At 60.2% G+C, this 48,517-nt stretch carries 47 protein-coding genes and 3 pseudogenes; 28 read left to right on the top strand and 22 right to left on the bottom strand.

Annotation, left to right across the window (positions count from 1 at the left end):
* Positions 1 to 12 precede the first annotated feature (12 nt).
* The gene (locus tag AC1Q6D_RS21235; RefSeq protein ID WP_103405248.1) at positions 13 to 987 is read right to left on the bottom strand and encodes a 2-hydroxyacid dehydrogenase; all 975 of its coding nucleotides are present in this window, start codon (positions 985 to 987) and stop codon (positions 13 to 15) included.
* 200 nt (positions 988 to 1,187) lie between these two features.
* On the opposite strand from AC1Q6D_RS21235, the gene AC1Q6D_RS21240 reads away from it, so the two are divergent.
* Entirely contained in the window at positions 1,188 to 1,445 is a 258-nt protein-coding gene (locus tag AC1Q6D_RS21240; RefSeq protein WP_103405249.1) for a hypothetical protein, read from the top strand.
* A gap of 113 nt (positions 1,446 to 1,558) precedes the next feature.
* Here the strand turns inward: AC1Q6D_RS21240 and AC1Q6D_RS21245 are convergent, their stop codons facing one another.
* From AC1Q6D_RS21245 to norR, 5 genes are all read right to left on the bottom strand, one after another.
* Positions 1,559 to 2,308 carry a YkgJ family cysteine cluster protein gene (locus AC1Q6D_RS21245; protein ID WP_103405250.1) on the bottom strand — a complete coding sequence of 250 codons (750 nt, stop codon included), beginning with the start codon at positions 2,306 to 2,308 and terminating at the stop codon, positions 1,559 to 1,561.
* A 78-nt stretch (positions 2,309 to 2,386) separates the two neighbouring features.
* A complete protein-coding gene (locus AC1Q6D_RS21250) occupies positions 2,387 to 2,713 on the bottom strand; it encodes a hypothetical protein (protein ID WP_103405251.1) in 327 nt (108 codons plus the stop codon).
* A gap of 58 nt (positions 2,714 to 2,771) precedes the next feature.
* Positions 2,772 to 3,230, bottom strand: a complete 459-nt coding sequence (locus AC1Q6D_RS21255) for a GNAT family N-acetyltransferase (RefSeq protein ID WP_103405252.1) — start codon at positions 3,228 to 3,230, stop codon at positions 2,772 to 2,774.
* Between the two features lie 27 nt (positions 3,231 to 3,257).
* Positions 3,258 to 4,160, bottom strand: a complete 903-nt coding sequence (locus tag AC1Q6D_RS21260; RefSeq protein ID WP_047537916.1) for a chemotaxis protein CheV — start codon at positions 4,158 to 4,160, stop codon at positions 3,258 to 3,260.
* 184 nt (positions 4,161 to 4,344) lie between these two features.
* Positions 4,345 to 5,895: a nitric oxide reductase transcriptional regulator NorR gene (gene norR / locus AC1Q6D_RS21265; RefSeq protein ID WP_103405253.1), complete on the bottom strand. Its 1,551-nt coding sequence runs from the start codon at positions 5,893 to 5,895 to the stop codon at positions 4,345 to 4,347.
* A 156-nt stretch (positions 5,896 to 6,051) separates the two neighbouring features.
* Here norR and hmpA point away from each other — a divergent pair, with 156 nt between their 5' ends.
* The 10 genes from hmpA (at position 6,052) to AC1Q6D_RS21315 (ending at position 14,974) form a co-directional block, all read left to right on the top strand.
* On the top strand, positions 6,052 to 7,233 hold the full coding sequence (hmpA, locus tag AC1Q6D_RS21270) for an NO-inducible flavohemoprotein (RefSeq protein ID WP_047537922.1): 1,182 nt from the start codon (positions 6,052 to 6,054) through the stop codon (positions 7,231 to 7,233).
* A gap of 268 nt (positions 7,234 to 7,501) precedes the next feature.
* Positions 7,502 to 8,011, top strand: a complete 510-nt coding sequence (locus AC1Q6D_RS21275; protein ID WP_103405254.1) for a disulfide bond formation protein B — start codon at positions 7,502 to 7,504, stop codon at positions 8,009 to 8,011.
* Between the two features lie 819 nt (positions 8,012 to 8,830).
* On the top strand, positions 8,831 to 9,766 hold the full coding sequence (gene cyoA / locus AC1Q6D_RS21280; protein WP_047537929.1) for a ubiquinol oxidase subunit II: 936 nt from the start codon (positions 8,831 to 8,833) through the stop codon (positions 9,764 to 9,766).
* Between the two features lie 3 nt (positions 9,767 to 9,769).
* Positions 9,770 to 11,800, top strand: coding sequence for a cytochrome o ubiquinol oxidase subunit I (gene cyoB, locus AC1Q6D_RS21285; protein ID WP_103405255.1), 2,031 nt, complete (start codon positions 9,770 to 9,772; stop codon positions 11,798 to 11,800).
* A 3-nt stretch (positions 11,801 to 11,803) separates the two neighbouring features.
* Positions 11,804 to 12,427: a cytochrome o ubiquinol oxidase subunit III gene (locus AC1Q6D_RS21290; RefSeq protein ID WP_047537935.1), complete on the top strand. Its 624-nt coding sequence runs from the start codon at positions 11,804 to 11,806 to the stop codon at positions 12,425 to 12,427.
* Complete coding sequence (gene cyoD / locus AC1Q6D_RS21295) at positions 12,428 to 12,769, top strand: cytochrome o ubiquinol oxidase subunit IV (protein ID WP_103405256.1); 342 nt, start codon at positions 12,428 to 12,430, stop codon at positions 12,767 to 12,769. It abuts the gene before it with no gap.
* 11 nt (positions 12,770 to 12,780) lie between these two features.
* Complete coding sequence (gene cyoE / locus AC1Q6D_RS21300) at positions 12,781 to 13,668, top strand: heme o synthase (protein WP_047537940.1); 888 nt, start codon at positions 12,781 to 12,783, stop codon at positions 13,666 to 13,668.
* A gap of 231 nt (positions 13,669 to 13,899) precedes the next feature.
* Positions 13,900 to 14,208 carry a hypothetical protein gene (locus tag AC1Q6D_RS21305; protein ID WP_256590308.1) on the top strand — a complete coding sequence of 103 codons (309 nt, stop codon included), beginning with the start codon at positions 13,900 to 13,902 and terminating at the stop codon, positions 14,206 to 14,208.
* Between the two features lie 30 nt (positions 14,209 to 14,238).
* Positions 14,239 to 14,538 carry a hypothetical protein gene (locus AC1Q6D_RS21310; protein WP_371919926.1) on the top strand — a complete coding sequence of 100 codons (300 nt, stop codon included), beginning with the start codon at positions 14,239 to 14,241 and terminating at the stop codon, positions 14,536 to 14,538.
* Entirely contained in the window at positions 14,522 to 14,974 is a 453-nt protein-coding gene (locus AC1Q6D_RS21315) for a hypothetical protein (protein ID WP_103405257.1), read from the top strand. Before AC1Q6D_RS21310 ends, AC1Q6D_RS21315 begins: the two co-directional genes overlap by 17 nt.
* Before the next feature lie 99 nt (positions 14,975 to 15,073).
* On the opposite strand, the pseudogene AC1Q6D_RS21320 reads toward AC1Q6D_RS21315, so the two are convergent.
* Both AC1Q6D_RS21320 and AC1Q6D_RS21325 read right to left on the bottom strand, forming a co-directional pair.
* Positions 15,074 to 15,184, bottom strand: a pseudogene (locus AC1Q6D_RS21320) (DUF3077 domain-containing protein); the annotation flags it as partial.
* A 133-nt stretch (positions 15,185 to 15,317) separates the two neighbouring features.
* On the bottom strand, positions 15,318 to 16,736 hold the full coding sequence (locus tag AC1Q6D_RS21325; RefSeq protein ID WP_103405258.1) for an aminotransferase-like domain-containing protein: 1,419 nt from the start codon (positions 16,734 to 16,736) through the stop codon (positions 15,318 to 15,320).
* 150 nt (positions 16,737 to 16,886) lie between these two features.
* Here AC1Q6D_RS21325 and AC1Q6D_RS21330 point away from each other — a divergent pair, with 150 nt between their 5' ends.
* The 10 genes from AC1Q6D_RS21330 to AC1Q6D_RS21375 all read left to right on the top strand — a co-directional run bounded on the left by AC1Q6D_RS21330 (position 16,887) and on the right by AC1Q6D_RS21375 (position 26,193).
* A complete protein-coding gene (locus AC1Q6D_RS21330; RefSeq protein WP_103405259.1) occupies positions 16,887 to 17,987 on the top strand; it encodes an MFS transporter in 1,101 nt (366 codons plus the stop codon).
* A gap of 42 nt (positions 17,988 to 18,029) precedes the next feature.
* On the top strand, positions 18,030 to 19,310 hold the full coding sequence (locus AC1Q6D_RS21335) for an ATP-grasp domain-containing protein (RefSeq protein WP_103405260.1): 1,281 nt from the start codon (positions 18,030 to 18,032) through the stop codon (positions 19,308 to 19,310).
* 61 nt (positions 19,311 to 19,371) lie between these two features.
* Positions 19,372 to 19,866 (top strand): RidA family protein, encoded by a 495-nt coding sequence (locus AC1Q6D_RS21340; protein WP_103405261.1) that lies wholly within the window; start codon positions 19,372 to 19,374, stop codon positions 19,864 to 19,866.
* Positions 19,867 to 19,949: 83 nt separating this feature from the next.
* A complete protein-coding gene (locus AC1Q6D_RS21345) occupies positions 19,950 to 20,435 on the top strand; it encodes a cupin domain-containing protein (RefSeq protein WP_103405262.1) in 486 nt (161 codons plus the stop codon).
* A gap of 210 nt (positions 20,436 to 20,645) precedes the next feature.
* Positions 20,646 to 21,290 carry a glutathione transferase gene (gene yfcF, locus AC1Q6D_RS21350; protein WP_103405263.1) on the top strand — a complete coding sequence of 215 codons (645 nt, stop codon included), beginning with the start codon at positions 20,646 to 20,648 and terminating at the stop codon, positions 21,288 to 21,290.
* A 25-nt stretch (positions 21,291 to 21,315) separates the two neighbouring features.
* Positions 21,316 to 22,668, top strand: a complete 1,353-nt coding sequence (locus AC1Q6D_RS21355; protein WP_103405264.1) for a KamA family radical SAM protein — start codon at positions 21,316 to 21,318, stop codon at positions 22,666 to 22,668.
* A 31-nt stretch (positions 22,669 to 22,699) separates the two neighbouring features.
* Positions 22,700 to 23,572 (top strand): branched-chain amino acid aminotransferase, encoded by an 873-nt coding sequence (locus AC1Q6D_RS21360; RefSeq protein WP_103405265.1) that lies wholly within the window; start codon positions 22,700 to 22,702, stop codon positions 23,570 to 23,572.
* 21 nt (positions 23,573 to 23,593) lie between these two features.
* Positions 23,594 to 24,352: a TauD/TfdA family dioxygenase gene (locus AC1Q6D_RS21365; RefSeq protein WP_103405266.1), complete on the top strand. Its 759-nt coding sequence runs from the start codon at positions 23,594 to 23,596 to the stop codon at positions 24,350 to 24,352.
* 66 nt (positions 24,353 to 24,418) lie between these two features.
* Positions 24,419 to 25,378 (top strand): diiron oxygenase, encoded by a 960-nt coding sequence (locus AC1Q6D_RS21370; protein WP_103405267.1) that lies wholly within the window; start codon positions 24,419 to 24,421, stop codon positions 25,376 to 25,378.
* A 14-nt stretch (positions 25,379 to 25,392) separates the two neighbouring features.
* Complete coding sequence (locus AC1Q6D_RS21375; protein WP_103405268.1) at positions 25,393 to 26,193, top strand: N-acyl homoserine lactonase family protein; 801 nt, start codon at positions 25,393 to 25,395, stop codon at positions 26,191 to 26,193.
* A gap of 145 nt (positions 26,194 to 26,338) precedes the next feature.
* Here AC1Q6D_RS21375 and AC1Q6D_RS21380 read toward each other — a convergent pair whose 3' ends face one another.
* The 4 genes from AC1Q6D_RS21380 to AC1Q6D_RS21395 all read right to left on the bottom strand — a co-directional run bounded on the left by AC1Q6D_RS21380 (position 26,339) and on the right by AC1Q6D_RS21395 (position 31,157).
* Positions 26,339 to 27,769, bottom strand: coding sequence for an aminotransferase-like domain-containing protein (locus AC1Q6D_RS21380; protein WP_103405269.1), 1,431 nt, complete (start codon positions 27,767 to 27,769; stop codon positions 26,339 to 26,341).
* Between the two features lie 271 nt (positions 27,770 to 28,040).
* On the bottom strand, positions 28,041 to 28,745 hold the full coding sequence (locus AC1Q6D_RS21385; RefSeq protein ID WP_103405270.1) for a hypothetical protein: 705 nt from the start codon (positions 28,743 to 28,745) through the stop codon (positions 28,041 to 28,043).
* A gap of 178 nt (positions 28,746 to 28,923) precedes the next feature.
* Complete coding sequence (locus tag AC1Q6D_RS21390; RefSeq protein WP_103405271.1) at positions 28,924 to 30,444, bottom strand: sensor histidine kinase; 1,521 nt, start codon at positions 30,442 to 30,444, stop codon at positions 28,924 to 28,926.
* A complete protein-coding gene (locus AC1Q6D_RS21395; protein ID WP_103405272.1) occupies positions 30,441 to 31,157 on the bottom strand; it encodes a response regulator transcription factor in 717 nt (238 codons plus the stop codon). Before AC1Q6D_RS21395 ends, AC1Q6D_RS21390 begins: the two co-directional genes overlap by 4 nt.
* A 216-nt stretch (positions 31,158 to 31,373) precedes the next feature.
* Here AC1Q6D_RS21395 and msrB point away from each other — a divergent pair, with 216 nt between their 5' ends.
* The 3 genes from msrB to msrA are packed head-to-tail and all read left to right on the top strand — an operon-like array spanning position 31,374 to position 34,453.
* Complete coding sequence (gene msrB, locus AC1Q6D_RS21400) at positions 31,374 to 31,904, top strand: peptide-methionine (R)-S-oxide reductase MsrB (protein WP_103405273.1); 531 nt, start codon at positions 31,374 to 31,376, stop codon at positions 31,902 to 31,904.
* Positions 31,905 to 31,937: 33 nt separating this feature from the next.
* Positions 31,938 to 33,716, top strand: a complete 1,779-nt coding sequence (locus tag AC1Q6D_RS21405; protein ID WP_103405274.1) for a cytochrome c biogenesis protein DipZ — start codon at positions 31,938 to 31,940, stop codon at positions 33,714 to 33,716.
* A gap of 29 nt (positions 33,717 to 33,745) precedes the next feature.
* The gene (msrA, locus tag AC1Q6D_RS21410; RefSeq protein WP_103405275.1) at positions 33,746 to 34,453 is read left to right on the top strand and encodes a peptide-methionine (S)-S-oxide reductase MsrA; all 708 of its coding nucleotides are present in this window, start codon (positions 33,746 to 33,748) and stop codon (positions 34,451 to 34,453) included.
* A 10-nt stretch (positions 34,454 to 34,463) separates the two neighbouring features.
* On the opposite strand, the pseudogene AC1Q6D_RS21415 reads toward msrA, so the two are convergent.
* Positions 34,464 to 35,366, bottom strand: a pseudogene (locus AC1Q6D_RS21415) (LysR family transcriptional regulator); the annotation flags it as partial.
* Positions 35,367 to 35,467: 101 nt separating this feature from the next.
* Between AC1Q6D_RS21415 and AC1Q6D_RS21420 the strand changes: the two are divergent.
* Complete coding sequence (locus AC1Q6D_RS21420) at positions 35,468 to 36,643, top strand: aspartate aminotransferase family protein (RefSeq protein ID WP_103405277.1); 1,176 nt, start codon at positions 35,468 to 35,470, stop codon at positions 36,641 to 36,643.
* A 36-nt stretch (positions 36,644 to 36,679) separates the two neighbouring features.
* On the opposite strand, the gene AC1Q6D_RS21425 is transcribed toward AC1Q6D_RS21420, so the two are convergent.
* Positions 36,680 to 37,180, bottom strand: coding sequence for a P-loop NTPase family protein (locus AC1Q6D_RS21425; protein ID WP_103405278.1), 501 nt, complete (start codon positions 37,178 to 37,180; stop codon positions 36,680 to 36,682).
* 183 nt (positions 37,181 to 37,363) lie between these two features.
* Positions 37,364 to 39,286 carry an alkaline phosphatase D family protein gene (locus tag AC1Q6D_RS21430; RefSeq protein ID WP_103405279.1) on the bottom strand — a complete coding sequence of 641 codons (1,923 nt, stop codon included), beginning with the start codon at positions 39,284 to 39,286 and terminating at the stop codon, positions 37,364 to 37,366.
* Between the two features lie 163 nt (positions 39,287 to 39,449).
* On the opposite strand from AC1Q6D_RS21430, the gene AC1Q6D_RS21435 reads away from it, so the two are divergent.
* Entirely contained in the window at positions 39,450 to 39,914 is a 465-nt protein-coding gene (locus AC1Q6D_RS21435) for a hypothetical protein (RefSeq protein ID WP_090467273.1), read from the top strand.
* 133 nt (positions 39,915 to 40,047) lie between these two features.
* Here the strand turns inward: AC1Q6D_RS21435 and AC1Q6D_RS21440 are convergent, their stop codons facing one another.
* Genes AC1Q6D_RS21440 through AC1Q6D_RS21455 form a run of 4 tightly spaced genes read right to left on the bottom strand, consistent with a single transcriptional unit; the run spans position 40,048 to position 45,177 of the window.
* Positions 40,048 to 40,269 carry a formate dehydrogenase subunit delta gene (locus AC1Q6D_RS21440; RefSeq protein ID WP_103405281.1) on the bottom strand — a complete coding sequence of 74 codons (222 nt, stop codon included), beginning with the start codon at positions 40,267 to 40,269 and terminating at the stop codon, positions 40,048 to 40,050.
* Complete coding sequence (gene fdhF / locus AC1Q6D_RS21445) at positions 40,266 to 43,148, bottom strand: formate dehydrogenase subunit alpha (RefSeq protein ID WP_103405282.1); 2,883 nt, start codon at positions 43,146 to 43,148, stop codon at positions 40,266 to 40,268. Before fdhF ends, AC1Q6D_RS21440 begins: the two co-directional genes overlap by 4 nt.
* A complete protein-coding gene (locus AC1Q6D_RS21450; protein WP_103405283.1) occupies positions 43,145 to 44,701 on the bottom strand; it encodes a formate dehydrogenase beta subunit in 1,557 nt (518 codons plus the stop codon). The genes fdhF and AC1Q6D_RS21450 overlap by 4 nt, the downstream gene beginning before the upstream one ends.
* A complete protein-coding gene (locus AC1Q6D_RS21455; protein WP_103405284.1) occupies positions 44,701 to 45,177 on the bottom strand; it encodes a formate dehydrogenase subunit gamma in 477 nt (158 codons plus the stop codon). The genes AC1Q6D_RS21450 and AC1Q6D_RS21455 overlap by 1 nt, the downstream gene beginning before the upstream one ends.
* 497 nt (positions 45,178 to 45,674) lie before the next feature.
* Here AC1Q6D_RS21455 and AC1Q6D_RS21460 point away from each other — a divergent pair, with 497 nt between their 5' ends.
* On the top strand, positions 45,675 to 46,043 hold the full coding sequence (locus AC1Q6D_RS21460; RefSeq protein WP_047538021.1) for a PH domain-containing protein: 369 nt from the start codon (positions 45,675 to 45,677) through the stop codon (positions 46,041 to 46,043).
* Between the two features lie 207 nt (positions 46,044 to 46,250).
* On the opposite strand, the gene AC1Q6D_RS21465 is transcribed toward AC1Q6D_RS21460, so the two are convergent.
* Positions 46,251 to 46,562, bottom strand: a complete 312-nt coding sequence (locus AC1Q6D_RS21465) for a DUF3077 domain-containing protein (RefSeq protein WP_103405285.1) — start codon at positions 46,560 to 46,562, stop codon at positions 46,251 to 46,253.
* A 560-nt stretch (positions 46,563 to 47,122) separates the two neighbouring features.
* Between AC1Q6D_RS21465 and AC1Q6D_RS21470 the strand changes: the two genes are divergently transcribed.
* Positions 47,123 to 47,587, top strand: a complete 465-nt coding sequence (locus tag AC1Q6D_RS21470; RefSeq protein WP_103406924.1) for a hypothetical protein — start codon at positions 47,123 to 47,125, stop codon at positions 47,585 to 47,587.
* A 166-nt stretch (positions 47,588 to 47,753) separates the two neighbouring features.
* Here AC1Q6D_RS21470 and AC1Q6D_RS21475 read toward each other — a convergent pair.
* Both AC1Q6D_RS21475 and AC1Q6D_RS21480 read right to left on the bottom strand, forming a co-directional pair.
* Positions 47,754 to 47,852 (bottom strand): annotated as a pseudogene (locus AC1Q6D_RS21475) (LysE family translocator); the annotation flags it as partial.
* A 196-nt stretch (positions 47,853 to 48,048) separates the two neighbouring features.
* A complete protein-coding gene (locus AC1Q6D_RS21480) occupies positions 48,049 to 48,378 on the bottom strand; it encodes a hypothetical protein (protein ID WP_492618484.1) in 330 nt (109 codons plus the stop codon).
* Between the last annotated feature and the right edge of the window lie 139 nt (positions 48,379 to 48,517).

Below are 48,517 nucleotides of genomic sequence, written 5' to 3' on the forward strand. Positions count from 1 at the left end.
GCCCTGGGTGATTCAGCCTTTCCAGACTTGCGGGTTGACCAGGTCCTGTGGGCGTTCACCCAACAAGGCGCTGCGCAGGTTTGCCAGGGCACGATTGGCCATGGCTTCGCGGGTTTCGTGGGTCGCCGAGCCAATGTGCGGAAGCGTCACGGCGTTTTTCAGCTGAAACAGTGGCGACTCGGCCAGCGGCTCCTTTTCGTACACGTCCAGCCCGGCGCCGCGAATCCGGTTGTTCTGCAAGGCTTCGATCAGTGCCGGTTCGTCGACCACCGGGCCGCGAGCGATGTTCACCAGAATCGCGCTCGGCTTCATCAGCGCCAGTTCGCGATGGCTGATCAGGTGTTTGGTTTTCTCGCTGAGCGGTACCACCAGGCAGACGAAATCGGCTTCGGCCAACAGTTCATCCAGGCTGCGCATCTGTGCGCCGAGCTCTTGTTCCAGCGCGGTCTTGCGGCTGTTACCGCTGTAGAGGATCGGCATGTTGAAACCGAAGCGCCCACGGCGAGCGATGGCCGCGCCGATGTTGCCCATGCCGACGATACCCAGGGTCTTGCCATGCACATCGCAACCGAACAACGCCGTACCGACGCTCGCCTGCCATTGGCCGGCCTTGGTCCAGGCGTCGAGTTCAGCCACGCGCCGGGCACTGCTCATCAGCAGGGCGAACGCCAGATCAGCGGTGCTTTCTGTGAGCACGTCCGGGGTGTTGGTGAGCATGATTCCGCGCTCACTGAGGTACGCGACATCATAGTTGTCGTAGCCCACCGAAACGCTGGACACCACTTCCAGTTTCGCGGCGTTCTCCAGTTGGGCGCGACCGAGTTTACGGCCGACGCCGATCAGGCCATGGGCATGGGGCAGGGCTTCATTGAACTGGGCGTTGATGTCGCCATTTTTCGGATTCGGCACGATGACGTCGAAGTCTTGTTGCAGGCGTTCGACCATTTCAGGCGTGACGCGGCTGAAGGCGAGGACGGTCTTTTTCATGGGGCAGGGCTCGTCAGGGCGGAGGAGAATGCTTAGCAAGCTACAAGTATCAACTGGCAAGCTGCAAGCCTAAAAGCCGTACCCGTCGCTTTTTAACTTGCAGCTCACCGCTTGAAGCTTGTAGCTGCCGTTCCGCTATACTGCCGCCTTTCGTGGCTCGCTGACCGGGCCCGACACTTTACGCATCACCCGGAGCTTTCATGACTTCCCCGAAACAACCGCCGGTCGCCGACACCTTGAGCGACGAGCAGGCAGAGCTGCCAGACAGCGTCGACTCCAGCGCCGACAGCGAAACCAAAGCCGCCATCCCGGCGTTCAAGTTCCCGTTCAAGCCAGGAGAATTGGCTGGCGCCAAGAACGCAAATCAGCCGTGGTACAAGAACGGCGCCAAGAACGGCCACACCAAGACGCCGGGCATGGCGCCGCCAGGGACTCGGCGTTCGATGGGCAAGCGCTAGGTTCCAGGCTTTGCGGTGTCAGGCCTGCCTTTGCTCCCACAATTGGAATGCATTCCCCTGTGGGAGCGAGCTTGCTTGCAATGACGCCCTCACAGGCGACACCTTTTTTAGACTCAAGCCACCCGCAACGAAATAAACGAGTAGTTCGCCGGCGCCTGCGTTGCCACTTGCCCACCGGCATCCGTGACCTGCCTGGCGATATCTTCACCGGACACATGGAACAGCCATTCGCTGTCCCACTGCGGCAATGTCTGCCCGGCCAAGTCGTCGAGGATCGAGGCAAACTCGTTCATGTCCGGCAGATAAGCGCTGAATCCATCCCCCTTCAGCGCCGTCGTGCGAATCCCCAATAGCGCGCAAATCGCGTCCTTCATTTGAATATCATCGCGATCCGCCTGGCGGGAGCGCTCAATCAGCACCCGGAGCTCGCGGTCCACCAACTCACCGCCAACGATCAGGTCCGACCCTTTTTCCCAGGACTCGGACGGGCATTCCTTGATGGCCGGGTTGAGAGCGATGTGCGGATTGATTTCCATCGGGTAAATGCGGCACACCAATGGCCGGCGTTCGTAGATGCGGCAGAGGTTGTCCTCGTCAAGATTCCGGCAGGGACCGACATTGTAGGCGGCAAAGGTGATGGCGACGTACGCCTCGGATTCGCCGCTGTGAACCAGTGCCGAGCGGCGCTCAGCGTGGTCGCGTTGCCGGGCTGGCAGGCCCAGGCCATTGCCCAGGAACGCCTCCACCAGCACGATCACCTGCCCGCCATCGGCCGCCCACATCCGGGCTTCGGACAGGGTCAGGGGCACATGGTGATCGTTGCAGCATTTGCCACAGCCTACGCAGGAAAACGTCGTATTCATTGAGCGCTCAGTCGCGTCGAGGGAAGAGGCGACAGAATGTCACCGTGAAGTCTGCTGCCGAAGCAAGTTATGCGCCACTCACTGGGCCTTGATGGCGGGGCGAATCGAGTCCCATTCGGTGACATACGCGGTTTTGCTTTTTTTGTTGTAGAGACACAGCTCTGTGCCTTGCGCGCCTTTCATGTGTTTTTGCGGGTACTGACCTTGCAGCAGGAGCGCGGTGTAGCCGACGCGGTCGTCGAACTGGGCGGCATTGCCCACGGGGTTGGCATTCTTCAGGCCACTGGCCTTGGTGCAACTGGCCAGGACGGTTTTGTCATAAGCGGCCCACGCGTCGGGACTGGAAGCCTGGGCCTGGGTGGCGAGGGCGGTGAGGCAGAGCAAGGTCAGGGTGGCGGCTTTCATGGTCCGGAAATCCTTTTGGGGGGCGAATGACCGGATTATGCCTGAAGGAGGGTGTTCGTCAGGCTGGAACCGGTTCCCGGCGAACCACAAACATCCCGACGCTTTCATACAACCGCTGCGCGCGCAGGTTGTCTTCGAGCACCTTCAAATCCACAAAACCTTCGCGGCGTTGCTGGAACACCTTGAACACGTGCAGCAGCAAAGCGCGGCCCAGACCTCGCCGTTGAGCCCGAGGATGCACCACCAGGTCTTTGATGTAGGCGCTGGTCCAGCACTGGCACACGGCAACCACACCTTCGGCATCCAGGGCAATGAAGCACAGGTCGGGATCGTATTCGGGGTCGGTTTCAAATTGCCGTTGCCAGCACTCCAGCGCCGGTACGCCCCCACCGCCCTCGCGGTAACCCAGTGTCATTAACTGATGGACGGTGTCGGCAAGTTCAGGGCGGTAGCGGGTCAATTGAAGATCGCCTGGCCAAGGGATGGCCGGCACAGCCTCGGCGAGGTTGCGCCGCATCAACAAGCAAAAGTCCTCGGCCAAGACTCAATGACCCTGTTCAGCCACAGCCTTGGCTGCCGTGATCAGGCACTGGGTCAGTTCGGGCGAGGAGAACTTGGTCAGCACCGCGTTGGCACCGGCCTGACGAGCCTTTTCACTGTTCATCGCGCTGTCCAGCGAGGTATGCAGCAGCACATAGAGGTGCGCAAAATCCGGCGTTTCGCGCAGGGTTCGGGTGAAGGCGTAGCCGTCCATTTCAGACATTTCGATGTCCGAGACAATCAGATTGATCTGCTGGGCGGTGCCTTGCAAATCCAGCAGGCAGTCGATGGCTTCCTTGGCGCTGCGCGCCGTATGGCATTGCAGGCCGAGATTGCGCAACGTGTGCACCGATTGCTGCAGGGCCACCTGACTGTCATCGACCACCAGAATCCGTGCGTTCCCCAACAGCTCGGCGTCTTCCATGCTCAGTTCGGTCGGTGCCGTTTCGATCTGCGCCGGGGCGATGCCGTGGATGACTTTTTCGATGTCCAGTACCTGCACCAGGGTGCCGTCGACCGAGGTCACGCCGGTGATGTACGAGCGCACCCCGCCAGACCCGAAGGGCGGCGGACGGATATCGGTGGTCAGGCAGTGAACGATCTTGCTCACCGCCTGGACGTGCAGGCCCTGCTTGGAGCGGCTGACGTCGGTGACGATCAGGCAGCCGCCATTGGGGTCTTCCAGAGGACGTTCGCCGATGGCGCGGCTCAGGTCGATCACTGACAGCGACGCACCACGCAGCGTGGCAATGCCTTTGACGTGGGGGTGCGACTCCGGCAGCTTGGTCAGCGGCGGGCAGGGGATGATTTCGCTGACTTTGAGCAGGTTGATAGCCATCAACTTGCCGCTGCGCAAGGTAAACAGCAGAAGCGACAGTGAATCTGCACGGGCTTTGATGGATGACATATGGACCTTCTTGGGAAAAAGGTGATGGGCTATCGCGAGGATTGCCAATAACTTCGATGCCGGGTTATCGACTTGTTGGGGGCAGGCTTTAGGGCCAATACCCATCCATTGGTTTAGCACGACACCGGTGGCGAGGGGGCAAGCCCCTTCGCCACCGGTGTGCGGTTCGGACACAAGTTGGGCGTCACTTCATGCCGAGCCTCTTGGCCATCCGCCCAAGATTCGCCCGATCCAGGCCCAGCTCACGCGCCGCACTCGCCCAGTTGTTGTGATGCCGCTCCAGGCACGCGCCGATCAACTGGCGCTGATAGTTTTCGGTGGCTTCGCGCAAATCCCCTGTGACCAGCGCCATGGCGGCGGGCGCCGTTTGCTCGACGGGTGCTTGCGCATTGGCATTGGGCAGGTCCAGGTCCGCCGCGCTCAAGCTGAGAATCTTTGGCCGTTCCTTGCAGTTACCCAAGGCTTTCAGGGCGCTGCGGCCGATCAGGTGTTCCAGCTCCCGCACATTGCCCGGCCAGTCGTAAGCCAGCAGGGCAGCCTGGGCATCAGTGCTCAGGCGCAAGCTGTTGAGGCCCATGCGCGAGCGGTTCTGTTCCAGAAAGTAGCCGCTGAGCAACAGCACATCCCGCCCGCGATCGCGCAGGGCCGGTACTAATAGTGGGTAAACGCTGAGGCGGTGATAGAAGTCGGCGCGGTAACGGCCGCTGCGCACTTCTTCGGCCAGGTCGCGGTTGGTCGCCGCGATCAGCCGCACGTCGACCTGATGCTCGGTATCCGAACCCAGTCGCTGCAATTGACCGCTTTGCAGGACCCGCAGCAGTTTTGCCTGCACGGTCAGCGACAGCTCGCCGACTTCATCGAGAAACAATGTGCCGCCATTGGCCAGTTCAAATTTGCCGCGCCGATCATTCATCGCCCCGGTAAAGGCGCCGCGCACGTGGCCAAACAGTTCGCTCTCCACCAGTGTGTCCGGCAGAGCGGCGCAATTGAGGCTGATGATCGGTTTGTCGGCCCGGGTCGAAGCGGCGTGAATGGCCTGGGCCACCAGTTCCTTGCCGACCCCGGTTTCTCCAGTGATCAGCACGGTCAGGTCGCTGCCGCCCACCAGGTTGATTTCTTCCACCAGGCGCTTGTGCGCCTTGCTCTGGCCGATCATTTCACGGCTCTGCTGACCGCTGGCCTGACGGTACACCTCGGCGCGCTGGTGTTCGTCCTCGACGCGATTGTTCAGGCGTTCGATGCGTTCGGCGGCATTGACCGTGGCGGCGGCGAGGCTGGCGAAGGCTTCCAGCGAATCGAGTTCGATCGGTTGAAACTGTTCCGGATCGAGGGCGTCGAGGGTTAGCAGCCCCCACGGACGTTCATCGATAAACAGTGGGCAGCCCATGCAGTCATGGACTTCCAGATGCTCATCCAGGCCCTCGACCAGGCCGTCATATGGGTCGGGCAGGTCGCTGTCGGCGGCGAAGCGGGTCGGCCCGGAACTGCTGAGCAAGGCTTCGAAGCGTGGGTGTTCACTGACCTTGAAGCGGCGGCCGAGGGTGTCGGTACTCAAGCCGTCGACGGCCAGCGGCACCAGCCATTCACCGTCGAGGCGCAGCAGGGCCGCCGCATCGCAAGGGAGCAGGGCGCGCATGGCTTCCAGCAAGCGCCGATAGCGCTCGCCTTCGGGCAGTTCGCGGGACAGGTCCGAGACCAGTGGCAGCAGGGCGGTTAGCAGGGATTTTGCAGTCATAGTGACTCCATGTAGTCAGTGTGACTATAAAGCATGCTGTGTCGATATGACTATCTTGTCTATAAGTTACTGATTTTTAACAATATAAATATTGGCATGGAAACTGATAAGTACAGGGCAAACGTTGAGAAAACCTCGTTGCCCTGGAGTCACTTTATGCTTAGCGCCCAAGACCGTGCCATCGTCAAATCCACTGTACCGTTGCTGGAAAGCGGCGGCGAAGCCTTGATCACCCACTTCTACCGCATGATGCTCTCCGAGTATCCGCAAGTGCGCCCACTGTTCAACCAGGCTCACCAGGCCAGCGGTGACCAGCCGCGCGCCCTGGCTAATGGCGTACTGATGTATGCGCGCCATATCGACCAACTCGACCAGTTGGGCGACCTGGTGGCCAAGATCATCAACAAGCACGTGGCCCTGCAAATTCTGCCGGAGCACTACCCGATTGTCGGCACCTGCCTGTTGCGCGCAATCGCCGAAGTCCTGGGCGAAGAAATCGCGACGCCGGAAGTGATCGCGGCTTGGGGCGCGGCTTACGGTCAACTCGCGGACATCCTGATCGGTGCCGAAACCAGCATCTACGATCAGAAGGAGCAGGCACCGGGCGGCTGGCGCGGGGCGCGGGAATTCATCGTGGCGGCCAAAGTCGAAGAAAGCGCTGAAATCACCTCGTTCTACTTCGAACCTGCAGATAAAGGCCCGATTTTGGCTGCAGAGCCAGGCCAGTACATCGGCATGAAACTGATCCTCGATGGCGAAGAGATTCGTCGTAACTATTCACTGTCGGCCCTGGCGAACAAAGGCCAGTACCGCATCAGCGTCAAGCGGGAAACCGGCGGTCGTGCCTCCAACCATCTGCACGATCAATTGCACGTCGGTTCGAGCATCCAGTTGTTCCCGCCATCGGGCGAATTCACCTTGACCGCCAGCGAAAAGCCGCTGGTGCTGATCAGTGGCGGCGTCGGCATCACCCCGACCCTGGCGATGCTCGAAGCGGCGCTGGAAACCGAACGGCCAGTGCACTTCATCCACTGTGCCCGCAATGGCAGCGTTCACGCCTTCCGCGACTGGATCGACGGTCTGGCCGAGCGTCACCCGCAACTCAAGCGCTTCTATTGCTACGACGAAGATGACGGCGTCAGCGCGGCGGCACACAAGGTCGGGTTGTTGAGCCAGGAGCAACTGGGCGAATGGCTGCCGGCAGAGCGCGATGTAGACGCTTACTTCCTGGGCCCTAAAGGCTTCATGGTGGCCATCAAACGGCACCTCAAGGCCTTGGGCGTGCCAGAGAAACAAAGCCGTTATGAGTTCTTCGGGCCGGCTGCGGCGCTGGAGTAAGTCACCGAACGCGACTCGGGAAATCGAGTCGCTTTCTTCGCGAGCAGGCTCGCTCCCACAGTGATCCAGGTGAGCACAAGATTTGTGTTCAACCGAAATCCATTGTGGGAGCGAGCCTGCTCGCGAATGCCGCTGCGCAGTCTTGAATTGAAATAACGCATAAAAGTTAATCCCTTCTTAACCCGCTTATCGTCTATTCCCCCGACATCCCCCGACACGCACCAGGCGTGTAGACTGGCGGGCAATCGATACCTTGAAGGGAAACGCGATGAGCGAGGAAACAATGCGGTTGGGCCGTGAGCGGCGCTTTCTGGTGTTGCTGGGCATTATCTGCCTGGCGTTGATCGGCGGCGCGCTGTACATGCAAATCGTACTGGGCGAGGCCCCTTGCCCGCTGTGCATCCTGCAACGTTATGCCTTGCTGTTGATCGCGCTGTTTGCCTTCATCGGCGCCGCGATGCGTACCCGTCGCAGCATCACGTTATTTGAAACCCTGGTGGTGATCTGCGCGCTGGCAGGCGTCGGGGTGGCCGGGCATCACGTCTACACGCAGTTTTATCCGGCGGTGAGTTGCGGCATCGATGTGCTGCAACCGATCGTGGACGGTTTGCCGCTGGCGAAGATCTTCCCGCTGGGTTTCCAGGTGGATGGCTTCTGCTCTACGCCATACCCGCCGATCCTCGGGTTGTCCCTGGCGCAATGGGCGCTGGTGGCCTTCGTGCTGGTCGTCGTACTGGTGCCGCTGCTCACGGTGCGAAACCGCAAAGCCCTGCGCTGAGGAACCTGAAAAAGCCCCGGTCCTCGATGAGAGGACCGGGGCTTTTTTTGTCTTGAGGAATGCGTTTCAGCGGCTCGGTGAAAAGAGCGTGATGTGTGGCAATGAAGGGTGTGACACGTGTGCGACATGTTGTCACATCAGGGGTGTCGCAGCGGCGCCCGGGACGGCGGATTGGTACGCCGTTACGCAAGGAAATTGGCCTGCTTTTCGGGGTGGCCATTTTGCCCGAATCCGGCTGGAGCAGGCAGTTTTAACAGGCTCTGGCAATTTGCCAGAGCCCTTGTCATATCGGGGTTTGGGGCAGGTCGGTGGCGCCTGGAGTTGCCCGGATACTGTCTGAATCGCGGGTGGTAGACCTACAATTTTTGGTGTTTTTGTTGAGAATTAATTTCGATAAAATGCGCCACTTTTACGAAAACCGGTCAGTATTGTTGCCGGTTTGGATAAAAATTATTTCGGGATGAGACATGGTTTATAAAACGCTACATATCTACAATCGCCCGCACTGAATTCCCGACTCCGCTCGCCCTGACTCAGGAGCATGAGCAGAAACCGGGTGTCGAGAGGCCGGGTGGCTTCATGCGACCCCCTGGTGTCGGTGCCTCCAATTATCCGCACCAAATGGAATTGGTCTGTAACAAGGCCTTTGACCACGAATTCGAATAAGAACTCAACGCTAGCCCAGGATTTGTCGAAACGCGTCTGACGCACGACGGGCCAGCCCTTATTCAATCCAAGAAAAATGCCAACCCTTGGCAGGGTGAAGTGTTGGCGATCAAAACCCAACTGCATTGCGCAAGCAGCTTTAGAGGTCGTGAGATGAGTAAAAACAGGTACCCCAGATTACTAGGCCTAGTGCCGCTGCTCGGCACGTTGTTGCTGGGAGGCTGCAACATGACCTTGCTCAATCCCACGGGCCAGGTTGGCCTGGAGCAGCGAAACCTGATCATCACCGCAACGCTGCTGATGCTGTTGGTCGTGGTCCCGGTCATCGTGATGACGTTCCTGTTCGCCTGGAAATATCGCGCGTCCAACACTAACGCCACTTACACGCCGAAATGGAACCACTCCACCAAGATCGAGATCACGGTGTGGACTGTTCCGATTCTGATCATCCTTGCCCTGGGTTACATCACCTACAAGACGACTCACGAGCTGGATCCATACCGTCCGATTCAATCCGACGTGAAGCCGGTGACCATCGAAGTGGTCGCGCTGGACTGGAAGTGGCTGTTCATCTACCCGGAACAAGGCATTGCCACGGTCAACAAGATCGTGTTCCCGGCGCACACGCCAGTTAACTTCCGGATCACCTCCGACGCTGTGATGAACTCGTTCTTCATCCCGGGCCTGGGCGGCCAGATCTACGCGATGGCGGGCATGCAGACCAAGCTGCACCTGATCGCCGACCGCAACGCTGAAATGGAAGGCATCTCGGCCAACTACAGCGGTGCCGGTTTCACCGGTATGAAATTCAAGGCAATCGCCACGACACAGGAAGATTTCGACGCCTGGGTCAGCGAAGTCAAGAAGGCACCTAAACAGCTTGAACAAGCTGAATACGCTGCCCTTTCCAAGCCAAGCCAGAACAACCCAGTCGAGCTCTACTCCTCGGTCACGCCGAACCTGTTCCAGACCATCGTCGACAAGTACGAAGGCATGAAACCAGGTCCGAAACTGAACCACGAGAAGAAAGAGAAAGAAGTCGCCGCTACGGACATGAACTCGCATTCAGCTGCCGGGGCAGAGGAGTAAACGATGTTTGGTAAATTAAGTTGGGAAGCGGTCCCGTTCCACGAGCCGATCGTGATGGTGACCATCGCCATGATCGCGCTGGGTGGTCTGGCACTGTTCGCTGCAATCACCTACTTCAAGAAGTGGACCTACCTGTGGACCGAGTGGCTGACGTCGGTCGACCACAAGAAAATCGGCGTGATGTACATCGTCGTCGCCATGGTCATGCTGCTGCGCGGCTTTGCCGACGCCATCATGATGCGTACCCAGCTGGCCATGGCCACCGAGGGTTCGCCTGGCTACCTGCCACCTGAACACTATGACCAGATCTTCACCGCTCACGGTGTGATCATGATCATCTTCATGGCGATGCCATTCTTCACCGGCCTGATGAACCTTGCAGTGCCGCTGCAGATCGGCGCGCGTGACGTTGCCTTCCCGTTCCTGAACTCCCTGAGCTTCTGGCTGCTGGTGTCCGGCGTTGTGCTGATCAACCTGTCCCTGGGCGTCGGCGAATTCGCCAAGACCGGTTGGGTTGCCTATCCGCCGCTGTCGGGCCTGCAATACAGCCCTGGCGTGGGGATGGATTACTACATCTGGGCGCTACAGCTATCGGGCCTGGGTACGACGCTGACGGGGGTCAACTTCCTGGCCACCGTGCTGAAAATGCGTACCCCTGGCATGAAGCTGATGGACATGCCGATCTTCACCTGGACCTGCACCTGGGCCAACGTCCTGATCGTGGCTTCGTTCCCGATCCTGACCGCTACCCTGGCACTGCTGACGCTTGACCGTTACATGGATTTCCACATTTTCACCAATGAACTTGGTGGCAATCCGATGATGTACGTCAACCTGTTCTGGGCCTGGGGTCACCCTGAGGTGTACATCCTGATCCTGCCGGCATTCGGCATTTTCTCGGAAGTCATCTCCGCCTTCACCGGCAAGAAACTGTTCGGCCACCACTCGATGATCTACGCCTCGGGCGCGATCTCGGTACTGGGCTTCATGGTTTGGCTGCACCACTTCTTCACCATGGGCTCCGGGGCCAGCGTCAACGCCTTCTTCGGTCTGGCGACGATGCTGATTTCCATCCCGACGGGTGTGAAACTGTTCAACTGGCTGTTCACCATTTACCAGGGCCGTCTGCGCTTCACCAGCCAGGTGCTGTGGACCCTGGGCTTCATGGTGACCTTCGCCATCGGCGGCATGACCGGTGTTCTGCTGGCCATCCCGGGTGCTGACTTCGTTCTGCACAACAGCCTGTTCGTGATCGCGCACTTCCACAACGTGATCATCGGCGGTGCGGTATTCGGTTACATCGCTGGTTTCGGCTTCTACTTCCCGAAAGCGTTCGGCTTCAAGCTGCACGAAGGTTGGGGCAAGGCAGCGTTCTGGTTCTGGATCAGCGGCTTCTTCGTCGCGTTCATGCCGCTCTACGCGCTGGGCTTCATGGGCATGACCCGTCGTCTGAACGCCACCACCAACCCTGAGTGGGTGCCGTACCTGTACGTCGCCATGTTCGGTGCGGTGATGATCGCGTTCGGTATCGCCTGCCAACTGATCCAGCTGTACGTCAGTGTGCGTGACCGCAACAAGCCAGAGAACAAGTGCGAGCACGGTGACCCGTGGAATGGCCACACTCTGGAATGGTCGACCTCGTCGCCACCTCCGTTCTACAACTTCGCTGTGCTGCCTAAGGCTGACTGCATCGACCCGTTCACCGAAGCCAAGGAAAACGGTACCGCGTACAAGGCTCCGGCCAAGTACGAACCGATCCACATGCCAAACAACACCGCCACCGGTGTGGTCATGGGCGCTCTGTTGACCGTGTTCGGCTTCGCCATGATCTGGCACATCTGGTGGCTGGCCATCGCCAGCTTCGCTGGCACCGTGATCTACTTCGCGATCCACGCGGCCCGTGATGATCAAGGCTATATGGTGCCGGTCGACGTGATCGAGCGCATCGAAGCCGAGCAGCACAAGCGTCTGGTAGCGGCAGGGAAAATCCCGGCCACCGCCACCCGTGTTGAAACCTCGTTGGAACAGGCTTAAACCATGTCGAATTTAGTGACCAATGTTGGACACGCCCATGGTGACCATGGGCACGATGACCACCACCACGACTCGGGCGAGATGACCGTATACGGTTTCTGGCTCTACCTGATGACTGACTGCATTCTGTTTGCGTCGATCTTCGCGGTGTACGCGGTTCTGGTTAATAACGTAGCGGGTGGCCCGTCGGGCCACGACATCTTCGAACTGCCTTACGTACTGGGCGAAACCGCTCTGCTGCTGTTCAGTTCGATCACCTACGGCTTCGCCATGCTGGCGTTCTTCCGTGGCAACAAGAAGCAGGTCCTGGGCTGGCTGGCCATGACCTTCCTGTTCGGTGCCGGCTTCATCGGCATGGAGATCAACGAGTTCCACATGCTGATCTCCGAGGGCTACGGCCCTAGCCGTTCGGGCTTCCTGTCCGGGTTCTTCACCCTGGTCGGCACCCACGGTCTGCACGTGACCAGCGGTCTGATCTGGATGGCGATCATGATGTACCAGGTCAACAAGCACGGCCTGACGGCGACCAACAAGACTCGCCTGAGCTGCCTGAGCCTGTTCTGGCACTTTCTGGACGTGGTGTGGATCTGCGTGTTCACGGTTGTTTATCTGATGGGGACTATGTAAATGGCTAACGCAGCTCATTCTCACAATGGTCACGACGACGCCGGTCACGGCAGCGTCAAGTCCTACGTCGTCGGCTTTATCCTGTCGGTGATCCTGACCGCGATTCCATTCGGCCTGGTGATGTACCCGTCGCTGCCGAAGTCGATCACCCTGTGGATCGTACTGGCGTTCGCGATCATCCAGGTGCTGGTGCACCTGGTGTACTTCCTGCACCTGGACCGTTCGGCCGCGCAGCGTAACAACGTGATTGCGTTTGTTTTCGCCGCGATCGTGATCGTCCTGCTGGTTGGCCTGTCGCTGTGGATCATGTTCAGCATCCACACGTTCATGATGGCGAAGTGAGGTAAGTCCGGATGTCCTTTAAGCACTTTATCCAAATCACCAAACCGGGGATCATTTTCGGTAACGTGCTTTCTGTGGCAGGCGGATTTTTCCTGGCCTCCAAAGGGCATGTCGATCTGGCCATTTTCCTGGCCGCCATGATCGGCACGTCCCTGGTGGTCGCCTCCGGTTGCGTGTTCAACAACTGCATCGACCGCGACATCGACCTGAAGATGGAACGCACCAAGAACCGGGTGCTGGTCCAGGGCCTGATCTCCCTGAAACTGGCCTTGGTCTACGCGACCGTCCTGGGCGTCGCCGGCGTTGCGCTGTTGTACAAGGTGGCCAACCCGTTGGCCGCGCTGTTCGCGGTGATCGGTTTCGTCATCTACGTCGGCTTCTACAGCCTGTACCTCAAGCGCAAGTCGGTTCACGGCACGCTCGTGGGCAGCCTGTCGGGCGCCATGCCGCCGGTGATCGGTTACGTCGCGGTGAGCAACACCTTCGACATGGCCGCGCTGACCCTGCTGGTGATGTTCAGCCTGTGGCAGATGCCGCATTCCTACGCCATCGCGATCTTCCGCTTCAACGATTACCTGGCCGCCTCCATCCCGGTGCTGCCTGTGAAGCGCGGAATCGAAGTGGCCAAGAAGCACATCCTGATCTACATCCTGGCCTTCCTCGTGGCGACCTTGATGTTGACCTTCAGCGGTTACGCCGGCATGAGCTACCTCGCCGTCGCCGCAGCCATGGGCATGTACTGGCTGTACATGGCCTGGACCGGCTACAAGGCAGTGGATGACACGGTCTGGGCACGCAAGCTGTTCGTGTTCTCGATCTTCACCATTACCGCGTTGAGCGTGATGATGTCCCTGGACTTCAAAGTGCCGACCGAGCTGTTGCTGACGTACGCGCCGTAAGGTTTAGATGCTGGATTGAAAAGCCCCGCCTTCGAGAGAAGAGCGGGGCTTTTTGTTGGGTGCTTTTCTGGTGTCGCTATTGCGAGCAGGCTCGCTTGGATGGGGCGATTTGGCAGGCGAAAAAACTTAAGGATTTACCTGAATTTTCCCACGGAGTTTTCAGGTTGAGGGTCGGAAGTCGTCTGTCTAGCCTCGGGATGCCGTTATTACAAGCATCCCAGAGGATCTACGATGGAACTGCCAGAGGTAATCACCCCCTGCGTTAATACGGATACTGCGTTGGGGCAGGCTTTGATTTCGATGTTCAAATCCGTCGAAGCGGAATTAGAGCTTGTGAAGGCAGGACCAGGAGCCGTCAAAATTATCCTGTTCGGTGGCTGCGCTGTTCACCTGTATACCCATCATCGCGTTTCCACCGACGTGGATGCCGAGATTTATGAGGCTCATGTTCCCGAAGGTTTGCACTTGCAAACCATGCTGGCAGAGATACCCGAGCAGTTTGTTGATGAGCGATCCGGTCGATTGATGGAACTGAACTAGGACCTTCAGTACAACACCAGTTTTGGCCCAATCCACGAAGACTATTGGGAGCGGAGCCTTCCGATTGCAGAGTTTACGGTCGAGTCCCCGCTCCACGTGCATATCGCCGCGCCTGTCGACATTGCCATCTCCAAGCTGGGCAGAGCGACCGATCAGGACATCGGTGATATCAAGGCACTTCTCAGGGCTGGTTTCATATTGACCCGCGAATTCCGCCGGCTGGCGTTACAGGCGATTGATGTACATGTTGGCAATAAGGAACCACCCATCTCCGTTCTTACGAATATTTTGCACGATTACCTGGAGAGCACTGATGACGAAGCCCCTTGACGGCCACGTCCTCACATCCGCTTTGGACACGCTGGTAAAAAGACCTTTGAATCAAGCTGACGACGCCGCGCTCGTGAGTGCCGCCAAGGCTGTCTGGTATTCCAACTCAGATCTGGAGGGCGAGTTAGTCGCTTTTTTGAGTTGTCACACTGACGAGGTTGAGGTTCGGCGTGCCGGGTATCTGCTAGAGCGATTCACTCGCTTTACGTGTGTATCCGATCTCCGCGTGTCAGAAACCCTCAATGCCCTCGAACTTGTTGCACATTGGACTTGCGGACAACCCGTGACCCCAAGAACCGTCACACCACTGCGTCGACGTCGTGATGAGCTCGCTGTCTCTTGGGGATTGAGTGAGGGTCTTGGCCTGAAAGCCCAAATCCTCATGCCTTTTCAAACCCGGCATTACGAAGCTGAGCAGCGCGCGATGTTTTCCTGAGCCCAGCTTGCATCAAAGCGGCTGCATCGCTCGTCCTGTAATGACGACGTTTAGCGGCTTAAAAGCCCCACATTCAAAAGAATCGCGGGGCTTTTTCATTTATGCGCGGTTGTTACACGGTGCATCGAGCACCTTCACCACGTCATCGATGATGGCCTTGCTCATGTCCTGCAAGAAGTGTGAGGCCCAGGCGTGGCGATCTGCTGGCCGGGGATCTCATTGCACAGCGAAACCCCTGTGGGAGCGGGCTTGCCCGCGATGGCGGTGGGTCTGGCGACATTGATGCTGAATGTGACGCCCTCTTCGCGGGCAAGCCCGCTCCCACAGGATCGAAGACAGTCAGTTATTTTTGCGGCTTGTCCAGCAACCGGAAAAACCGCTCCCGCACCTGCACGTGATCACTGTGCGCCACGTTGAATCTTAGAAACTGATTGGCATCCTGCGATTTGCTGAGCAAGGTTCCCGGTGCCAGTACCAGGTCGATTTCCAGACCCTTTCTGGCCAGGCACTCGGCTTTGAATCCTTCTGGCAATCGGGTCCAGATGTACAACCCTTCCCCTGGCAGCGATGACACCGAACACCCGGCTTCGCCCAGCCACGCCGCCACCCGGCTGTTCGACTCATAGAGCCGGTCCACCGTGCGGCGCATGTGTTTGGCGTAGCTGCCGTCGCTGAGCATGGTGCAGATAATCTGCTCGGCCATTTCCGAGGTCATGCCACCGCAGGCCATTTTCAACGTCACCATCCGCGCCGCCAGTTGCGGTGACAGCACGGCGAAGCTGACGCGGCTATTGGCGGTCAGGGTTTTGGAAAACCCGGAGACGTAAGAGACATTGTCCAGCCCGCTCGCGGCCAGGCGCGGCGTTCGACGTTGCTGCATGTCGCAGTACAAATCGTCTTCGAGGATGTGGAAGTTGTAGCGATGGCTCAGCTCCACCAAGCGGTAAACCTGCGCCGAGGTGAACGAATGCCCGGTCGGGTTGTGCAGGGCATTGTTGGTCATGTAGAGCACGGGACGATGGGTGATCAGCAGTTGCTCGAACGCGTCCAGGTCCATGCCGTCGCACTCGCGGCGGATGGTAATGACCTTGACGCCATGCCAGGCCAGATTGGTGTGCATCGTGAAGTAACACGGGTCATCGAGCAGCACCGTGTCGCCGGGTTTGACCAGCAGGCGCATCAGCATGTCGATGGCTTGTACGGTGTTGGCGGTGGTGATGATCTGCTGCACCGGCGCCTCGATGCCCAAGGTCGACATCTTGACCCGCAAGGCCTGGCGCAGAGGCAGGTAACCGCTGGCGTTGCCGTATTCGCCCATGCGCAAGGTGGTCGCGCGAAGCGTTCCGCGCACGGCTTTGAGCAATTCTTCGGCAGGCAACCACGAGGACGGCAGAAAACCGGCCCCTGGGCGCAGCGCACCATTGTCCAGCAGCACGGCGCGGCGGACGACGCTGAGGGTGTCTTGCGGGAGCAGGTCCGGCCCGGCGTTGGCTGGCAGCGTAGTGCTGGAGCGGTGCACGTAATGCCCCGAACCCTGGCGGGAAACCACCAGGCCCTTGGCCCGCAAGCGGTCCAGGGCGTCGACCACCGTGGACTTGCCCACGTGCATCAAGTCGGAGAGTTCGCGAATCGGCGGCAGCCTGGAGCCGTGGGGCAGGCCGCCCTGGCTGATCGCCACCGTGAGTTGATCGACGATCTGCTGGACCAGCGGCACACCTGGCTGGAACTCGATAGCGGCGATCACTGCTCGCTGAGCCTGCATTTTACTGGTCTCTCCGGCAGTAAAGTTCGTTTGATTCTATACGAACTTGCTCTGATCAAGACAGGCATCTCTTTTTACTATCACTTTGGAAAGTTTTCGGATTATCGACCTGTTGCCAGTCGTTCAGTCGCCAGGTTCATGAGGTGCCGCATGAGTTTAGAAACAACCGCCGTCGTGGCGAAACCGGTGATCAACCTGCGCTTGTTCACCATTCGAATCATCACGGCCGTGGCGTTGTTCGCGGTGTTGGGCAAGGCCAACGTCTGGCTCGATACCGCCACCAACAGCATTCTGGCCCTGGGGTATCGGGCCTTGTTGTTGCTGCTGCCGTTGACGTTGCTGGTCCTCGGTCGCCGTTCCCTGAGTGTCACGCTGCTGTGCGCTGCCGCCGGCCTGGTGCTGTTGGCCGTCACCCACAACCAGGGCGTTGTCATGTTTGCCGCGGCGCTGTTTGCCTACGGCATCGCGATTGCCGGTTACCTGATCAAGAGCGAAGCGGCACAGACCAAGGAAGGCGCGGCCTACAACCGCGTTGCCATGAACATGGGCAGCCTGGTGGCAGGTCTGATCCTGCTCTCGCCATTGCTGACCCCCTCCCTGTTTTTCCTCGGCGCGGCCGGTTTTGTCCTGCTGTGCCTGCCCATCGCCATGGGGGCGACCTTCACCTGCGATCCCGTGGTTGCCCGTCCCGCCGGCCAGGAAGGCAGCGGCTGGGGCAACAAACTGCCGTGGGTCATCGCCGGCGTCATCATGGGCATCAAGCTGTTTGGCGTGTTCTCGATCCTGCCGCAAGCGATCCTGCTCAAGACCGGCGAACTGCCGGCCTGGTACGGCCTGATGCTGATCCTCAACAGCGCCGTGGTGGTCTTCGCGCAAGTGCCGGTCATGAAACTGATCGAGCGCACCGGGCGCTTCAAGGTGCTGACAGTGATCGCCATCATCGTCGGCGGTTTTGCGGTGCTGTCTTCACCGGCGGCGTTCCACGTCGAAACCCTGGTCGGCGCGCTGGTCTGGGTGGCGCTGCTGTCCATCGCCGAGTGCGCGTTCAGTCACCTCGATTACTTCTCGGTCAAGCAGAACAACATGTTCGTCAAGGAAGTGTCCCTGGGCGTCGGCGCCGGGTTGACCGTGTTGATCATGCGGGTCATGCCGCCGCCCTATAACGCGCTGGTGCTGGCGGCCATCGGCGCTGGCGGGATTCTGGTCTGGTATTGGCTCAACCGTAAATCGATCGCGTCGCTGCACGACTGAGTCATCGCCGTTTCGGTTTTCATTTTGCAAGTCGGGGATTTTATGAATACGACTTCATGTGTAGTAGTGGTGGGGTACAACGGCAGCCGGGTTCACGATGTCCAGAAGCTGCGCGATTTGTGCAAGTCGCTGTACAACGCGCGGCTCATCCTGCTGGTCGAGCAGATCCAGCCCCAGGACGATCAGGTCGCTGATCATGTTTGCAGTACATCGCTGGCCGAGAAAGACGTTCCGGCCTCTCTCGAACTGGTGGTCGGTTGCCTTGATGCCGATCGCTGGAAGCTGATTGGGGTGCTGCCGTTTTCGGATCGCGGTGTGCTGCTCGGTGCGGCGCTGGCCAGCCATTTCGGCCTGCCCGGCATCACCCCGGCCGAGGCGCGGGCGGGGCTCGACAAACAGATTTTCCGTCAGCTCGAAGCGACGGCCACAGAGGCGCCCGAGGATTACCGGCCGATCCTTTCCACCCGGATCGAGAGCCTTGCGGAACTGCGCCAGCGCGTGATCGAAATGGGCGGCAAGGCGTTCATCAAGCCTGCCTGCGAAGGTGCCAGCCGCGGCTGCCGGGTCATTCGGCACCCGTCCGAGTGCGACGAGGCATGGCAGGCGCTCAAGCCCTATCGCGAGGGGGGCATCGTACTCGAAGAGTTGATCCAGAACGCCCGGGAATACAGCTGGGACTATGTCGCCGGAAGCACCTGGATCACCGAGAAAACCACCACCGATGGCGCCTACCGCGCCGAAATCCAGCAAGTGGTGCCCGCCCCTTTGGCAGAGGACGCACAGGCGCGGCTGATGGCCGCCGGCCGACACATGGCCGGGTTGGTATCGCAGGACAACGGGGCCTGGCACAACGAAGTGTTCCACAGGGCCAATCACCGCACCTCGGCGGTGGAAACCAACATGCGTCCCGGTGGCATGCACATCTGGGACCTGGCACGTAAGGCGTTCATCGACTTCGACCCGTGGGAGCGCTGGGTCCGCTGGGCCGTGGAAGGCCAGGTCGCCAACCACGATCCGGTGCCGCGCGGCTACTGCGGCATACGCCTGTTGCGAGCGAACACCGGCGGCATCCTGCGGGATGTACCGGACATCCCGTCGCTGGTCCGTTCGCTGAACATCGAGCTGGTGGAAGCGGTGCTGACCAAGCGCATCGGTGATTCGGTCAGTGCACTGGTGAAAGACAACTTTTCGTTCATCGGCCACATCGTGTTGTTCAACGAGCGATACGAGGACCTCAGCGTGGACCTGTTGCGTCTGGCCGAGGCCATTGAATCAAGTGTCGGGATCACCAGCCTGGCCGCACCGGCAAGGGCTGTGGGTTGAGTCGTGGATCAAGCCGCGGCGATCGATGATTTTTGCAGTATTGATCAAGAGGGAAAGGTAAATGAATGCACACATGACCTGTGATGAGCGCTTCATCGCTCTGGCACGGGAATTCGACTATGACATCTACGGCGAAAACACCGCAGGCGGGCATTACGCGCCGCTGATTCGTCATCACGATGAACTGTATATCAGCGGTCTGGTGCCGCGCATGAACGGCAAAATCCACTACCCGGGGCGGGTTGGACTGGAACTCGACATGGCGGACGCGCAGGCGGCCGCCAGCATCAGTGCAATGCGGGGGTTGGCGCTGATCGTGGATGCCATCGGTTCGCTGGACAAGATCAAGTCATTGATTCGGGTAACGGTGTATGTGAAGTCCACGGCCGATTTTGTCGACCTCAGTGAAGTCGCCAACGGTGCGTCGGATGTGTTCAGTCACGTACTGGGTGACGCCGGGAAACATACACGCACCACAGTCGGTGTTTATCAATTGCCAAAAAATGCGGCCATTGAAGTGGATATGATCGTGGCGTTGCGACCGTCGGCGTTATAAATGAAGTTGGCCGGCTTTACACTGTTGAAGGGTTGGCCTAAGGTCGGGTAATACAGTTCGGCAGAATAAGTTGGAAGCAGCTAATGAATAACGTTCAGGGTGCGTTTTTTTCATATAAGGACTTTCGTCAGAGTCTGGATCGGCAACCGATCAAACCTCGTGTGTGGAGATGTTCCGAACTTGGCGATATGCGCCAGACCCTCGAGGCTAGCGACGTCGATATAGTTGCGCTGGCCCACGATAATACGCTGGAAGGTTGCCAATTGACGCCCGGCATGGCGGTGTCCATGCAATGGCTGGTGCCCGGTTCAACACTCAATGGCCATGCCCATGCCTGGTGGCATCTGTTCATCATCCAGTCGGGCAGCGGTACGTTGTCACTGGGGGATGCAGACGAGGTAAACGTCGGCCCCGGGGATGTCTTGCTGGTGCCGGCCTGGACCTGCCACGGCTTCGTCAACACCAGCACCACCGAGCCTCTGGCCATGCTCAACCTCAGCAACATGCCGCAAATGGCATTGCTGTCCAATCACGCCGCCAACGTTGGCCTGATACCCCGCCCACTGTAATTTCTTCTCGGCTGCACACCAGGGAGTCCGCATACGCTGACTCCCTTTTTTGATTTTTACGCACCTCAAAAATGCCTTCGGACAATTGAAATGCTCTAATTTCTGTATCGATAAAAACAGATAATTTCTGTATCTGTTCAGCGCTTAATCAACTTACTACGATCGCTTCAAATGCAACGGATTAATGTGTTTGATGCAAGGGAGCGTTCTATGGAAAGTACGAAATTAAAGCTGTATCTGGGTGCGGACTATGTCAGTGCTTTTGCCATGTCGGCTTTTGTGGCTTTAAAGGAAAAGCAACTTTCTTTTGAGCTGGTTACGCTGGATTTGAAGGCGCGTGACAACTATCTGGAAAGTTACCGCGATCTTTCGCTGACTTGCAAAATCCCGGTGTTAGTTCACGAAGGTTTTGCGCTTTCGGAGTCTTCAGCCATTGCCGAGTATCTGGAAGAACTCGTTCCAGACTCAAAAAGAATTTACCCGCAAGACATCAAGCAACGCGCCCGTGCCCGTCAATTGCAGGCCTGGTTGCGCAGCGACCTGCTCGTGGTGCGCAGGGAGCGTCCGTTTGACCTGGTGTATTTCGGCAGGAAGGACACGCCGTTGTCCGACGAGGCCCGGGCCGCCGTCGACCGGTTGATCTTCGTGGCGGACCGCTTGCTGAAGGAGGGCGCCGAGCACCTGTTCGGCGACTGGAGCATTGCCGACACCGACCTGGCGATCATGCTCAACCGACTGGTTGCCAACGGCGATCCGGTCCCGGCGCGCCTCGCGGCTTATGTGCAGCGCCAATGGGACCGCGACAGCGTCCGGGCATGGATGGACTTAGAGCGCAAAGCGCCCGCCATCCAGTAACCACCGCCAGTACAGGAGCGCTGCCATGCAAGGACTGTCAGAGCACGAAAAATACAAACCCTATAACGCACGCACCATCCGCGACACGCCGTACTGGCACAAGCTGACACCCGCGTTGCAGGAGGCCATGACCGTGGTGGCCCGGGTCATGCCCTTTCGTACCAACGAATACGTATTGGGAACACTGATCGACTGGAACAACATTCCGGACGATCCGATTTTCCGCATGACCTTTCCCCACAAGGACATGCTGCTGCCAGACGAGTACCAATCGCTCAAGCAGTTGATCGAGCAGGACGACAGCGCCGCCATCAAGCGGCGGATCGAGGCGATCTGGCTACGCATGAACCCGCACCCGGCGGGGCAGCTGACGCACAACGGCGTCACCCTCGACGGAAAAGTCCTGCCGGGCATTCAGCACAAGTACCGCGAGACCGTGCTGTTTTTCCCCGGTGCCGGTCAGACCTGTCATGCGTACTGCACCTTCTGTTTCCGTTGGGCGCAGTTCATCGGCGAAGAAGAACTCAAGTTCAATGCGCGCGAATCCCAGGAACTGGTGAGTTACCTGCGGGTGCACACCGAGGTTACCGATGTGCTGATCACCGGCGGCGACCCGCTGATCATGAACAGCCGATCCCTGGCCGGGTACATCGAGCCGCTACTGGAATTGCCCCACCTGAAGAGCATCCGCATCGGCACCAAGTCGGTGGCGTATTGGCCGCAACGATTCGTCACTGACAAGGACGCGCCACAGCTGCTGGCGCTGTTCAAGCGGATCGTCGCGGCCGGGAAAAACCTGTCGATCATGGGGCACTACAACCACCCGGTGGAAATTCGCCAGGACATTGCCCGTCAGGCTGTCGAACGCATCCGCTCCACGGGCGCGACCCTGCGCATGCAGGCGCCGGTGATCCGCCACATCAACGAAAACCCTGCCGATTGGGCGGCGCTGTGGACCGAAGGCGTGCGGCTCGGGGCGGTGCCTTATTACATGTTCGTCGAGCGCGACACCGGCCCCAGCCATTACTTCGCGATGCCGCTGGCCCGGGCGTTCGAAATCTTCCAGGCCGCGTACCGCACGGTGTCGGGCCTTGCGCGCACGGTGCGCGGGCCGTCCATGAGCACCTTCTACGGCAAGGTGTTGATCAACGGCATCGAGACTGTCGCCGGGGAAAAAGTCTTTGTCCTGCAGTTCCTCCAGGCCCGCGATCCGCAATGGGTGCTGCGCACCTTTTACGCGCGCTTCGATCCGCAGGTGACCTGGTTCGATGACTTGCAACCGGCCTTTGGCGAGCGAAGGTTTTTCTTTCAGAACGAGCCTGAGCGGTTGCTTGAGTCAGCGCCCGAATTGATACCGGTCCTACTGCAAACGGCGTAGGACGAATCTTGAACACTGGGGAGACAAGGACATGAGCGGTATCCCGTTTGATCAACGCGAAGGATGGATCTGGCTCGACGGCGAGTTCGTCGAGTGGTCCCAGGCGCGCCTGCACGTACTCAGCCACGGCTTGCATTACGCCAGCACGGTGTATGAAGGGGAGCGCGTCTACAACGGCAAGATCTTCAAGCTGCGCGAACACAGCGAGCGTCTGTATCGGTCGGCGCAATGGATGGATTTTGCGATCCCGTTTGAACTGGTCGAACTGGAAGCGGCCAGCCACGAACTGCTGCAACGCAACAACGTCAGCGACGGTTACCTGCGACCGGTGGCCTGGCGCGGCAGCGAGATGATTTCCACCTCGGCGCGCTTCAATCGCGTGCATGTGGCCATCGCTTGCTGGCAATGGCCGAGCTATTTCGATCCGGCGGCGCGCATGGCCGGTATCCGGTTGAAGACCGCCACCTGGCGACGTCCACCGCCGAGCAGCAGTCCTTTCGAGGCCAAGGCGTCCGGGCATTACCAGATCGCCACACTGAGCAAGCACGACGCAGAAAACAACGGTTACCACGACGCCTTGATGCTCGACTGGCGCGGCCACGTCGCTGAAGCCACCAGTGCCAACGTGTTCTTCGTCAAAGGCCGGACGCTGTACACGCCGGTACCCGACTGCTTCCTCAACGGCATTACCCGGCAGACCGTGATCGAGCTGGCCACGGCCCTGGATTATCAGGTGGTCGAAGCGACGATTCTGCCGACGCAACTGGGCGACTTCGATGAGTGTTTTCTTACAGGCACCGCCGCCGAAATCACCCCCGTACAGAGCATCGATGAGCAGCACTATCGACCGGGTGATGCCTGTCGCCAATTCATTGCTGCCTACACCTCAACCGTAAACGCCTGATCAACCGCCAGGAATTTCACCATGCCAAATCAAGGGATTGTTGCGTCCAAACCTTACGTCTCACTCGATCATCGCCATGAAGAATTGTCGACCCGTGGCTGGACTGTCCTGACCCCCGGCGAATTCGCCCATGACGTGACAGGCACATTGCATGAGTTCGGTTCGATCATTCCGCAGTTCAACGGGCAAACGGCCTTTGCCATTACCCGCAAACCGGGCTACGAAGACTTGCCGTACTCCCAGAGCATGAACAGCATCGGCCCCCATACCGAAGCGCCGGTATACGGGCCGCCACCGCGTTACCTGGCCCTGCATTGTCACCATCAGGCGACTTGCGGTGGCGGGCATACCGGCTTGGTGGACGGTTACGAATTCCTGAAGTCCCTGGAGCGCACCGAGCCGGAACTGCGCGAGTGGCTGGACGACACGCCGGTGGAGTTTGTCGCGACTGCCAAACCCGGCGAACCCGCGCAAAGCCGGGTCAAGGAGTACATCCTGACGCCGACAGAGGACGGCGATATTTTCCGCTTCAGTTACAACCAGTTTCACTACGGCGACGTGAATCCTTCCAAGGAAGCCTTGCAGCAATCCCAGGTCGCCAACAGCCGCTCGCCACTGGCCAGGTTTGCCACGCTCGGCGAGGCGTATTTCGTCGAGCACAACATCCCGGTGCTGATTCCCGATGGCTGCATGCTGATTTGGGACAACTGGCGAATGATCCACGCCCGCAGTCGTTACACTGACCCGGCGCGCCACCTGACCCGCTATTGGCTGGCCTGATTTTTCCGTCGCCCTTCATTCTTTTGGCGTACCCCTGGTGGGTACGCGTCTTACAGGTATCGCGTCATGCAAACAGCAATCGAGATCGCCAAGGTCGATCATCAACTGATCGTGCGGCTCAATCAGGCCTGGACCCGGCGCGCCACCGTCTGCTCGCCGGACAAGTGGTCGGTCGATGAAGTGTTCGACCCGGCGCGCCCGGATTACCCCGAGCGCATGGTGCCGTTTTTCCATCACCCCAAATTCCAGTCTTTGAGCGAAACGCTCAAGAGCAGCGTGGTGACCTGGGGCTGGATCGGCTACAACCTGCGCACCGTCACCGCCGAAGAGCACGTCGTGAATCCGGCGCTGAGCGTCATTGCCAACCAGTACCTGGGCAAGGACGACTGGCATTTTCGCGAGGCGATGCAGCAAACCCTGATCGATGAGCACTACCACACGCTGATGCACCTGCGGGCCATCGAGCGCACCAAGGTCGACCGGGCACTGGATCAGGATCTGGACTTGCCGCCGTCCGTCACCTACCTGCGCCTGCTGGCCCTGCGTGAATCGTTGGCCGAACAATGGCAGAAGGATCTGGCGTCGATCACCTTTGCGGTGGTGGCCGAGATCAGCGTCAACGCCTATCTGGATCTTCTGGCGGACGACCAGACCATCCAGCCGCAAAACCGCCGCGTGGCCGAACAGCACAACCGCGATGAGTACGCCCACAGCAAGGTGCTGGCCGAAGTGGCCAAGGTGATGTACGCCAACATGCAGGCGCCTCAGCAGGCATTTTTCGCACGCACCTTGTCGCAGGCACTGAGTGCCTTTATCGCCCAGGACTACTCGATGTGGGAGGCGATTCTGACGCAGCTTGGGGTCGAAGACGCCGCGCTGATCATTGCCGACACCCGCGAGAGCAACAAGAACGCCACCATCATGCGCGACTACAGCGGCCTGCATCGTCTGGCGCAGGATCTGGGCATCAGCGAGCAGATCGATTTCGATTTTCGTCCGACCCTCAACACCACCGCAGCGGCCTGAACCCGGAGGCGCCCATGTCAGTTCCTGTGTACGAAGTGTTCGCCATCCGTGTCGGCGCCAATGCCCAGCGCACCGCACGGGAGAATTTCCTTTACGACGCCTGCTGCGGTGATCCCAATGCGCCGATGCCGCTGGATTATTACTTCTGGGTCATCCGCAACGAGCAACAAGTGATCGTGGTCGACACCTGTTTTCAACCGGCCACGGCGGATCGGCGCCATCGTCAGATGTACCGCCTGCCGGAGGAATCCCTGCGGCAACTGGACATCAATCCGGCGCAGGTCGAGCACCTGATCCTGACGCATCTGCACTGGGACCACGCCGGCAATCTCGGGCTGTTTCCCAAGGCCACGGTGCATCTGCAGGAAGCGGAGCTGCGCTTCTGCACCGGACCGAAAATGGCTCATCGCACCGTGAATAAAACCTACGAGGTCGACGATGTGATGTCGGCGCTGCCGCCGTTGTTCGAAGGGCGGATGCGCTTGCACGGCGGTACGGTCGAGGTGATGCCCGGTGTGACGCTGCACCCGGTGGGTGGGCATACACCCGGCAGTCAGGTGGTGCGGGTCAATACCGAACGCGGCTGGATCGTGCTGGCCTCGGATGCCGCGCATTTGTGGGTCAACATCCGTGAGCGCAGCCCGTTCCCGATCCTCGACGACCTGGCGCAGACCCTTGAGGCCTTCAGCGAAATCGACCGCCTGGCCGACAGCGAAGACCACGTGATTCCCGGCCACGACCCCCTGATCGCCGAACGCTTCCCGCACTGGAACGACGATCCGCACATCATCAGCCTGCACCTATCCCCGACCTGAAGAACACCCAAACCTGTGGGAGCGAGCCTGCTCGCGATGGCGGCGGCACAGGCAACAGCACTGCGTCTGACAAGACGCCATCGCTGGCAGGCCAGCTCCCACAGTTGATGGTGGTCGTGCATGAGTCTTGAAGATCCCCTGTGGGCTAGCCACGGTCCTTGAGGATGCGCCCCAAAGTCTGCAGTGCCTCGTCGATTTTTGGGGAATACGGCGTTCCGCAGCCAATGCGCACAAAGTGATTGAAACGCTTGGCATTGGAAAAGATATCCCCAGGGGAAATCTGGATGCCGACCTTCAGCGCCTCATGGAAAAACGCCATGGCCGAGTGCTCGCGCGGCAGTTCCACCCACAGCAAGGTACCGCCCTGCGGGTGGGTCACGCCGGTGCCCTGGGGAAAGTAGCGGGTGATCGCTGCGCTCATTTGCAGGCGCTGTTGCGTCAGGGTTTTGCGCAAGCGACGCAGGTAACGTTCGTAGGACGGTGTCCCCATGAACGCACTGACTGCCAGTTGCGACAACGCCTCGCACCCACGGGATTGGGTGTGTTTGAGCATCTCCACGCGGTCGTGCCATTTCCCCGCGCTGATCCAGCCCAGGCGTATGCCCGGCGCCAGGGTTTTGTTCAGTGAAGCGCAATAGATCAGGTTGCCGGTGCGGTCCCAGTGTTTGAGCGTGGATAACGGCTGCTCGGTGTCCACCAGATCGCCGTAGGTGTCGTCCTCGATCAGCACGGTGTTGTGTTCGGTGCACAACTGAACCAGCAGCGCCTTGTTGGCATCCGGCATGATGCTGCCCAGCGGGTTGTGCAGGTTGGGAATGACGATCAGCGCCTTGATCCGTTCCGGACCTTGCAGCAGTTGTTCGAGGGCCAGAAGATTGATCCCGCTGTGGGGCGTGGCCGGGACTTCCAGTACGCGCAGGTTCAGGCTTTCGAGAATTTGCAGCAGGCCGTAAAACGTCGGCGATTCCACGGCCACGGCGTCGCCGGGCCGGGTCACCGCGCGCAATGCCAGGTTGATCGCTTCAGTGGCGCCGTTGGTGATCACGATGCGATCGGCTGTCAGATGGGTCTTGGTGGTCAGCGCCCGACGGGCCAGTATGTTGCGCAATGCGCTGTTGCCGCAGGTCGAGCCGGCGGCATCGAGCAAATGCTGATCGTGGCGCAGCGCCTTGATCATGTTGTCTTGCAGGGTCTTGAGCGGGTACAGCTGCGGTGCGCAGTAGGCACTGGCGAAATTGACCTTGATCGTCGCCCGCTGGCTGGCCTTGAGCACCGAGGACACCTGTTCGTGAATGCCGACGTAGACCCCGGTGTCCAGAAGTGGCGGCGGGGCGGCGGGGGCGGGTTTGACCGGTGTGTCGGGCTGGCGGATGTAGTTGCCGGAGCGTGGCCGCGCTTCCAGCACTCCGTAGTCCTCCAGCTCGCGGCACACCTGCACCGCGGTCGACAGGCTGACGGCGTGCTTTTCCATCATCAGCCGAATCGAGGGAAATCGTTCACCGGTTTTCAGGGTGCCGCTGCGGATGGCGTCCAGGTAGTGGTTGGCTAGCTGACGATACAAGGGCGTCGTGTTCATGATGACCTCAGCAATCGCACCACTGAGGTCTTGGGCTGGAAAGTGAGGTGACGCTCCCCCGCAGGCGGACCCGTGGTGCTCAAGGGTTTAAGGGAAGGTGGTTCTGGCGTCGATACTGGAAGAGTAATCGCGGATTGCGAGGAATCACGGGCAATAAAAAGCCCCGCGCTGGGGCGGGGCTCTTAAATGAGTCTATGGGGTCTTGTGGCGAGATGACTTGCCTGTGGCGAGGGGGCCCCCTCACACCAGGGCAAGTCGAGGGTGTATCGGGTTACTGCGCGGCGATGCTGTAGCCGTCGAACGCGGTTTGCTGCTGCAGGGCGGTGATGATGTTCTTGCGGTTGACGGCTTGGGGGGCGCCGCTGTTGTCCAGGAACGTATCACTTTCCAACTCGGCTTCATCGCCTTCGCCGACGAAGGTAAAGCCCAGGAATTCCAGGGCGTCACGGTCAACGTTAAAGCGCGAACGCGGAGTGCGCAGCGGCAGGGTCACGCTCATGCCGTCCTTGCTGATGGTGAACACTTCGGCATCCTTCTTGGCTCGCGCCGCCTTGCTCTTGCCGCTGCTCGGGTTGCTGATGGCCTGGTGCGTCTGGTTCAGCACCTTCAATGCCAGCCCGTAAACGATCTCCTGAAAGGCCGGGTCGTCCTTGAAGCTGGAGAGGATGCGGCTGATCGGGAACTTGCTGCTCAGGTCTTCCAGGGCGGCGATGTCGGCCGCTTCGGCGTCCTTGAGCTGCTTGAGTTCGCCCATCAACTCGTAAGCCTTATCGTCGTCGAAGTTGTCGTGGGCCTGGCGAATCGCCGCGCGCAGTTCGCGGATCTGATCGCTTTCACGGCTCGATTGAAACGCGTCGAGGACCATCTCACTGATGGTTTTCGCCTGAGGCACGTGTTGTGAAAGATTGATGGAGTTTTCGTATTCCGCTTTGGACGACAAGGTGACTACGGATTCAGCGGTGTTGGAATCGGACATTGAAAATTCACTACTTCTTTTAACTTGAATAGAGGCGAGAAAGCACGGGGGCCTTTTCAGGCCGCCTAATCTATTGGACCGGGGCGGGGTTGTCACGGACCAACAGGCCAACGGAGCAAATCAAGGCGTGCACCTCGCTGCAGGTGCAGGCTTGCCCGCGATGGGACGCCTCGGCCCGTCAGGCGTGCCCCGGTGTGTTCAGGTTCATTGAACGCTCTGCCAACGCCGACGCGGTGGCTTCATCCACTGCGAGAGAGAAGCGGAACGTTGCGCCGCGCCCCGGCACATCGATCAACTGAATGTCGCGGCCGTGCAATTGCAGGATGCGGTGCACGATCCGCAGGCCCAACCCGCCATCACGCCGTGCCCCGCCAATATTGAACGGCCGCAGGAACAGGCCTTCGCGCAGCTCGGGGGCGATGCCGGGGCCGGTGTCACTGACGGTGACTTCAACAAACGATCCCTGTGGCCGCAAGCCGAGTTCGATCTCGCCACCGGGTGGGGTATGGCGCAAGGCATTGTCGAACAGGTTGGTCAGCACCCGTTCGATCAACCCCAGATCAGCGCAGGCCGCCGAAACGTGAGGGGCAAACGTGGCCTTCAATTCGACCTGACGCGCCTCGGCCGTCAGCTCGAATTTCTGGAAGATGTCCTGGGCCAGGTCGGTCAGGGAGAAGCGCTCCAGCACCGGTTGCACGAAGCCATGTTCGAGTCGCACCAGTTCCAGCAGCGATTGCGCCAGGCCACCGACCTTGCGGCTCTGGTCCAGCGCAATGCCCAGGTAACGACGACGGTCGGCGGGGGACAGGGTGGCATCCTTGAGCGACAGGGTTTCCAGGTAACCATGCAGCGACGCGAGCGGGGTGCGCAGGTCGTGGGAGATGTTCGCCACCAGTTCGCGGCGCTCCTGATCCTGGCGGGTCAAGGTGCGCCATTGTTCACTGAGGCGTGCCTGCATCTGCCGGAACGTGGCGTCGAGTATGGCGATTTCGTCATGGCTGGCGGCTTTCTCCATCGGAGCCGCTGTGGGCGGCGTGACCGGAACGCCGTCGATGTCGAACTGGCTGACGGTCTCGGTCAGGCGGCGCAATGGCCGGGTGATGAGGGCGAACGCCGTGAGACCGGCGATCAGGCACAGCAACGCTACCAAGCCGATGGACAGCAGCGCGGCATTCAGCGCCGCGCTGGTCGCACCGCGTTCGGCGAGGCGATCATGGTCTTCGCCGAGTAACACCACATAGAGATACCCGGCCGGTTTGCCATCGACCTTGAGCGGCGCGGCGCTGAACACCTTGCGCCCGTCGACGCTGCGTGGATCGTCACCGGGAATCGGCAAGGCGTCGCCCCTGAGCAGGCGCTGGATCGGCGCCAGGTCGACGCGCTCGCGGTGTATCCGACCCTCCGGCGCGGCGCTGCCGACAATCTTGCCCTCGGTGTCGAGCAGGTACACCTCGACACTCGGGTTGACCAGCATCAACTGGCTGAACAGATCGCGCACGGCACCGGGCATCAGGCCCTTGGTGTCCATCAGCACCGTGTCGCTGGCGATGTGTTGCGCCAGGTCCCGGGACAAACCTTGCACCACTTCTTGCTCGTGCATCTGGTTGGAGCGCACCTGCATCCACGCCGACGTACCGCAGCACACCAGCAGCAACACGGCGAACACCAGCGACAGGCGTTGTGTCAGGGTTAACCTCATGACTGCTCCTCCCCGGTCGCGAATTTGTAGCCGCGCCCCCACACCGTCAGGATGCGCACCGGTTGCGCCGGGTCGGTCTCGATCTTGGCGCGCAGGCGGTTGATGTGGGTGTTGACCGTGTGTTCGTAGCCTTCGTGGCTGTAGCCCCACACGGCATTGAGCAGGTCCATGCGCGAAAACACCTTGCCGGGTTGGCGGGCGAAGAAGTAGAGCAAGTCGAATTCTCGCGGCGTGAGGTCCAGGCGCCGACCGTCGAGGGACACTTCTCGGGTGATCGGATCGATGGCCAGACCGTCGAGGATCAGGCTGCCAGCATCCATCTTCAGGTTGCGCGCCATGGCGTCGACCCGGCGCAGCAGCGCTTTGACCCGAGCCACCAGTTCAAGCATGGAAAACGGCTTGGCCAGGTAATCGTCGGCCCCCAGTTCCAGGCCGAGAATCCGGTGCACTTCGCTGGAGCGGGCGCTGGTGATGATGATCGGGGTGTAGCGCGCCATGGCACGGGCGCGCCGGCAGATTTCCAGGCCGTCGACGCCGGGCAACATCAGGTCGAGGATCAGTGCATCCCAACTGCCTTGCTGCAGCAGGCGCATGCCTTCGTTGCCATCGGCGCAGTGCACCACCTCGAACTGCTCATCGCGCAGGTGCAGGCAGATCAGGTCGGCGATATGCAAATCGTCCTCGACCACGAGGACTCGTTTGGTCTGTTCCATCCAGCTCAATCCTTCGGCGCAATGAATGCATTGTGCGAAATGCTGCTCGTGGCAGGCGCGAGCAAGCTCGCTCCCACCATTGAAATACCCAGGCATTGTGCGGCTTTTCCGCGGCCGGAGTTATCACGAATTGTTTAACTCCCCGTGAGGATTTGGCGATCACCCCAAGCCTAGGCTGTGTTCAATGAAAACGGCCCAGGATTTTTGGAGGCGGCGATGGATTCAAGACGATTTTCGCGGCGGCAATTTCTCGCAGTGAGCGGCGGACTGGGGGTTGCAGCCCTGGCCATCGGCCTGTTGCCCAAATTTTCCGCCAGTACCGCGCTGATCAGCGAGGCGGACGCGGCAGAGGTGTTCGAAGTGACCCACAGCGACAGTGAATGGCACGCGATCCTGAGTGACGAACAGTACGAAATCCTCCGTGAAGAGGGCACCGAACGGGCCTACAGCAGCCCGCTCAACAATGAGCACCGCGACGGCACGTTTGCCTGTGCCGGTTGCGACCTGCCGTTGTTCTCCTCGACGACCAAGTTCGACAGCCATACCGGTTGGCCGAGTTTCTGGATGCCGCTGGACAAGGCCGTGGCCACCCGTCAGGACCGTTCCTTCGGCGTGCTGCGCGAAGAGGTTCACTGCCGGCGTTGCGGCGGGCATCTGGGCCATGTCTTCGATGACGGTCCCAAACCCACCGGGCTGCGCTACTGCATGAACGGCCTGGCGATGAAGTTCGAGCCCAGGACAGCCTGATTCCCACCCCTCATTTTTTTGCAGGTAATCGCCATGTGGCTGCTACTTCTCGCTTACCTCGGTGGTGTGCTGACGATTGTCAGCCCGTGCATTCTGCCGGTCCTGCCGTTTGTCTTTGCCCGCACCGGACAGCCGTTCATCAAAAGCGGTCTGCCGCTGTTGGCCGGGATGGCGCTGACCTTCGCGCTGGTGGCCACCCTGGCGGCGGTCGGCGGTGGTTGGGTGGTGCAACTCAATCAATACGGGCGCTGGCTGGCGCTGGTATTTGTGGCGCTGTTCGGCCTGACGCTGTTGTTGCCGCAACTGGCTGAGCGTCTGACCCGCCCGCTCGTGGCGGCCGGCAGTCGCCTGTCGGAAGTGGCCGGCGCCGATGCGCGGCCGCGTCCTGGCGCTTCGTTCTTGATCGGCGTTGCCACGGGGCTGCTGTGGGCACCCTGTGCCGGGCCGATTCTGGGGTTGTTGCTCACCGGTGCCGCGCTGCAGGGCGCGAGCATCCAGACCACCTTGCTGCTGTTGGCCTATGCCGCCGGTGCCGCTACATCGTTGGCCGTGGCATTGCTGCTCGGCGGCAAGGTCTTCGCCGCGATGAAGCGTTCAATCGGTGCCGGGGAGTGGCTGCGTCGTGGCCTCGGCGCGGCGATGCTGGCGGGTGTGGCGGCGATTGCCCTGGGGCTCGATACCGGGCTTCTGGCGCGGTTCTCCACGGCCTCGACCGGCGGAATCGAGCAGGCGCTGGTCGGACGCCTGGCCGGCAAGTCACCCCATGACAGCACGGCGATGAGGGCGCAAAACCCGGTGTCTGAAGAAGGTGTGCTGCCAGTGGCTGACAAAGCCCCGGGCACCTTGCCGGTCGAAGGCAACCTGCCACCGCTGAGCGGCGCGGTGCAGTGGCTCAACTCGCCACCGCTCGATGCCCAGGCCTTGAAAGGCAAAGTCGTGCTGGTGGATTTCTGGACCTACTCCTGCATCAACTGCCTGCGTTCGCTGCCCTATGTCAAAGCCTGGGCCGAGAAATATCGCGATCAGGGCCTGGTGGTGATCGGCGTGCATGCCCCGGAGTTTGCCTTCGAACGCGACGTTAAAAATGTCACCCAGGCCATGAAGGACCTGGGGATCAATTACCCGGTGGCCATTGATAACGAGTTCAAGATCTGGCGTGCCTTCAACAACGAATACTGGCCGGCGCACTATTTCGCCGATGCCCAGGGGCGTATCCGCTATCACCACTTTGGCGAAGGCGAGTACGCCGAATCGGAGCGGGTCATCCAGCAACTGTTGCGTGAAGCCGGCGCGACCAAGGTGTCGGACGGGCTGATCAGCGCCAAGGCCGATGGCGTGCAGATGGCCCCGGACAACAACGAAGTGCTGTCGCCGGAAACTTACGTCGGCTACCAGCGAGCCGAGCATTTCGTGCCGGAAACCTCACTGGTGCCGGACAAAGTGGCGACCTACACGCCAGCGAAGCAGTTGGCACTCAACGACTGGAGCCTGGGCGGCCAGTGGCATGTCGGCTCGGAACGGGCCACCGCCAGCGCCCCGGACAGCCGCATCGTCTATCGCTTCCACGCCCGTGATTTGCACCTGGTGCTCGGCCCCGGCGCGGATGGCAAACCGGTGCGCTTCAAAGTGCTGATCGACGGCAAGGCCCCCGGCGATGCCCATGGCATGGACGTGGCGCCTGATGGCAGCGGTCGCGTGACGGAACAGCGTTTGTATCAACTGGTGCGCCAGAACAGCGGCGTGAGCGACCGCACGTTCAGCATCGAGTTTCTGGATCCGGGCGCATCGGCCTACGCCTTTACCTTCGGCTGATCGACCTCAATTCTTCAGGAGTCAACGTCATGAAAAACCTGTTCACCTGGCGCCGTACCTTATTGGGACTGGCTGCTGCCGGCATCATCAGTCAGTGCTCGGCGTTCTCTTTCGGTGGTGCTGAAGAGGCTGTCGTCCTGCCCCCTCCGACCCTGGATGAAAGCACGCAGGCCCACAGCGAAACGGCCGTGTTTGCCGGGGGTTGCTTCTGGGGCGTTCAAGGGGTGTTCCAGCATGTCAAAGGCGTGAAAAACGCCGTCTCGGGGTACGCGGGCGGTGCGGCGGACACGGCCCGGTACGAGCGCGTCAGCAATGGCAATACCGGGCATGCGGAGTCGGTTGAAGTGACCTTCGACCCGAGTCAGGTCAGCTATGGCACCTTGCTGCAAATCTACTTCTCGGTGGCGCACAACCCGACCGAGCTCAACCGTCAGGGGCCGGACACCGGCACCCAGTATCGCTCGGCCATTTTCACCCAAAGCAGCGAACAGCAGCGGGTGGCCCAGGCCTACATCAGCCAGCTCGACGCCGCTCATGCCTTCAACAAACCGATTGTGACCCAACTGGAAAGCTACAACGGTTTCTACCCGGCGGAGGAAGAGCATCAGGACTTTCTGACCGAGCATCCGACGTACCCTTACATCGTGATCAACGACCTGCCGAAAGTGGCACAGCTCAAGCAGCTGTACCCGGATCGCTATCAGGAAAAACCGGTGCTGGTGAAGGCGAGGCTGTGAGGGGCGGCGAGTGCTTGCCCCACATCTTCACGGCGAAGTCGACGAAACGACGCAGTTTCGGCAGGCGATGTCGATCCTGGGCATAGACCAGGTGCATCGGCCGGCTCGGCAGTTGATAGCTCGGCATCAGGGCGACCAGTTTGCCATCGCGCAGGTCTTGCTCCACCAGCGCATCGGGCACCATCACGATGCCCATGCCGGTGCGCGCCGCTTGATGCAAACCCGCCGAGCTGTTGATCAGCATCGGACCGCTGACCGCCACCTCGACTTCGCCTTCAGGACCGTGCAGGCGCCATTGCCGGGCCACTGATTGCCAGTCATCGCCGGCCGGGTAGGCGAACGCCAGGCAGTCGTGCTGTTGCAGGTCTTCGGGTTTTTCCGGGGTGCCCCGACGCGCCAGGTATTCCCTGGAGGCGCACATGGTCAGGGTGTAGTCGATCAGCGGGCGGGCGATCAGGTTGGACGGTTCGAGTGCGCCCAGGCGGAAGGCCGCGTCAAAGCCGTTGTCCAGCAAGTCCGGGCGTCGATTGGTGAGCACCACGTCCAGCTTCACCCGCGGGTTGTGCAAGCTGAATTCACTCAAGGCCGGCGCCAGGCGTTCGGTGCCGAAGGTCAGCGGTGCGGTGATGCGCAGGGTGCCGCTGGGCTCATCGTGGGTTTGCTCCGCCAGGCGCTCGGAATCCGCCACCAGCCCCAGCACTTCGAGGCAGCGTTGATAGTACGCCGTGCCAAATTCGGTCAGGCGCTGGCGCCGGGTCGTCCGGTTGAGCAGGCGCACACCCAGGCGCTGCTCCAGGGCCTTGAGATGATTGCCCACCATGGTCGTGGACATCTCACATTGCTGGGCGGCGGCGGTCATGCTGCCGGCTTCGACCACACGTACGTAAACGCTCATTGCCTGGAACAAATCCATTATCAAGCCTGGCTTTAAAATGAATGAAGTTTTGCTGAGTTTATCCAGCGCTGGTGGCTAACCATACTGCAAAAACACCGACCGTAGAGGGAGCTTTTGCCATGACCGCCGCCTGCCTGATGAGCACTTACCAACCGCTGGCCTTGAGTTTCACCAAGGGCCTTGGCACACGCCTGTGGGATCAGGCCGGTCGTGAATACCTGGACGCGATCGCCGGCGTGGCGGTGACCAACGTCGGCCACTCACACCCGAAAATCGTCTCGGCCATCAGCGAGCAGGCCGGTTTGCTGTTGCACACCTCGAACCTGTACAGCATCGATTGGCAGCAGCAACTGGCGCAGAAACTGACCCGGTTGGCCGGCATGGACCGGGCGTTTTTCAACAACTCCGGTGCCGAAGCCAACGAAACGGCGCTGAAAATCGCGCGGCTGCATGGTTGGCACAAAGGCATCGAGCAACCGTTGGTGGTGGTCATGGAGAACGCATTCCATGGCCGGACCCTGGGCACCTTGTCCGCCAGCGATGGGCCGGCGGTACGCCTGGGGTTCAGCAAGTTGCCGGGGGACTTCGTCAAGGTGCCGTTCGGTGATCTCAAGGCACTGGATCAGGTGCAACAGGCCCATGGCCCGCGCGTCGTGGCAATTCTGATGGAGCCGATCCAGGGCGAAAGCGGCGTGCAACTGGCGCCGCCGGGCTATCTCAAAGCCGTGCGCGAGCTGTGCAATCGGCGCGGGTGGTTGATGATGCTCGATGAAATCCAGACCGGCATCGGCCGCACCGGCCAGTGGTTTGCGTTCCAGCACGAAGGCATCGTGCCGGACGTCATGACCCTGGCCAAAGGCCTGGGCAATGGCATCCCGATTGGCGCGTGCCTGGCCCGGGGCAAAGCCGCCGAACTGTTTACCCCCGGCAGCCACGGCAGCACCTTCGGGGGCAACCCGTTGGCCTGTCGGGTCGCGTGCACTGTGCTGGACATCATCGAGGAACAGCAACTACGGGAAAACGCGCGGATACAGGGCGAACGCCTGCTCGAAAGATTGCATGCGGAACTGGCGGACCACCCGAACGTATTGGCGATTCGCGGCCAGGGTTTGATGATCGGCATCGAACTCAAGCAACCGATACGCGACCTGTCCCTGATCGCCGCACGGGATCACAGCCTGTTGATCAACGTGACCCGGGGCCAGATCATCCGCCTGCTGCCACCGCTGACGATTGATGAGCGGGAGGTGGAGATGATTGTCAGGGGGATAGCGTTGTCGATAGGAGCTGCCTGAACCGGGTTCTCGTGCAGGAGCCGCTTGTGGCTGCTCCTACACGGGCGGAGTCTGTGTTGCGAAGGAGGTGATTTGCGCCCGATTCGTCAGCTGAATGCGCGAGCCCGTGAAATCCTCGAACAGCCGCTGATGCGCCGCAAACCCACTGGATCCCTCGCGCTTGCGATAGCAACCGGCCCAGTCCAGCAAGGCGATCAGCAACCGGTCATCTTCGTTGCGCCCGGCCTCGCGCTGGCGAATGTTGGCCACGCAATCCTCATCTTCAACACTCAGCCAGATCAACGCGGTGGCGCGGGGCAGAAGTTCGCTGGCGATCCAGCCATACACCCCTTCGATGACCCAGCGCTCTTCACTGGCCGCCACCCGTGCCATGGCCAACGCCTCGTTCCGGGGGCGGGCGATGCTGTGTTCGTCAGATATCCAGTGAATGCGGTCGAGATCGGTCCATGGCACGTGCAACGGCTGCGACAGTCGTTCTGCCAACCAGCTCTTGCCGGAACCTGAGTTGCCGATGATCAGGGTTCGAGTGAGGTCCAATTCGCATCGCCTCTATTCGTGACACGATCCATTGTAGGAGCGAGCCTGTCGAATCGTCGCACCGTCGCGATGGTCGTTAACGATAACGCGGGTGGCCTGGTTAAACGCGGCGCACTCGGGTCCATCGCCAGCAGGCTGGCTCCCACAGGTTTGCGGTCATGATCACGAGCGGCGGTCATCCCTTCAGCCCTCATCGGCAGGCGGCACCATGCGCGTCTTCGGCGCACCATTGGCGTTGTGCTGATAGATGTCCTGCGGCTGACCCTGATCATTGAAAAACACCTGGCCGATCCCCGCCGAATTCCATAGCCGTTCACCGGCCTCGGCATGCTCGGGGACGTACGGCACGATGCGCAGGCGCCGACGTTTGGTCAGCCAGTTGAGCGGTGAGCGCGGCGAGTACAGCCAGCGATTGAGGCGATCGAACCACTCGAGCAGGGCGCGGGGGAATTCGTTCTTGATGCCGCTGCTGGTGATTTGCCAGATATGCGGCCCGGCCTTGCGGTGTCGGATCAGCACTTCATAGACGAAGGAATAATGCACATCCCCCGACAGCACCACGTAATTAGCCGGCGTGCGCGAGTGTCGGAAAATGTTCAGGATCACCTGCGCCGCACCGCGATGGGCCATCCAGTTTTCCGCGTCCACCAGCAGTGGATAACCGCACCAACTGAACACCCGCTGCACGGTCTCGATCAGTTTCACGCCGAAGATCGGTGCCGGCGAAACGATGATCGCGCACGGGTGATCCAGCAGTTCCTGTTGCAGTTCGCAGAGGGCTTCCCAGTCGAGCAGGCCCGAGGGTTGCTTGAGGTTCATCTCGCTGCGCCAGCGCCGGGTGCGGGTGTCGATCACCACCATGGCCGGCTGGGTGGGCAGCACGTAGTGCCAGTTCTGAAATGTCAGCAATTGGTCGATCAAGTCATCTTGCACAGGGCTGTCGAGGTAACGGTCCTGCCCGGTGGCGCTCAACAGGCGCGCGTTTTCAAGGACCCCGCTGAAGGCGTCCGGGTTGTTGCCCCAGCCCTGGCACAGCATGTAGGCCAGCAGTGCGTTGCCGATGATGCGTTTGGAAAACGGATGGCCGTAGGCCGTTTCCTCCCATTGCGCGGAAAGATTCCAGTCATCGGTAATGTCGTGGTCGTCGAAAATCATCAGCGTCGGCAAATGTGCCAGCGCCCGGGCAACCTTGCCGAGTCCGGTCTTGAAGCCATCGATGCGGGTTTGTTCCAGTGCATAGCGCTGAGCCCTGTCCGGCGTCAGTGTCGGCGGCTGCGGGGCAATCAAGGTCCAGGGCGTGGGCGACCAGACCAACACATACATGGCCATGACTTCGGCGAGGGTCACCAGATGGTTGTCGGCGTTGCTGCTGGTGAAAATCGGCTTGCGCGCCCCGCCGAAAAAACGCTCGCGCAAGGTCTCGTTGCTTTCAAGCGCCGGTAACAAATCCGCACGGTGGTAGTAGCTGGCGGGGTGCTCGTAGAGTTTGGCGCTGTCGCTGACGACGGCGCCTTCCAGGTGCTCGCCGAACAACCCCAGTCGCTCGATCAAGGCATGAATGGCCCGCAACATCGGCCCGGCGACATCGTCGGCGTACACCTGATCGCCGCTCATCATCAGCAGTGCCGGGCGCTCGCTGGCTTCATGGGGTTGCGCCAGCAAGGCATCGACACACAGCAAGCCGTCGGCTGACGGGTGATGAGGTTTGCGACAGGAGCCGTGCAGCAACTGATCGATGCGTGAGCGCAAAACGAAATTCGGACGACGGGCATCGCCGTACAACAGATGGGGCGCCCAGTCGGCAATGCCTGTTTGTGCGTCATCGATCAGCAGGTCGTACTCGATCAGCGTGTCCCGGGGCAGGGGGGCCTCCAGGTGCACGTCGATCAAATGCACAAAGGCCTGCGTGCCTACCTGGATGACCGTGCATTGCCCGGCATCCAGACGTACATCGGCGACACCCTGCACACGCAGCGTCAACGCCAGCGACCGCGAGCCGACCAGCCACATCACCAGCCGCGTGGGCTCCAGACGGCGTAACAGCGGCCCGGCCAGAACCGGTGGCAGTGAATGATGATCAGCAGGCAATGGCAGAGTGACGGACATCCGGGTTCAAGACTCTTGGGGCACCGAAGCGGGCGATGATAGCGCAGGTCGTTGCTGCTGCCTGTTAACGTTGAAGTGATCAGTGTCAGCTGACCGATGGCCAATACAGGCTAGAGTGAATGACCTGACTGTCGACACGCTTTCGCTCAGAGAAAAGGAACACATGAAGAAGATCATCCTGCCGGCGCTGGCCATGTTGATCGTTGCCCAGTCCCCGGCCTATGCCATCAACGACAAGTACCGCAAACAGCTTGAACAATCCGGTTGCACCCAGATGAGTGAACTGGAGGGCTGCGATATCCACAAGAGCAAGGCCGAAAACGCCAAGGCCGGGTTCAGCAATCCGCAAGCGCCGGTCGCCAACGACAGCGCGAACACCCAGACGCCGTATGCCGGGCAGTGGGTCGCCAAGAGCGACGCCGGAGCGACCGTCGCCACCATACGTATCGACTCGAAGGAGAACGTCTGGGTCAATGGCAAGCGGGTCAACGCCAAGCGCACCGACGGCACGCTGCAGTTCCGCCAGGGCAAGATGACGTTCACGATCCAGGGTGATCGGCGCCTGACGGGGGAAGACTATTGGACCGACAGCGATGCCGGGACAAAAGGGCCCATTGAGGTCGAATAAGCGCCGATACAGCCCTGTGTCTGCATCCGGGGGCGATGGACTCAAGAGCGCCGCGTTTAGCCTGCAAGCACGCGCCATCGTTGACGTCCATCGCGAGCAGGCTCGCTCCTACAGGTGGTTTTTCAGTGTTGGGCTAAGCCTCCCAACCCGCCCCGGTCACCGCCGCCTGCACCAGCGGGTGTAAATCCTCCCCGTGATGCTCGGTCTGCCAGGCCAGCAGTGCCTTGCGCATGCTCGGCGCCCAGAACATTTGCAGGTGATTGCGCACACTGAGTACGGCCTGCTCCTGGTCCGGCTGGCTGGCGAAGTACTGGGCGATCTGGTTGGCCATCTTGATCAGGTTGTCCGTGCTCATCGGCGTGCCTCCGCCTTATCGCCACGGGCCTGGCGGCGTTCCTTGAGCAGACGGTCCTGTTCGTCGCTGAAGGCCTGATAGCGCTTTTGCCACTCGGAAGGGTGATAGACGCGGCTGACTTCCACGGCCGTGACCTTGTACTCCGGACAGTTGGTGGCCCAGTCGGAGTTGTCGGTGGTGATCACGTTGGCCCCCGATTCCGGGAAGTGGAAGGTGGTGTACACCACGCCCGGCGCGACCCGTTCGGTAATCCGCGCACGCAACACCGTCTGCCCGGCACGGCTGCCGATGCCGACCCAATCATCTTCGTTGATGCCCCGGCTCTCGGCGTCGGTCGGGTGGATTTCCAGGCGGTCTTCTTCATGCCAGGCAACGTTCTCTGTACGCCGGGTCTGAGCACCCACGTTGTACTGGCTGAGGATGCGCCCGGTGGTCAGCAGCAGCGGATAGCGACTGTTGACCTTCTCTTCGGTGGGCACGTACCCGGTGAGCATGAAACGCCCCTTGCCGCGCACGAATTCCTCGATGTGCATGGTCGGCGTGCCGTCCGGAGCTGCCGCGTTGCACGGCCATTGCAGGCTGCCATGGCGCTCCAGTTCGGCGTAGCTGACGTTGGTGAAGGTTGGCGTCAGGCGGGCGATTTCATCCATGATTTCGGACGGGTGTTTGTAATGCATCGGGTAACCCAAGGCATTGGCCAGGGCCACGGTGCCTTCCCAGTCGGCCTTGCCGCCCAACGGTTCCATGACCTTGCGCACCCTGGATATACGCCGCTCGGCGTTGGTGAAGGTGCCGTCCTTTTCCAGGAACGAACTGCCCGGCAAGAACACGTGGGCGAACCTGGCGGTTTCGTTGAGGAAAATGTCCTGCACCACCACGCATTCCATGGCCGACAACGCGGCGGTGACGTGCTGGGTATTCGGATCGCTCTGGGCGATGTCCTCACCCTGGCAATACAAGCCCTTGAAGCTGCCGCCCAGGGCTGCTTCGAACATGTTGGGAATGCGCAGGCCCGGTTCGGATTGCAGGGTGACGTTCCACGCCTGTTCGAACTGCGTGCGCACCACCTCGTTGGAGACGTGCCGGTAGCCGGGCAGTTCGTGGGGGAAGGAGCCCATGTCGCAGGAGCCCTGCACGTTGTTCTGACCGCGCAGCGGGTTCACGCCCACGCCTTCGCGGCCGATGTTGCCGGTGGCCATGGCCAGGTTGGCGATGCCCATGACCGCGGTGCTGCCCTGGCTGTGTTCGGTGACGCCCAGGCCGTAGTAGATCGCTGCATTGCCGCCCGTGGCATACAGGCGCGCGGCGGCGCGGATGTCGGCAGCGGGTACACCGCAAATCGCGCCCAGTACTTCCGGCGAGTTTTCCGCGCGGCTGACGAACTCGCGCCAGTTGGCGAAATCGCTGCCTTCGCATCGGGCGTCGATAAAGGCCTGGTTGAGCAGGCCTTCGGTGACGATCACATGGGCCAGGGCGTTGAGCATGGCGACGTTGGTGCCGGGGCGCAGGGCCAGGTGATATTCAGCGCGGGCGTGCACCGAATCCACCAGATCAATGCGTCGCGGGTCGATGACGATCAGCCGCGCACCTTCGCGCAGACGCCGTTTGAGTTGGGAGGCGAACACTGGGTGGGCGTCGCTGGGGTTGGCGCCCATCACCAGGATCACGTCGGCCTGCATCACGGAGTCGAAACTCTGGGTGCCGGCGGACTCGCCCAGGGTCTGTTTCAGGCCATAGCCGGTCGGCGAATGGCAGACCCGCGCGCAGGTGTCGACGTTGTTGTTGCCAAACGCGGCGCGTACCAGTTTTTGTACCAGGTAGGTTTCTTCGTTGGTGCAACGGCTGGAGGTGATGCCACCGATGGAGTCGCGGCCGTATTTCTGCTGCAGCCGGCGGAATTCGCTGGCGGCGTAGGTCACCGCTTCGTCCCAGCTGACTTCCTGCCACGGATCGTTGATGTGCTGGCGGATCATCGGTTTGGTGATGCGATCCGGGTGCGTGGCGTAGCCCCAGGCAAAGCGGCCCTTGACGCAGGAGTGGCCGTGGTTGGCCTGACCGTTCTTGTCCGGCACCATGCGCACCAGTTGCTCGCCTTTCATCTCGGCACGGAACGAGCAGCCCACACCACAATAGGCACACGTCGTGATCACGCTGCGCTCGGGCTGGCCCAGTTCGACCACGCTTTTTTCCATCAGGGTCGCGGTAGGGCAAGCCTGTACACAGGCGCCGCAGGACACGCATTCGGAGTCGAGGAAGTCATCCCCACCGGCAGCGGCCACACGGGACTCGAAACCGCGCCCGGTAATGGTCAGGGCAAAGGTACCCTGGGTTTCTTCGCAGGCACGCACGCAGCGGTTGCAGACGATGCACTTGCTCGGGTCGTAGTCGAAATAGGGGTTGGACGTGTCCTTCACATCGGCCAGATGGTTGTCGCCTTCATAGCCGTAGCGCACTTCGCGCAGGCCGACTTGACCGGCCACGGTTTGCAGCTCGCAATTGCCGTTGGCCGAGCAGGTCAGGCAGTCCAAAGGGTGATCGGAGATATACAGCTCCATGACGTTGCGGCGCAGGGTCGCGAGCTTCGGCGTCTGGGTGTGCACGGTCATGCCTTCGCTGACCGGCGTGGTGCAGGACGCCGGGTAGCCGCGCATGCCGTCGATCTCCACCAGGCACATGCGGCAGGAGCCGAAGGCTTCCAGGCTGTCGGTGGCGCAGAGTTTCGGAATGGTGGTGCCCAGCAATGCGGCGGCGCGCATCACCGAGGTGCCTTCGGGCACGCTGATGCTGCGGCCGTCGATGTTCAGGGTGACGTGCACGTCGCTGTCACGGGCAGGGGTGCCCAGATCGATATCGGTTTTCGGGTCGAAGAGAGTGATCATTGCTCGGCCTCCGAGGGCTGCAAGCCGAAGTCGGCGGGGAAGTGCTTGAGGGCGCTGGCGACCGGGAAGGAAACCATGCCGCCCAAGGCACACAGCGAACCGTATTGCATCGTGTCGCACAGGTCCTTGAGGATGATCACCTGCTCATCGCGACCGCTCGCGTCCGGTGCGGCCAGCAGGCGGTCAATCACCTCCACGCCGCGGGTCGAGCCGATGCGGCACGGCGTGCATTTGCCACAGGATTCCTCGGCGCAGAACTCCATGGCAAAACGCGCCATCCGGGCCATGTCCAGGCTGTCGTCGGCCACCACTACGCCTCCGTGACCGAGCATCGCGCCCATGGCGGCGAAGGCCTCGTAATCCAGCGGCGTGTCGAATTGCGACGGCGGCACCCAGGCACCGAGGGGACCGCCCACTTGCGCGGCCTTCAGCGGCCGACCACTGGCGGTCCCGCCGCCGTAGTCGTCCACCAATTCGCGCAGGGTCAGGCCAAAGGCCCGTTCCACCAGCCCGCCGTGACGCACATTGCCCGCCAGTTGAAACGGCATGGTGCCCAGGGAGCGCCCCATGCCGTAATCGCGATAGAACTGCGCACCCTTGGCCAGAATCAGCGGCACCGAGGCCAGGGTCAGCACGTTGTGCACCAGGGTCGGCTGACCGAACAGGCCCTTCAACGCAGGGATCGGCGGTTTGGCGCGCACGATCCCGCGTTTGCCTTCGAGGGAGTCCAGCAACGCGGTTTCTTCGCCGCAAATGTAAGCACCGGCACCGACCCGCACTTCCATGTCGAAGGCCTGACCGCTGCCGCCGACGTTGGCGCCGAGGTAACCATTGGAACGCGCAATTTCCAGCGCTTCGCGCAGGGTGGCCACGGCATCCGGATATTCCGAGCGCACATAGATGTAGCCGTAGGTGGCGCCGACGCACAGGCCGGCGATGGCCATGCCTTCGATCAGCAGGAAGGGGTCGCCTTCCATCAGCATGCGGTCGGCAAAGGTGCCGGAGTCGCCTTCGTCGGCGTTGCACACGATGTACTTTTGCGTCGCTTCGGTGAGGCGCACCGTGCGCCATTTGATCCCGGCGGGGAAGGCCGCGCCGCCACGGCCACGCAGGCCTGAATCGAACACCTCAGTCGCAGTCTCCTCGCCGCCAAGGGTGACGGATCTGTTCAAACCTTCGAAACCGCCGTGGGCCCGGTAATCGTCCAGCGACAGCGGCCGGGTGATGCCGGCGCGGGCAAACAACAGGCGCTGTTGAGTCTTCAGATAGGGCAGGTCTTCCACCAGGCCCAGGGCCAGTGGATGAGCGGATGGATCGCCCAGGGCCTCAAGCACCGACGGCACATCGGCCGCCGTCAGTGGGCCGAAGCCGAAACGGCCTTGCGGGGTGTCCACTTCCAGCAGCGGTTCCAGCCAATACAGGCCGCGCGAACTGGTGCGTTGCAGCTCCAGCGACAGATGGCGTTCGTGGGCCTGAGTGGTAAGGGCCGTTGCTACCTCATCGGCGCCCACGGCACGGGCCAGGGAATCACAGGGCAGATAAAGAGTCGGCATCAAGCGTCCTCCCGGCAAGCGTCAAGCAGGGCATCCAGACGCTCGGCACTGAGCCGCGCATGCACCCGGCCATCCAGTTCCAGCGCCGGGGAGCAGGCGCAGGCGCCCAGGCAGTACACCGGTCGCAAACTGATGCTGCCATCGGCGCTGCTGCCGTGGTCGTCCAGTTGCAGCCGTTCGCGCAGCTGCGCGGCCAGGTGCTCGGCGCCGCGACTCTTGCAGGACTCGGCCCGACACAGACGCAGAATGTGCCGAGCGGGCGGCACGGTGCGGAAGTCATGGTAAAAACTGATCACCCCGCGCACCTCGGCCTGACTCTGATTCAGCGCATGGGCAATCTCGGAGACGGCGGCATCGGGGATGTAGCCGATGTGCTCCTGAATATCGTGAAGAATGGGCAACAGTGCACCCGCAGCGCCCTTGTGGCGTTCCAGCAGGCTGTTGACCAAAGGCAAGTGCATACTCTCATCAGGCATTCAGCAATCCTCACGGTCACGGACAAACCATAGGGTTGTCGGTCGTCCGAAAGTGTCGGCTGCGGCATTCACACCACGTCACGGTATCGTGGCATTGTCAGGCCGTTGGCCAGGGCACCCTCAATGGGCATCTTGTTGTGCCCGACGCGGTCTTCGCCGCGCCTCTACCGGGCATAAAGGGCAGCTTGCCACGCCGCTATTGATCGAACTGCACCAAAGCGACGTGCTCGGTTCTGCCTACGACTCTCCATTCAGTCTAGATGAGTGCCGCCAGGGGCGTTCACTCACAGGCCTGATGCCCGGAGGGCTTGTCGAGGGGGATGTATAGCAAGCATTGCAGGTGAGAAGAAGCATCAGAACCGTGGGCAATTCTGCGGAGCAGATGGGTTGGGCCATGGCGGGGAAAGCGGCGGAGTGGGGGTTGGCCCTGCACTGTCGATCGAGATACGGTATGAAGTCATGCACAAGCCGTTCATTGGATAAACAGGGAAAGACAGATGATTGATTTCAACAACAAGGGATTCTTCAAACTCAAGCAAAACGACGAATACGCCGAACGCGTTTCAGCCCTGTTGATCGACGGCGAACACGTTATCGATGCCTACAAATCCATGCGCGACGGCGTGGTGTTTACCAACAAACGCATCATCTCGGTCAACGTCCAAGGCATCACCGGCAGCAAAAAAGACTTCACCTCGTTGCCGTACAAAAACATCGTGGCGTACTCGGTAGAAACCTCAGGCACGTTCGACCTGGATTCCGAACTGGAGATCTACTTCTCGTCGCTGGGAAAGGTGAAGTTCGAATTCACCGGCAGGACTTCGATGGTAGAAATTTCGAAGCTGATTTCTCAGCATCTGCTTTGACCTGACGGTCTGCCGAATCCCCGCCCAGCCAAATCCTGCCCAATAAAAAGCCCCGAGAACTCGGGGCTATTCCAAATACCAGCCACCACACTAAATCCCTGTGGGAGCGTGCTTGCTCCGGGCGGCGTTCCGACGATAGCGCCAGCCCAGCCAACAGAAATGCTGAATCAGCCACCACCCTCACAAAACACCCACAGGCCTCAACCCCTAAGCGTCGGCCTTAACCCCCGCCCGCTTGGACACCGCCGCACAAGCCCGATCCCGCGTCAGCACCTTCACCGCATCATCCACCAACGCCTTGCTCATCGAAGTCAGATAATGCGCCGCCCAGGCGTGACGGTCGGTGTCTATGGCGTATGCAGCATCTTCGGTGAGGGTTTTGGCCAGGAACAGAAAATCGGAGGCCATGGACAACGCATCGCCAAGCGGAACGCCGCGAGTGACGTGGAACAGCGCTTGATCCGAGCAGTAGATGGCGGGTGTCAGGCCGATGGTTTTGAGTTCAGATTGTTCAGTCATTGGCCACCTCCGAGGAGGGAGAGGCAATGGGGGAGGGGGTTATGTGACTGGGGGTTGAGTAGGGGGGAAAGCCAAATTTCAAACGGATTTGTATTGGTCATGGTCAACGTCCTTGATTTGAGGAGCTGCCACGAGCCTTCTCACGGGCTTGGGTGACAGCTGTGCGTGGGGTGAGAAACCGGCAATCAAGGCAACCGGTAGACCCGAAGGTCTCCCACGCACAGCCGCCATAAAGCCATATCGCAGACGAAAAAAAACGCCACGATAGGTTTTGGGGCGCTTTGCGCCTTGATTATTTCGGGCTCTCACACCCGGTCGCTGAATTGGCAGCGACGGTAGGGAGGGTATCGTGCAGATCTCTTTGCTGCAACCTTCGGCCCTTGCTCAGAAGTGAAATGTGGTCTATTTCCTTGTTTTTCGCATATCTTCTTTAGATGTTGAATGGGGAAAGGACAGCAATGATTTGCGAGACGATTTTTAATGAGTTGTAAGCCCTATTCCGGGAGGAGGGGTGAAGGTATGTGTTTCTTATTGAAGTCGATAAAAGGAGTTGGTGAAAAATGGTGAATGATGAATGGAAAGATATTTATTTGTTGCAGTATGAGCGCATCGCGCAGCACGAGAATCAACGGTTGGCTTTTAGCAGTCTTGTAATAGCAGTTACTACTGGGGCTTTGGCATGGGTTGCCGCGGATAAAGTAGTTTCAAATACATTTCAGATGCTAGTTCTGGTGGTCTTGTTAGTGTTAATTAATTACATGGCCATGCTTTTTGTAGATAAGTCTAGGTTCTGGATTAAGCATCATCAAGCGCGAGCCAGGAAATTGCTGGCTTTGGGCCCTCCAGAACTAATTGCAGCAATCAATAGTGTGGATAAAATCAACAGTGATGACGACAAGAATCGACGTCCAAATTTGCAGCGAAATCTTCATAAGTTTTTGATTGTGTGCACGGTAGTGTATGCCTTGCCATATATGTGGAGTGTCATGCTCGTTTTAGCGCGACTCGCGGGATGTGTGAGCTAATATTTTATATGGTTGTCGGGGCGCCCTGTCTTTCCTTCGTCATTCATATATAAAGCTCAGGACGTGATTCAGGGGAATGATTTGATTGCATGTTGGAGGGCGAAGAGTAGGAGAGATTAGTAAGGGGGAGTGGAGCTCCAAAGATACCGGGCAGCGAGCCAGTCTAGCCATGCCGCAGGGAGTTTAAAATCGTCAACACCACCCCTGGGCCGGGGCTAAGCACGGTCAAGGTTGCCAGAAGTATAAATAGCCCGTAATTAGCCATGAATCACTCCATTGAATAGGGCATTCCGAAGATACTGCATAGTCCAAACGATGTACTCGCGCAACAAACCTGTGAACAACAACCTGGTGCAAATGACATAGAGGCAGGGGGAAAAGGGGACAGATTATCGGATGAACACGGCAACCAATTTCAGCCCTGCTACGGGCGCTCCCGCTTTTTTAGGTCACACCGTCATTCATTGAATGTCTTTCAGATAATCCTTAAGCGCAACAAGCGGCGCACCAATCAGCCCCATAATCTGAACACTGGCGACTTCCCCCGCCAACCTCCCCAACTCCCGCCCCAACGGCTTATCCACACCCCCAACCGCCTCCAGCGCCAACCCCACACACTCATCCACCTTCGCCTGAATCGCCTCAACATCCCCCCGCCGCACCAGCAACTCAAACACATCCCGCTGGTAATCACCCATGACCAGGTCGTCACGCAGAATCGGGCTTGAATCTTCCGATTCGTAAGCCAGTTTGAGGGAGAAGAGGGCGACGGTTTCCAGGTGCAGTTCCATGGGGGAATCCTTGAGAGGGGTCGTACCAACTGAGGATGGGAGAAATTTAAAAGCTTCGCAGGTGGACTTGCCCCTACAAAACCGGACACCAACTCCCTGTTAAATTGATGCTGCCGCCAAGCGCCTGAACTCCCTCGGC

Source organism: Pseudomonas sp. MT92, assembly GCF_058792515.1.

Bases quoted from the DNA above. Each gene is read 5' to 3' on its own strand.
- AC1Q6D_RS21470 (WP_103406924.1), top strand. From the start codon at position 47,123: ATGGTGAATGATGAATGGAAAGATATTTATTTGTTGCAGTATGAGCGC.
- AC1Q6D_RS21430 (WP_103405279.1), bottom strand. From the start codon at position 39,286: ATGTCCGTCACTCTGCCATTGCCTGCTGATCATCATTCACTGCCACCG.
- AC1Q6D_RS21380 (WP_103405269.1), bottom strand. From the start codon at position 27,769: ATGAACACGACGCCCTTGTATCGTCAGCTAGCCAACCACTACCTGGAC.
- AC1Q6D_RS21370 (WP_103405267.1), top strand. From the start codon at position 24,419: ATGCAAACAGCAATCGAGATCGCCAAGGTCGATCATCAACTGATCGTG.
- AC1Q6D_RS21235 (WP_103405248.1), bottom strand. From the start codon at position 987: ATGAAAAAGACCGTCCTCGCCTTCAGCCGCGTCACGCCTGAAATGGTC.
- AC1Q6D_RS21305 (WP_256590308.1), top strand. From the start codon at position 13,900: ATGGAACTGCCAGAGGTAATCACCCCCTGCGTTAATACGGATACTGCG.
- AC1Q6D_RS21345 (WP_103405262.1), top strand. From the start codon at position 19,950: ATGAATAACGTTCAGGGTGCGTTTTTTTCATATAAGGACTTTCGTCAG.
- cyoE (WP_047537940.1), top strand. From the start codon at position 12,781: ATGTCCTTTAAGCACTTTATCCAAATCACCAAACCGGGGATCATTTTC.
- AC1Q6D_RS21390 (WP_103405271.1), bottom strand. From the start codon at position 30,444: ATGAGGTTAACCCTGACACAACGCCTGTCGCTGGTGTTCGCCGTGTTG.
- AC1Q6D_RS21330 (WP_103405259.1), top strand. From the start codon at position 16,887: ATGAGTTTAGAAACAACCGCCGTCGTGGCGAAACCGGTGATCAACCTG.
- AC1Q6D_RS21250 (WP_103405251.1), bottom strand. From the start codon at position 2,713: ATGAAAGCCGCCACCCTGACCTTGCTCTGCCTCACCGCCCTCGCCACC.
- cyoA (WP_047537929.1), top strand. From the start codon at position 8,831: ATGAGTAAAAACAGGTACCCCAGATTACTAGGCCTAGTGCCGCTGCTC.
- AC1Q6D_RS21395 (WP_103405272.1), bottom strand. From the start codon at position 31,157: ATGGAACAGACCAAACGAGTCCTCGTGGTCGAGGACGATTTGCATATC.
- AC1Q6D_RS21375 (WP_103405268.1), top strand. From the start codon at position 25,393: ATGTCAGTTCCTGTGTACGAAGTGTTCGCCATCCGTGTCGGCGCCAAT.
- AC1Q6D_RS21405 (WP_103405274.1), top strand. From the start codon at position 31,938: ATGTGGCTGCTACTTCTCGCTTACCTCGGTGGTGTGCTGACGATTGTC.
- AC1Q6D_RS21255 (WP_103405252.1), bottom strand. From the start codon at position 3,230: ATGCGGCGCAACCTCGCCGAGGCTGTGCCGGCCATCCCTTGGCCAGGC.
- AC1Q6D_RS21245 (WP_103405250.1), bottom strand. From the start codon at position 2,308: ATGAATACGACGTTTTCCTGCGTAGGCTGTGGCAAATGCTGCAACGAT.
- AC1Q6D_RS21365 (WP_103405266.1), top strand. From the start codon at position 23,594: ATGCCAAATCAAGGGATTGTTGCGTCCAAACCTTACGTCTCACTCGAT.
- AC1Q6D_RS21340 (WP_103405261.1), top strand. From the start codon at position 19,372: ATGAATGCACACATGACCTGTGATGAGCGCTTCATCGCTCTGGCACGG.
- AC1Q6D_RS21355 (WP_103405264.1), top strand. From the start codon at position 21,316: ATGCAAGGACTGTCAGAGCACGAAAAATACAAACCCTATAACGCACGC.
- AC1Q6D_RS21260 (WP_047537916.1), bottom strand. From the start codon at position 4,160: ATGTCATCCATCAAAGCCCGTGCAGATTCACTGTCGCTTCTGCTGTTT.
- AC1Q6D_RS21455 (WP_103405284.1), bottom strand. From the start codon at position 45,177: ATGCCTGATGAGAGTATGCACTTGCCTTTGGTCAACAGCCTGCTGGAA.
- AC1Q6D_RS21420 (WP_103405277.1), top strand. From the start codon at position 35,468: ATGACCGCCGCCTGCCTGATGAGCACTTACCAACCGCTGGCCTTGAGT.
- AC1Q6D_RS21440 (WP_103405281.1), bottom strand. From the start codon at position 40,269: ATGAGCACGGACAACCTGATCAAGATGGCCAACCAGATCGCCCAGTAC.
- AC1Q6D_RS21450 (WP_103405283.1), bottom strand. From the start codon at position 44,701: ATGCCGACTCTTTATCTGCCCTGTGATTCCCTGGCCCGTGCCGTGGGC.
- hmpA (WP_047537922.1), top strand. From the start codon at position 6,052: ATGCTTAGCGCCCAAGACCGTGCCATCGTCAAATCCACTGTACCGTTG.
- AC1Q6D_RS21290 (WP_047537935.1), top strand. From the start codon at position 11,804: ATGTCGAATTTAGTGACCAATGTTGGACACGCCCATGGTGACCATGGG.
- AC1Q6D_RS21465 (WP_103405285.1), bottom strand. From the start codon at position 46,562: ATGACTGAACAATCTGAACTCAAAACCATCGGCCTGACACCCGCCATC.
- AC1Q6D_RS21275 (WP_103405254.1), top strand. From the start codon at position 7,502: ATGAGCGAGGAAACAATGCGGTTGGGCCGTGAGCGGCGCTTTCTGGTG.
- AC1Q6D_RS21385 (WP_103405270.1), bottom strand. From the start codon at position 28,745: ATGTCCGATTCCAACACCGCTGAATCCGTAGTCACCTTGTCGTCCAAA.
- norR (WP_103405253.1), bottom strand. From the start codon at position 5,895: ATGACTGCAAAATCCCTGCTAACCGCCCTGCTGCCACTGGTCTCGGAC.
- AC1Q6D_RS21435 (WP_090467273.1), top strand. From the start codon at position 39,450: ATGAAGAAGATCATCCTGCCGGCGCTGGCCATGTTGATCGTTGCCCAG.
- cyoD (WP_103405256.1), top strand. From the start codon at position 12,428: ATGGCTAACGCAGCTCATTCTCACAATGGTCACGACGACGCCGGTCAC.
- AC1Q6D_RS21315 (WP_103405257.1), top strand. From the start codon at position 14,522: ATGACGAAGCCCCTTGACGGCCACGTCCTCACATCCGCTTTGGACACG.
- msrB (WP_103405273.1), top strand. From the start codon at position 31,374: ATGGATTCAAGACGATTTTCGCGGCGGCAATTTCTCGCAGTGAGCGGC.
- msrA (WP_103405275.1), top strand. From the start codon at position 33,746: ATGAAAAACCTGTTCACCTGGCGCCGTACCTTATTGGGACTGGCTGCT.
- yfcF (WP_103405263.1), top strand. From the start codon at position 20,646: ATGGAAAGTACGAAATTAAAGCTGTATCTGGGTGCGGACTATGTCAGT.
- fdhF (WP_103405282.1), bottom strand. From the start codon at position 43,148: ATGATCACTCTCTTCGACCCGAAAACCGATATCGATCTGGGCACCCCT.
- AC1Q6D_RS21335 (WP_103405260.1), top strand. From the start codon at position 18,030: ATGAATACGACTTCATGTGTAGTAGTGGTGGGGTACAACGGCAGCCGG.
- AC1Q6D_RS21325 (WP_103405258.1), bottom strand. From the start codon at position 16,736: ATGCAGGCTCAGCGAGCAGTGATCGCCGCTATCGAGTTCCAGCCAGGT.
- cyoB (WP_103405255.1), top strand. From the start codon at position 9,770: ATGTTTGGTAAATTAAGTTGGGAAGCGGTCCCGTTCCACGAGCCGATC.
- AC1Q6D_RS21240 (WP_103405249.1), top strand. From the start codon at position 1,188: ATGACTTCCCCGAAACAACCGCCGGTCGCCGACACCTTGAGCGACGAG.
- AC1Q6D_RS21460 (WP_047538021.1), top strand. From the start codon at position 45,675: ATGATTGATTTCAACAACAAGGGATTCTTCAAACTCAAGCAAAACGAC.
- AC1Q6D_RS21480 (WP_492618484.1), bottom strand. From the start codon at position 48,378: ATGGAACTGCACCTGGAAACCGTCGCCCTCTTCTCCCTCAAACTGGCT.
- AC1Q6D_RS21360 (WP_103405265.1), top strand. From the start codon at position 22,700: ATGAGCGGTATCCCGTTTGATCAACGCGAAGGATGGATCTGGCTCGAC.